This is a genomic window from Sinorhizobium arboris LMG 14919 (assembly GCF_000427465.1).
Lineage (GTDB): Bacteria > Pseudomonadota > Alphaproteobacteria > Rhizobiales > Rhizobiaceae > Sinorhizobium > Sinorhizobium arboris.
The window spans coordinates 341,097-398,589 of sequence record NZ_ATYB01000009.1; the positions used below are offsets into that span (position 1 = coordinate 341,097).

General features: G+C 62.1%; 47 protein-coding genes, 1 tRNA gene and 2 pseudogenes (1 of these 50 running past the window's edge). 18 read left to right on the forward strand and 32 right to left on the reverse strand.

Going from position 1 to position 57,493, the window contains the following annotated elements; all coding sequences use genetic code 11:
* The 5 genes from SINAR_RS0109420 to SINAR_RS0109440 form a co-directional block, all read right to left on the reverse strand.
* Positions 1-284 carry the 5' end (the start) of a hybrid sensor histidine kinase/response regulator gene (locus tag SINAR_RS0109420; RefSeq protein ID WP_027998865.1) on the reverse strand. 1,825 nt of this gene lie to the left of the window's left edge, so 284 of the gene's 2,109 nt are visible here — the first part of the coding sequence; it begins with the start codon at positions 282-284; the stop codon falls past the left edge of the window.
* A gap of 1 nt (position 285) precedes the next feature.
* On the reverse strand, positions 286-1,911 hold the full coding sequence (locus SINAR_RS0109425; RefSeq protein ID WP_027998866.1) for a methyl-accepting chemotaxis protein: 1,626 nt from the start codon (positions 1,909-1,911) through the stop codon (positions 286-288).
* Entirely contained in the window at positions 1,889-2,350 is a 462-nt protein-coding gene (locus SINAR_RS0109430) for a chemotaxis protein CheW (RefSeq protein ID WP_234710599.1), read from the reverse strand. The genes SINAR_RS0109425 and SINAR_RS0109430 overlap by 23 nt, the downstream gene beginning before the upstream one ends.
* A 203-nt stretch (positions 2,351-2,553) precedes the next feature.
* Positions 2,554-3,915 carry a CheR family methyltransferase gene (locus SINAR_RS0109435; protein WP_027998868.1) on the reverse strand — a complete coding sequence of 454 codons (1,362 nt, stop codon included), beginning with the start codon at positions 3,913-3,915 and terminating at the stop codon, positions 2,554-2,556.
* Positions 3,916-4,068: 153 nt separating this feature from the next.
* Complete coding sequence (locus tag SINAR_RS0109440) at positions 4,069-4,764, reverse strand: LuxR C-terminal-related transcriptional regulator (RefSeq protein WP_027998869.1); 696 nt, start codon at positions 4,762-4,764, stop codon at positions 4,069-4,071.
* 816 nt (positions 4,765-5,580) lie between these two features.
* Between SINAR_RS0109440 and SINAR_RS0109445 the strand changes: the two genes are divergently transcribed.
* From SINAR_RS0109445 to SINAR_RS0109460, 4 genes are all read left to right on the forward strand, one after another.
* On the forward strand, positions 5,581-7,071 hold the full coding sequence (locus SINAR_RS0109445; RefSeq protein WP_027998870.1) for a type II and III secretion system protein family protein: 1,491 nt from the start codon (positions 5,581-5,583) through the stop codon (positions 7,069-7,071).
* Positions 7,037-7,390 carry a hypothetical protein gene (locus SINAR_RS0109450; protein WP_033057220.1) on the forward strand — a complete coding sequence of 118 codons (354 nt, stop codon included), beginning with the start codon at positions 7,037-7,039 and terminating at the stop codon, positions 7,388-7,390. The genes SINAR_RS0109445 and SINAR_RS0109450 overlap by 35 nt, the downstream gene beginning before the upstream one ends.
* Before the next feature lie 62 nt (positions 7,391-7,452).
* On the forward strand, positions 7,453-7,977 hold the full coding sequence (locus tag SINAR_RS0109455) for a L,D-transpeptidase (protein WP_050577481.1): 525 nt from the start codon (positions 7,453-7,455) through the stop codon (positions 7,975-7,977).
* A 247-nt stretch (positions 7,978-8,224) separates the two neighbouring features.
* Positions 8,225-8,752, forward strand: a complete 528-nt coding sequence (locus tag SINAR_RS0109460; RefSeq protein ID WP_027998873.1) for a tetratricopeptide repeat protein — start codon at positions 8,225-8,227, stop codon at positions 8,750-8,752.
* Between the two features lie 96 nt (positions 8,753-8,848).
* Here SINAR_RS0109460 and SINAR_RS0109465 read toward each other — a convergent pair whose 3' ends face one another.
* The gene (locus SINAR_RS0109465; RefSeq protein WP_027998874.1) at positions 8,849-9,418 is read right to left on the reverse strand and encodes a hypothetical protein; all 570 of its coding nucleotides are present in this window, start codon (positions 9,416-9,418) and stop codon (positions 8,849-8,851) included.
* A gap of 435 nt (positions 9,419-9,853) precedes the next feature.
* Here SINAR_RS0109465 and SINAR_RS0109470 point away from each other — a divergent pair, with 435 nt between their 5' ends.
* The 5 genes from SINAR_RS0109470 (at position 9,854) to SINAR_RS0109490 (ending at position 14,702) form a co-directional block, all read left to right on the forward strand.
* Complete coding sequence (locus tag SINAR_RS0109470; RefSeq protein WP_027998875.1) at positions 9,854-11,509, forward strand: M10 family metallopeptidase C-terminal domain-containing protein; 1,656 nt, start codon at positions 9,854-9,856, stop codon at positions 11,507-11,509.
* A 16-nt stretch (positions 11,510-11,525) separates the two neighbouring features.
* Entirely contained in the window at positions 11,526-11,753 is a 228-nt protein-coding gene (locus tag SINAR_RS0109475; RefSeq protein ID WP_027998876.1) for a hypothetical protein, read from the forward strand.
* Between the two features lie 307 nt (positions 11,754-12,060).
* Positions 12,061-13,110 carry a selenide, water dikinase SelD gene (gene selD / locus SINAR_RS0109480; protein ID WP_027998877.1) on the forward strand — a complete coding sequence of 350 codons (1,050 nt, stop codon included), beginning with the start codon at positions 12,061-12,063 and terminating at the stop codon, positions 13,108-13,110.
* A gap of 65 nt (positions 13,111-13,175) precedes the next feature.
* The gene (locus SINAR_RS0109485; RefSeq protein WP_027998878.1) at positions 13,176-13,538 is read left to right on the forward strand and encodes a hypothetical protein; all 363 of its coding nucleotides are present in this window, start codon (positions 13,176-13,178) and stop codon (positions 13,536-13,538) included.
* 96 nt (positions 13,539-13,634) lie between these two features.
* On the forward strand, positions 13,635-14,702 hold the full coding sequence (locus SINAR_RS0109490; protein ID WP_027998879.1) for a transglutaminase-like domain-containing protein: 1,068 nt from the start codon (positions 13,635-13,637) through the stop codon (positions 14,700-14,702).
* Positions 14,703-14,752: 50 nt separating this feature from the next.
* Here the strand turns inward: SINAR_RS0109490 and SINAR_RS0109495 are convergent, their stop codons facing one another.
* From SINAR_RS0109495 to fdnG, 9 genes and pseudogenes are all read right to left on the reverse strand, one after another.
* Positions 14,753-15,136, reverse strand: coding sequence for a hypothetical protein (locus tag SINAR_RS0109495; RefSeq protein WP_027998880.1), 384 nt, complete (start codon positions 15,134-15,136; stop codon positions 14,753-14,755).
* Positions 15,137-15,150: 14 nt separating this feature from the next.
* A tRNA-Sec gene (locus SINAR_RS1000000137150) sits at positions 15,151-15,246 on the reverse strand.
* A pseudogene (selB, locus tag SINAR_RS0109500) lies at positions 15,208-17,187 on the reverse strand (selenocysteine-specific translation elongation factor); the annotation flags it as partial. The gene SINAR_RS1000000137150 and the pseudogene selB, both read right to left, overlap by 39 nt.
* A complete protein-coding gene (locus tag SINAR_RS0109505; protein WP_027998882.1) occupies positions 17,184-17,975 on the reverse strand; it encodes a tetratricopeptide repeat protein in 792 nt (263 codons plus the stop codon). The pseudogene selB and the gene SINAR_RS0109505, both read right to left, overlap by 4 nt.
* On the reverse strand, positions 17,962-19,362 hold the full coding sequence (selA, locus tag SINAR_RS0109510) for an L-seryl-tRNA(Sec) selenium transferase (protein WP_027998883.1): 1,401 nt from the start codon (positions 19,360-19,362) through the stop codon (positions 17,962-17,964). The genes SINAR_RS0109505 and selA overlap by 14 nt, the downstream gene beginning before the upstream one ends.
* A gap of 4 nt (positions 19,363-19,366) precedes the next feature.
* Positions 19,367-20,287 carry a formate dehydrogenase accessory protein FdhE gene (fdhE, locus tag SINAR_RS0109515; RefSeq protein ID WP_027998884.1) on the reverse strand — a complete coding sequence of 307 codons (921 nt, stop codon included), beginning with the start codon at positions 20,285-20,287 and terminating at the stop codon, positions 19,367-19,369.
* Between the two features lie 38 nt (positions 20,288-20,325).
* Positions 20,326-21,012 carry a formate dehydrogenase subunit gamma gene (locus SINAR_RS0109520; protein ID WP_027998885.1) on the reverse strand — a complete coding sequence of 229 codons (687 nt, stop codon included), beginning with the start codon at positions 21,010-21,012 and terminating at the stop codon, positions 20,326-20,328.
* A complete protein-coding gene (gene fdxH, locus SINAR_RS0109525) occupies positions 21,012-21,983 on the reverse strand; it encodes a formate dehydrogenase subunit beta (protein WP_027998886.1) in 972 nt (323 codons plus the stop codon). The genes SINAR_RS0109520 and fdxH overlap by 1 nt, the downstream gene beginning before the upstream one ends.
* Complete coding sequence (fdnG, locus tag SINAR_RS0109530; protein WP_167333595.1) at positions 21,980-25,069, reverse strand: formate dehydrogenase-N subunit alpha; 3,090 nt, start codon at positions 25,067-25,069, stop codon at positions 21,980-21,982. The genes fdxH and fdnG overlap by 4 nt, the downstream gene beginning before the upstream one ends.
* 2,066 nt (positions 25,070-27,135) lie before the next feature.
* Between fdnG and repA the strand changes: the two genes are divergently transcribed.
* The 4 genes from repA (at position 27,136) to SINAR_RS0109555 (ending at position 31,398) form a co-directional block, all read left to right on the forward strand.
* Entirely contained in the window at positions 27,136-28,311 is a 1,176-nt protein-coding gene (repA, locus tag SINAR_RS0109540; RefSeq protein ID WP_027998889.1) for a plasmid partitioning protein RepA, read from the forward strand.
* Positions 28,308-29,312, forward strand: coding sequence for a plasmid partitioning protein RepB (gene repB, locus SINAR_RS0109545; protein ID WP_027998890.1), 1,005 nt, complete (start codon positions 28,308-28,310; stop codon positions 29,310-29,312). Before repA ends, repB begins: the two co-directional genes overlap by 4 nt.
* A 155-nt stretch (positions 29,313-29,467) precedes the next feature.
* The gene (repC, locus tag SINAR_RS0109550) at positions 29,468-30,676 is read left to right on the forward strand and encodes a plasmid replication protein RepC (protein ID WP_027998891.1); all 1,209 of its coding nucleotides are present in this window, start codon (positions 29,468-29,470) and stop codon (positions 30,674-30,676) included.
* A gap of 305 nt (positions 30,677-30,981) precedes the next feature.
* Entirely contained in the window at positions 30,982-31,398 is a 417-nt protein-coding gene (locus SINAR_RS0109555; RefSeq protein WP_027998892.1) for an organic hydroperoxide resistance protein, read from the forward strand.
* Between the two features lie 230 nt (positions 31,399-31,628).
* On the opposite strand, the pseudogene SINAR_RS01000000133300 reads toward SINAR_RS0109555, so the two are convergent.
* A pseudogene (locus SINAR_RS01000000133300) lies at positions 31,629-32,312 on the reverse strand (TetR/AcrR family transcriptional regulator); the annotation flags it as partial.
* A 68-nt stretch (positions 32,313-32,380) separates the two neighbouring features.
* On the opposite strand from SINAR_RS01000000133300, the gene SINAR_RS0109565 reads away from it, so the two are divergent.
* Positions 32,381-33,970 (forward strand): ABC-F family ATP-binding cassette domain-containing protein, encoded by a 1,590-nt coding sequence (locus SINAR_RS0109565; RefSeq protein WP_027998893.1) that lies wholly within the window; start codon positions 32,381-32,383, stop codon positions 33,968-33,970.
* Between the two features lie 117 nt (positions 33,971-34,087).
* Here the strand turns inward: SINAR_RS0109565 and SINAR_RS0109570 are convergent, their stop codons facing one another.
* Both SINAR_RS0109570 and SINAR_RS0109575 read right to left on the reverse strand, forming a co-directional pair.
* Positions 34,088-35,056 carry a quinone oxidoreductase family protein gene (locus SINAR_RS0109570; RefSeq protein WP_027998894.1) on the reverse strand — a complete coding sequence of 323 codons (969 nt, stop codon included), beginning with the start codon at positions 35,054-35,056 and terminating at the stop codon, positions 34,088-34,090.
* 55 nt (positions 35,057-35,111) lie between these two features.
* The gene (locus tag SINAR_RS0109575; protein WP_027998895.1) at positions 35,112-35,678 is read right to left on the reverse strand and encodes a TetR/AcrR family transcriptional regulator; all 567 of its coding nucleotides are present in this window, start codon (positions 35,676-35,678) and stop codon (positions 35,112-35,114) included.
* A gap of 399 nt (positions 35,679-36,077) precedes the next feature.
* On the opposite strand from SINAR_RS0109575, the gene katG reads away from it, so the two are divergent.
* Positions 36,078-38,261, forward strand: a complete 2,184-nt coding sequence (gene katG / locus SINAR_RS0109580; protein ID WP_027998896.1) for a catalase/peroxidase HPI — start codon at positions 36,078-36,080, stop codon at positions 38,259-38,261.
* A gap of 161 nt (positions 38,262-38,422) precedes the next feature.
* Here katG and SINAR_RS0109585 read toward each other — a convergent pair whose 3' ends face one another.
* The 7 genes from SINAR_RS0109585 to SINAR_RS0109615 form a co-directional block, all read right to left on the reverse strand.
* The gene (locus SINAR_RS0109585) at positions 38,423-39,100 is read right to left on the reverse strand and encodes a cupin domain-containing protein (protein WP_027998897.1); all 678 of its coding nucleotides are present in this window, start codon (positions 39,098-39,100) and stop codon (positions 38,423-38,425) included.
* A gap of 159 nt (positions 39,101-39,259) precedes the next feature.
* Positions 39,260-40,558 (reverse strand): amidohydrolase family protein, encoded by a 1,299-nt coding sequence (locus SINAR_RS0109590; protein WP_027998898.1) that lies wholly within the window; start codon positions 40,556-40,558, stop codon positions 39,260-39,262.
* 23 nt (positions 40,559-40,581) lie between these two features.
* On the reverse strand, positions 40,582-41,526 hold the full coding sequence (locus SINAR_RS0109595; protein ID WP_027998899.1) for an ABC transporter permease: 945 nt from the start codon (positions 41,524-41,526) through the stop codon (positions 40,582-40,584).
* Positions 41,523-42,572: an ABC transporter permease gene (locus SINAR_RS0109600; protein WP_027998900.1), complete on the reverse strand. Its 1,050-nt coding sequence runs from the start codon at positions 42,570-42,572 to the stop codon at positions 41,523-41,525. Before SINAR_RS0109600 ends, SINAR_RS0109595 begins: the two co-directional genes overlap by 4 nt.
* On the reverse strand, positions 42,562-44,088 hold the full coding sequence (locus SINAR_RS0109605) for an ABC transporter ATP-binding protein (protein WP_027998901.1): 1,527 nt from the start codon (positions 44,086-44,088) through the stop codon (positions 42,562-42,564). Before SINAR_RS0109605 ends, SINAR_RS0109600 begins: the two co-directional genes overlap by 11 nt.
* Positions 44,085-45,500: an amidase gene (locus tag SINAR_RS0109610; protein ID WP_027998902.1), complete on the reverse strand. Its 1,416-nt coding sequence runs from the start codon at positions 45,498-45,500 to the stop codon at positions 44,085-44,087. Before SINAR_RS0109610 ends, SINAR_RS0109605 begins: the two co-directional genes overlap by 4 nt.
* An 11-nt stretch (positions 45,501-45,511) precedes the next feature.
* Positions 45,512-46,498 carry a BMP family protein gene (locus SINAR_RS0109615; protein WP_027998903.1) on the reverse strand — a complete coding sequence of 329 codons (987 nt, stop codon included), beginning with the start codon at positions 46,496-46,498 and terminating at the stop codon, positions 45,512-45,514.
* 377 nt (positions 46,499-46,875) lie between these two features.
* Between SINAR_RS0109615 and SINAR_RS0109620 the strand changes: the two genes are divergently transcribed.
* Positions 46,876-47,652, forward strand: coding sequence for a sulfite exporter TauE/SafE family protein (locus tag SINAR_RS0109620; protein WP_027998904.1), 777 nt, complete (start codon positions 46,876-46,878; stop codon positions 47,650-47,652).
* 872 nt (positions 47,653-48,524) lie between these two features.
* Here the strand turns inward: SINAR_RS0109620 and dinB are convergent.
* The 4 genes from dinB to paoA all read right to left on the reverse strand — a co-directional run bounded on the left by dinB (position 48,525) and on the right by paoA (position 53,571).
* Positions 48,525-49,661, reverse strand: coding sequence for a DNA polymerase IV (dinB, locus tag SINAR_RS0109635; protein ID WP_027998906.1), 1,137 nt, complete (start codon positions 49,659-49,661; stop codon positions 48,525-48,527).
* Between the two features lie 112 nt (positions 49,662-49,773).
* Positions 49,774-51,972 (reverse strand): aldehyde oxidoreductase molybdenum-binding subunit PaoC, encoded by a 2,199-nt coding sequence (gene paoC, locus SINAR_RS0109640; protein ID WP_027998907.1) that lies wholly within the window; start codon positions 51,970-51,972, stop codon positions 49,774-49,776.
* 4 nt (positions 51,973-51,976) lie between these two features.
* Positions 51,977-52,927 carry an FAD binding domain-containing protein gene (locus tag SINAR_RS0109645; RefSeq protein WP_027998908.1) on the reverse strand — a complete coding sequence of 317 codons (951 nt, stop codon included), beginning with the start codon at positions 52,925-52,927 and terminating at the stop codon, positions 51,977-51,979.
* Positions 52,924-53,571 carry an aldehyde dehydrogenase iron-sulfur subunit PaoA gene (gene paoA / locus SINAR_RS0109650; protein WP_084617253.1) on the reverse strand — a complete coding sequence of 216 codons (648 nt, stop codon included), beginning with the start codon at positions 53,569-53,571 and terminating at the stop codon, positions 52,924-52,926. The genes SINAR_RS0109645 and paoA overlap by 4 nt, the downstream gene beginning before the upstream one ends.
* Before the next feature lie 360 nt (positions 53,572-53,931).
* On the opposite strand from paoA, the gene SINAR_RS0109655 reads away from it, so the two are divergent.
* A complete protein-coding gene (locus SINAR_RS0109655; RefSeq protein ID WP_027998910.1) occupies positions 53,932-54,612 on the forward strand; it encodes a class I SAM-dependent methyltransferase in 681 nt (226 codons plus the stop codon).
* 58 nt (positions 54,613-54,670) lie between these two features.
* Here SINAR_RS0109655 and SINAR_RS0109660 read toward each other — a convergent pair whose 3' ends face one another.
* The 3 genes from SINAR_RS0109660 to SINAR_RS0109670 form a co-directional block, all read right to left on the reverse strand.
* Positions 54,671-54,982 carry an Atu4866 domain-containing protein gene (locus SINAR_RS0109660; protein ID WP_027998911.1) on the reverse strand — a complete coding sequence of 104 codons (312 nt, stop codon included), beginning with the start codon at positions 54,980-54,982 and terminating at the stop codon, positions 54,671-54,673.
* Positions 54,983-55,090: 108 nt separating this feature from the next.
* Entirely contained in the window at positions 55,091-55,621 is a 531-nt protein-coding gene (locus SINAR_RS0109665; protein ID WP_027998912.1) for a nuclear transport factor 2 family protein, read from the reverse strand.
* A gap of 79 nt (positions 55,622-55,700) precedes the next feature.
* A complete protein-coding gene (locus SINAR_RS0109670) occupies positions 55,701-56,423 on the reverse strand; it encodes an SDR family oxidoreductase (RefSeq protein WP_027998913.1) in 723 nt (240 codons plus the stop codon).
* A 98-nt stretch (positions 56,424-56,521) separates the two neighbouring features.
* Here SINAR_RS0109670 and SINAR_RS0109675 point away from each other — a divergent pair, with 98 nt between their 5' ends.
* Positions 56,522-57,409 (forward strand): LysR family transcriptional regulator, encoded by an 888-nt coding sequence (locus SINAR_RS0109675; RefSeq protein ID WP_027998914.1) that lies wholly within the window; start codon positions 56,522-56,524, stop codon positions 57,407-57,409.
* Positions 57,410-57,493 lie beyond the last annotated feature (84 nt).

Below are 57,493 nucleotides of genomic sequence, written 5' to 3' on the forward strand. Positions count from 1 at the left end.
TCCAGCTTCGGCTGTTCGAGCGCCGAGTTCTCTTTGACGGTGACGGAGAGTATCTCCTCCATCCAGTGGCAGATTGCTTCGACGCCGCGCACCTGGAGCAGGCCTGCCGCTCCCTTGAGGCTATGCACGGTCCTTAGAAGCTGCTCCTGCAGACCGAGTTTTTCATCGGCTTCGGCGGCGCCTTCGATGGCGAGCAAGGCCTGCTCCATGGCGGATGCACGTTCGCTCACTTCCTGGGTGAACATCTCCAGCAATTCGCGGTCTAATTCTTGGGGGTCCGTCATGTCAGTCGCCATGGTCCTTAAGCATTTCCTTCAACCTCGAGCCGAGCTCGTTCAGGTCCTTTGCTGCCTGCTCCGCCTGCCGAACCGCAGAGAGGTTCTGGCTGCTCGCCTGCTCGATGTAGTGCATGGCATCGTGAATCTGCTTCATGCCGGCCCTCTGTTGACCCGCCGAGGCGGCAATCTGCGCCACCGAGCGCGCCGAATCGGCAACGATCGCTTCAAGCTGCCGGATCGTTTCGCCCGCTTCGTTCACCGTCTCCAGTGCGCGACTGACGCTCTTCGTGCCATCCTCGGCGCCGATGACCGCTGCGTTCGTCGACTTTTGTATCTCCATCAGGATCCGGCGAACTCGTGTGGTTGCGGATTTCGATTGGTCGGCAAGCGTCCTGATCTCGCTCGCAACGACACTGAAGCCCCTGCCGTGCTCACCCGCGCGCGAAGCCTCGATGGCGGCGTTCAGCGCCAAAAGATTGGTCTGGTCCGCGATTTCGGCGACGACCGAGACGATCTCGCCGATTTCCAGGCTGTTTTCCGCCAGCGAAAGAATGTCGCCGGCGATCGATTCCGTGCGTGCGCTCACCGTGTTCATCACGTGCACCGTGTCATCAAGCGCCCGGCGGCCGTCATTGCTGATCTTGACCGCCTTGTCGTAGGAGGCAGCCACCTGCTGCGCTCGTTGCGCCGCCTGCTCCGACGTCTGCAGCACCTCGTCGACGCTCGTCACCGTCTGGGCGACGGCCGACGACTGCTCGCGCATGCCTTCGACCTGCTGCGTGGTTCCTGCGAGAATCTCCGCCGCCGACGAGGAAAGATGTTGCGCCGTCTCGGAAATCGTCGCGAGCAGTTCTTCCAGCCTCTCTCTGTTGCCGCGTTCGTTATCGATCATCGCGGCAAGCCTCGCGGTCATGGCATTGAACGAGGCGCCGAGAACGGCAAGCTCGTCCTTGCCCTCCACCGCAGCCTTCTGTTCCAGATCACCGGCGCTGACACTTTCCGCCACGGCGGCGAGGGCCCGTGTGCGGCGGACGAGGCGGCGTGCCACGCGCAACACGTACAGAAGCATCAGCACGGCAAGCATCGAAAAACCGAGTTGCAGCACTTCAGAACGCTGAAGTCGGGCGACCCCGGCACGCTCGACCCGGTCGGTCACTTCGTCCATCTGCCTCGCGAAGGCCCTTATCTTCGGATCGAGCTCATCAAGTTCCGCATGAGTGACCGGCGCATCGGCGATCGCTCTTTCCAGGGCGGGCCTGACCTGCTCCTGCCAGAGGCGGCGGGCCTGTTCAAGCTGTGTCAGTGCGGCGGCATCGCTCGTGGCCGCCAGCCCAAGCCGTTCCTCGCCGCGCGCAAGGCGGGCAAGCAGCCGCTCATTGCGGGCCATCAGGTTACGCAACTCGTCGGCAGCGGCGCTCCGTGAAGAGGCTTCTGACCTCTCGAGCCCGGCCGCCGTATAGATCATCTGGTAGGCAAGACGTTCCTGCCCCAGGGAGGAGGTCACGATGAGATCGCCGCGCACCCGCTCCAGTGCAATGAAGCTGGACCCTACGAGCAGGGCTGACGCAGCCACGAAAAGCAGCGTGGACAAGCCCAGTGCGCCATAAATGCTATTCGCGAACCGGGGACGCATCGGTGCCCGTCCTTTCCGCCTCGTCGGCCGTGATCTGGTTGTCCTCGAGAAAGAGTTGGCGATCCTCCAATAGTCGCCGCCCGTCGAGGATGACGGTGCCCGCTCCGGTCGTTGCGCATTGCCAGGCCTTGTCGCCAGCGCCTGGCTCCGCCGGGTGGATGTCCTCCAGGGGGAGCGTCAAAATTTCGGGAGCAGCATCGGATAGGATCAGGAATTCGGGATGTGCTTGTCCGCAGACGATCGCCCAGTCGTTGACGAGGCCGTTTCTTGGCGTCCCGTCCAGCAGCGCGCTCAAGTCGAAGGCGGGAAGCAATTGGCCCCGAAGATCGTAGACGCCGCAGACATGCGGGGGCATTCCAGGCAGAGGGCTGACACGTACCGTCGAGACGATTTCGCAGACGTAACCGATCTCCAGGGCGAACCCGCGCTCGGACAGCATGAAAGACACAAGGCCGATTGTTTCCTCTTCGCCTTGCCCGGTAAGCGGATCTGCACCTAAGCGTGATGACTTCTCCCTGCCCCGCGTTTGCAGATCTTCACTTGAAGCTTCCAGAAGCGCTTCCGTCTGTTCTATCGCTGCCGCCATGCGTCTTCGGATAGCAGTCCAGTCGACTGCCCGTGTGGGATCGGAAGATGACGTCATCACGCTTTGCTCCCCATTCGGCGTTGGATTTGGCCGATTTCCCGCCTTGCGCGTTTCGCAAGTTCTTCCGCTGTCGCCTCCGGCATCAGCGCGACGCGCTCGCCCGGCGGACGCGAGAGACACCAGGCAAGCGTATTTCCGAAAGCGCGCAGGGCCGCTTGCTGGTCGCTCTCTTTCAGGCACACGCCGAGAAAGAACTGCGCGGCCGCCAGCGTGCTGTCCAGATAGACGACGCGTCTGAACGCCGCCGCACCCGCATCGTTTTCCCCGTTGGCCACATGGCAGAGCCCCTCGACGAAATGCACTTCCGCTGACAGCGGATGGCTCTCGACACCTTGCCGGGCAAGGTGTGCAGCCTCGCGGCTCTCACCCCGGTCGAGACGCTCGTGGATTTTTCCGGCGATCAACTTGGCGGGATCGGAGGCGTGCGCGTCGGGTGTTCCGGTTACGCAGGGCCGCCCACGCGGCGCGCGCAAGGGAGCCTTTCCGGTAGGGCGTTCCAAGACGGAGAAAGGTGCCGTCACGGTCTTGCGGCTTCCGCCGGCGGCCGTTGTGCGTCGATAGACGACGCCTCCCGGCGTAATCGACGTCTCGAAGGGGGCATGCTTCCACAGGGGCGGATCGGTCGGCGCCGTCAACAGCCAGCCGCCAGCGGCAAGACAGGAGAAGAGCTGGCGCGCGATCCGGCGTATCGCGCTCGCGTCGACATAGACGAGCAGGTTGCGGCAAAGGATCAAATCGAAGTCGGCAAGCCCCCTTTCGGGCGCTGGAAGTGCGTCATGGCCGAGGTTCAGGTGTGTGAAACCGACCTGCCGACGCAATCCTTCGTTCAGTCGAAACCGTCCGTCGAAGGAGGTGAAACACCGCCTCCTCACGTCTGGATCCGTGTTCCTCAACGACCATTCGCCGTATTCGGCGGTGGTGGCGGCGGCGAGTGCCTTCCGGGAGACGTCCGCCGCACTTATCCGCACCTCCTCCAGGGCGCCTTCTTCCTCGCACAGAATAGCGAGCGAATAGGGCTCCTCTCCAGTCGCGCAGCCGAGGCTCCAGATGCGTAAGACCCGGCCGACGGGCCGCCTGCGGCGCAATTCCGGGAGAATTTCCTGGCGGATCAGCTGAAATTGCTCCGGGTCTCGGAAGAAATGCGTTTCTCCGACGGTGATCGCCGCGATCGCGTCGTCGGCCAGATCCTGGTCCAGCCCCAATCGGACGAGCAGCGTCTGGCTGTCTCCGAGGCCATGCTGCTCCATAATCCGGCGGATCGCCGCCGCGACGGTACTTTTTCGGGATGCCGGAAAGCTGAGGCCTACCTTGCAGGCGACCTCTTCGGCGAGCTTGGACGGAGACGCGTGCCGTGTCACCGAGCGCCTCCCGCATCGGCCGCCGGGCTGGCGCGAAGAGGGCGTCGGGCAAAGCTGGCTGGCGAAGCAGGCTGGCGCATTTTATTCCTACATCAGTGACTCATCCGTCGTCAGTACGTGCTTGCATGCATTGGGGCTATTCGTCCGGTTGGCTTAGACCGGACTATTGCGGCTCTCGGTCATGGGCAGCAGCCGCGCTCCTGCGGCGGCTGCCTCCTGGCGGTTTCTTACCCGGAGGCCGCGAAAAAGGGCCGCCATGTGGATCTTCACCGTACCCTCGCCGAGCTTCAACTTGCGGGCGATTTCCTTGTTGGAAAATCCCTGAACAAGCAGCAGCAGGACTTCCCGCTGCCTCGGCGTGAGGAATTCGATCGTTCGATGGCCCCGCTCCTCCTGGTTTCCTCGGGAGGCTGCGCCCTCCGCCTCCTCGGAAGGGGAGGCTCGGCCCGCCATCGAAGGGGGCACGTAGACAGCGCCGTTGAGGATCGTGCCGATCGCCTCGGCAAGCTCGCTCGCGCCGAGACCCTTCGGCACATAGCCGTTGATGCCGGCGGTCAGCGCAGCCAGAATGTCCGACCGTCGAGAGGAGGCCGAGACGACGACCACCATCAGATCGGGATGGATGTCGCGCACGGCCGCAAGGCTGGCAGCGCTCTGCATGCCCGGCATGGCGAGATCGAACAATGCCAGGGTTATGTCATCGCGTTCACTCAGACGTTCAATCGCTTCATCGAGCGACCCCGTTTCGAGTATCTCCGTGAAATGCAGCTTGTTCTTCAATATGAAGCCAAGGGCGATACGGAAAAATTCGTCATCATCAGCAACAAGTGCAACGCGTGAGGGATTCATTACGCTTTCCTCGCCGGTTCTCTGGCGCCAGCCGGCCATCAAACCGGCTCGCTGGCCGATCTGCGGCTATTGCGCCGTCACATCATGGCGCACCAATGCGCGGTAGTACCGAGATTGTGCCACACACGCGGCACGACGTGTAGGGCCAGATGCAGCAGTCTGGGCGATTGCGGTCCGCCGGCCGGCAGGAAACAATGACTGCGCCTTAAACGCATCGCAGTCTCTGTCGTGAAGCACCCAATTCGCGTTCAGAACGCTTCGCAGACGATCTCCTTTGACGATGACCGGCTCGGCAATGCCATCCATCCGATACCGGAAGCCATGGGACTCCTTTGGTGAACGTTCTGGAAGCGGAGCGTTCATGTCCAGACTCTTCGAATGAGTGGCGACAGGCGTCCCGCTGCAGTGGTGCCCCCGCCTGGTTGTGCAAGCCAGGGTTAACTATTTTCGACTGCAACTGGTTCCGGAGGATCATTCGCTACGGTTAACGATTCCGGATCCGATTGCGGGCGGGTTCAGATGGCGACGAGTTGGGCCCCGCTGGCGCTGGACTGCTGCGTCAGATGAACAACGTCGGAAAACGGGCTTGCAGCCGCATCGGCCGGTGGAAAGAACGACGGAACCGTCTGTTCTCGAAAAACAGGCACAGATTGTGAGCGAAAGGCAGAACCACCCTTGCCGGTAGAGCCGAAATGGGCGACCGTTGGTCTGGAACACGAAGCGAGGAACATCGAATCGAATTGATTCTGTAAAGGTGGGGGTGCGGCTTTGCCCGCGGGCGCTGGGGCTGAACGAGGAGCGGAGGCTGAAGCGGGAATGTTTAGGGGAATAGGTAGGTGGGAGGCGCGAGGGGGCACCCTCGCGGCGGCTACGGCGGCAGTGATCGCCTGCAGTCTATGGGGTCCCGGATTGGTCGGCCGTGCGGAAGCCCAGGAAAAATTCGTAAGCCTTTCTGGCTCCGTGCAGCAGGTGACGCTGGCGCCGAACGATACGCTGACGATCAGGACCGGTAAGGCCTTCGGCGACTTGGTGATCGGCAGCGCCGAGTTGATCGATGTGGTACCCCTTTCCGACAGGTCGCTCTTCATCCGCGGAAAGACCACGGGCTCCACCAATATTTCCGTCTATGACGACAGCAATGCTCTGATTGGCGTGATCGACGTCCGGATTGCCAGCGATTTCAGCGAAGTGGCGGCGGCGATCCGTTCCGCCGCACCCTCGGCGCGGGTGCGGGTGTTCAACTCCAACAACCGAATCCGACTGACGGGGATGGTGCGGGATGCCGTCGAGCTGCAGCGGGTGCTTGAGATCGCCCAGTCCTATTCCGAGGAGCCGGTCCTGAACCAGCTGCGCGTCAACGACTCCCAGCAGGTAATGCTGGAGGTGCGCGTGATCGAAGCATCGCGCCAGACCGGCAAGGACCTTGGCATCGGCTGGTCCGGCCAGGGCAGGAACGGCATCGGAAAGGCAACGGCGAGCCAGGGTATTTCGGTCAATGACGACGGTCAGCTTGTCCGTACTCTGGAAGACGCAGCGGGCGCCGCCACGGGCATGCAGCCCTTCGGCCAATTGATTGCCAAGGTGCTGACGATTGCAGGCGGAAGGATCGACGTCGTTATCAACGCATTGGAGCAGAAGGGCCTGGTGCGCCGGCTGGCACAGCCGAATTTGATCGCCATGAGCGGCGAAACCGCGAGCTTTCACGCCGGCGGCGAGGTACCGATCCAACGAACGGTTGCCAATGGTGCGACGGTCGCGACGGAAACCGACTATCGCCCCTTCGGCGTGCGGCTCACCTTCACGCCGGTGGTGCTCGATGACGGGCTCATCAGTCTCAAGATCGAGCCGGAAGTCTCTGAGATCGACACGTCCATCAACGTCAACGGCAATCCCGGCTTCATCTCGCGCGCGGCGCGAACCACGGTGGCGCTGCGTGACGGGCAAAGCTTCGCCATGGCCGGTCTGCTGCAATCCGTCAATGCCAAAGACATCCAGCAATTGCCGGGCCTCGGACAAATTCCTGTGATCGGCGCGCTGTTCCGCTCGACAAGTTTTCTGAAGCGGGAGTCCGATCTCGTCATCATCGTCACCCCGCATATCGTGCGGCCGTCGACGCCCGGTGAGGACCTCTACAGCCCGCTTGAACAAACGCGTTCCTCGAACGATTGGGAGCTCTTCGCCCTCGGCATCATGGAGGTGGACAAGGACATGCTTAGGCGCTTGCGCACTGGTGAAGGAGTGAACGGGCCTTACGGCCACCGCCTCGATCTCGATGTGGGAGGCCAGCTTGCTGTTTCCAAAAAGTAGTCGCGCTTCCCTGCTGCTGGCCGCCGCCGCTCTGCTCACCGGCTGCGCCGACTATATGAACCATCGCGACTCGATCACCTTCGGGCTCGGAAATGCGGTTGAGGCCAATAAAGGCATCCACATCCAGGACCCGTTCCCGCGAACAGCCTTCAACACTCGCATCCCTACCGACGGCAAGGCGATCAATCGAGTCATGCGCAGCTATCAGGGTTCGGACCAGGCGGGCGCTCCGCCACCGTCGGCCGTGATCCTGCCCATGGCGACGCCTCCTGGTGGAGCGAACGGGGCATCCGGCAACGGCGCGGGGTCCCCGCAGTGATCGCACGACATGGTGATCGGCGGAAGCCCCGGCGGATATTCAAGAAGAGCCACGCGCATACCATCGCCGCAATTTTCGTCATCGGGCTCGCGTCTTCTGCCGAGGCGGCGAGTGAACGCGTTCCGCGCGATCTTGGACCGCGCACGGGCGTCGTCGTGACGGCCGCGCACGAATACCCGCCCGGCACCGTCGTCGTCTTCAGCGACAAGCGGACGCTTGACCTCGTCCTTTCCGGTGGCCGCGCGATGCGTTACCGGATTGGCGTCGGCCGAAACGGCTTTCGCTGGAGTGGCGTCGTCAAGGTTGGCCGCAAGGCGGAGTGGCCGGATTGGCGGCCGCCCGCCGAGATGAAGGCGCGCTCGCCGGAGCTTCCCGAAATCGTGCCAGCCGGCCCCTTCAATCCGATGGGAGCGCGCGGCATCTATCTCTACCGGGGTAACGCCGACACGCTCTACCGCATTCACGGGACGAATGACCGGTCGACGGTTGGCGAATTCGCCTCCTCCGGCTGTTTCCGGATGAGCAATGCCGATGTGATCGATCTTTATGAGCGGGTGAGGATTGGGACCACGGTCGTGGTGAAGTAGAAAAGGAACGTTTGCGCACGGCCTTTATGGTCCACGATAATTGTAGGTGGAGCGCGATACGGGCGGAAAACACCGCGCAGACTTTTCCTCATCCCGCTCTGGCTCCCTGCCGCCACCCGTGAGCGTCAGGCGTCGCTTTAAAGCGACTCGTTACCTCAATTCTTCATTTATTAGCTTCCATTACGCAAAATACTTCGTGAGCAAAGGCGACGGCATGGCTAGGATGGCCCAATATTGGGGGGAATGAATGGTCGCACATCAGATTCGCTCGCAACTTGATCGCTTCTCACGATTGTTGGTGGCCGCATTTATCCTGTCTGGTTGCCAATCCGCTGCGCTCGACGACGTCGCGGCATTTGGCGACAGCGCCAAGACCCTGCAGGACGACTCGGCGGTTGCCTTCTACAAAGACGATGAATTGATCACGAAGGGCAAATTGCAGTTCGAGGAAAAGAACTACGGAAAATCCTACGCCATCTACAAACGCGCGGTCGCCGTGTTGCCGCAGGACCCCGCCGCCTGGCTCGGCTTTGCCGCTTCTGCCGACATGATCGGACGATTCGACACGTCGGACAGAGCCTATCAGCAACTCGCGAAGATGATCGGCAACAGCCCAGTCTACTACAATAATATCGGCTATTCCCATCTGTTGCGGGGCGACTTGCCGACTGCCCGCCGCCACTTCCTGAAGGCATACGAACTCGATCCCACCAACGAGACGACGGCAAGAAACCTCGAACTGATGAAGAACAGCGTCAAAGTCGTGCAACGCTGAGGCCGGCTGCGGGGGCTCGTGGGGCAAAGCATTAGCGCTGCGCAAACCAGCCCGCGCGGGCGCGCTGGAGCCCTACACATCATGCTGCACGTGCTCTTAGCGGACCTTCCTCAAAATCAGTTTGCCTTCCGGCGAAACCGACCTTTCGTAGCGGGGCAGATCGGCAACGGAGGGACCGTCAGCGCTGGTCCCCGGCTGGCCTTCCTCCGGCTCCGGGAAGTCCGTTTCAGGTCCGGTATTCGACGTCGGTTTCAGGCGCTGCGTCACGTCCTTGCCGGGTGCGCTCAGGATCACGGAGCCCCCGGCGGCGAGAAAACCGGAATGCATCCGGTCATCGAGAGCGGATATGATTTTGCCCAGTTCCTCGACCTGCTGGCGAATGGCTGCCGTTTCATCGGCCTCGGCAATCCTGGCGATGTTGCGGGCCCGTTTATCGATCTGCAGCTTTAGGCCGTCGATGGACGTCTTCACGGCAGCCAGCGCCTCGCGGCTCTCACGGACATCGGCCGCATTCTTGGCCGTGTAGAGAAGGGTACCGGCATTCAGAGGCAGGAAAACCAAGGCGAGAGCAATGAACGGGCCGTTCCTGGTCTGCCCGCGCGCTCTGGCCGGCAGACTGCTTCTCGCCGCATCCGGTTCGATCTCCACATCCGTCAAGCTGGTCATCCGCCTGTCCTCCGTCCATCGGGTGCCGAAGCCCAAGAGTGTCCGCGTTTGTGGTTCCGTTATACCGCGAATTTCTCTGAGTCGTCCCGCTCGCGGGACAAAGCATACAGCAATTCATATCGTACAGCGCCCGCGCATTAACGCGCCAGAAGATCTGCGTGCACTGTAGCATTCCAAAGATCCCGCAACATAGCCTCGGGAGGAGTGGCACCGACTCCACCGTGAAGCCCTTTTCTGCCCGCTGCGGCGTTTCCAGCGATGCTACCCCTCCCCCGGTTGGCGTGACCCAGGTCTAGGCGATCTGGTCTGGCCGATTCGACCATCTGGCTGAATAAAGATGTTAACGGAGACGCGTTATAAAGCGCACCTGCATCTCAGACCTCGCGCAATGAACTCGGGGTGCTGACCCGACTTCAACCGTGGCCTGGGAAAACAATGCCTGCAACGACGACGTATGCACCGAGCACGAGCGCCTATATCAACAGTCTCCTTGGCGACTGGAAATGGGCGATCAGGGACTTCACTTTCAGTTTCCCGACCAGCGCTTCGTTCTACGGCGCCGGTTATGGCAACGGTGAGCCGCTGAAAGGCTTTGCGGCCTTGAATGCCGCCCAGCAGGCCGCCACGCGAGCAGCCCTCGATCAGTTTTCCTCCGTCGCCAAGGTGTCGTTCACCGAGATCACCGAAAGTGCGACCAGGCACGCCGATCTCCGCCTCGCCTCCTCCGACGCTCCGAGCACCGCCTGGGCCTATTTCCCTTCGACCGCAGCGGAAGGCGGCGACGCTTGGTTCAACAAATCATCTGGCTACTACAGCCGCCCGGCCAAGGGAAACTACGCCTACCTGACATTCCTTCACGAGATCGGCCACGCGCTTGGACTGGAACACGCCCATGAGGGCAACGTCATGCCGGCAAGCCGCGACTCTATGGAATACACGGTCATGAGCTATCGCTCCTATGTCGGTGCCTCGACCACGACCGGCTATACCAACGAGACGTGGGGTTACGCGCAATCGCTGATGATGTACGATATTGCTGCCCTGCAGCATATGTACGGCGCTGATTTCACCACGCGCAGCGAGAACACGACCTATCGCTGGAGCCCGACGTCAGGCGAGATGTTCATCAATGGCATGGGTCAGGGCGCCCCTGGCGCCAACAAGATTCTGCTTACGCTGTGGGATGGCGGCGGGACCGACACCTACGATCTCTCCAATTATACGACCGCGTTGAAGATCGACCTTCGCCCGGGTGAATGGACGACCACCTCGACCGCGCAACTGGCAAAGCTGCACTATAGCGGCTCCAAGGTGGCGATCGGCAACATCGCCAACGCACTGCAGTTTCAGGGCGACGGGCGCTCCCTCATCGAGAACGCGAAGGGCGGCGCGGGCAACGACACGATCACCGGCAATGCCGCTGCAAATGCTCTTTGGGGCAACGGCGGCAATGACAGGCTGATTGGCGGCGACGGAAACGACAATCTCGTCGGCGGTACGGGCGCCGACCGGCTCGATGGCGGCAATGGCACCGATCTGGCCAACTACTCCAATGCAGCCACCGGCATCGTTGCCGATCTTTACTCGCCCGGTTCCAACACGGGAGAGGCGGCCGGCGATACATATGTGTCGATCGAGCGGCTCTATGGCTCGGCCTTCAACGACAGTTTGCGCGGGGACAATCGCGCGAACCTCTTGAACGGTCTTGCAGGCAACGACACGCTGTATGGGCGTGACGGCAACGACACGCTGATCGGCGGCAACGGCGCCGATCGGCTGATCGGCGGCGCCGGTGCGGACACTTTTGTCTTTCAGACGATCGCGCATTCGGCGCCGGCTGCCAGGGATGTGATCGATGATTTCGCGCCCGGTGTCGATCGGATCGATTTGCGTTCCATCGACGCCAACAGCAATGCCAGCGGAGACCAGGCATTTCTTTTTATCGGCGGCAATGCGTTTCACGGCAAAGCCGGTGAGCTCAACTTCAGGAGTGGGGTGATCGCCGGCGATATCAATGGCGACGGCCTTGCAGATTTCCAAATCAAGGTCATGAACCTGTCGGCTCTTTCGGGAACAGATTTCCTGCTTTGACGGGATTGGATAAGCCATGAGCGAATGGATCGATTTTGAACGCTGGCCCGACTGCAAGACCATGGAACGTCCGGGGATAGTCTTTGAAGTTTCCAATGGAGAACAGACCCTGATCACCGGTTGCATCGTCCCGCTGCCGCTGCCGTTTGACTGGGTGGCTCATCCTGTGCGCTTTCGCGCCGTGCCCCAGCCCAGGCCTCGGCACTCGTCGCCGATACCCGGGCCGGCAGCTCCGCAGCAGTAAACACAAGACTGTGCAGGCTGGCTGCCGGCGATCTTCGAACGGGAGTCCGAACAAGAGCTGCTTGCGCCCTCGAGCGAAGTCGAGCCTCATCGACGTGCTACGCCGCAGCCATCAGGCTAGTCGGACTATAGGGAAAGCAATGGATACGGCTGGCGGTCTGCTTGTCCTTCGGGTTATTCTGATCGCCAGAGCCTCGGCGAGGACACGTCGGCCTATCCAGGTCAAATTGGGACGGACGTGTTTCTCGCGTTTATCAGGTGAGTAGACGAGTATGTCGCGGCAGGTTAACGACTCCGCTGGAGGATCGATGAACACCCTTGCTCCCCGTCTCACGGACCTCGCTCACGGTGGCGGTTGCGGCTGCAAGCTCGCGCCATCGGTTCTACAGCAGCTTCTTGCCACTCAACCGGCTGCCCAGCCGTTCGCCCAGCTCCTCGTCGGCAACGATATGGCCGATGATGCGGCCGTATGGCAGGTCGACGACAGCACCTGCGTAATTGCCACCACCGATTTCTTCATGCCGATCGTCGACGACCCGCGAGACTTCGGGCGGATAGCCGCGACCAATGCCATTTCCGACGTCTATGCCATGGGCGGAAAGCCGATCCTGGCATTGGCGATCGTCGGCATGCCGATCAACAAGCTCGATTCGACGACGATCGCGAAGATTCTCGAGGGCGGCGCTTCGATCTGCGCCGAGGCGGGCATTCCCGTGGCCGGCGGACATTCCATCGATTCCGTCGAACCGATCTACGGCCTCGCCGTCATCGGCCTCTGTCATCCGAGCGAGGTTCGTCGCAACGGCGGCGCAAAACCCGGCGACGCGATCATCCTGACCAAAGGGATCGGCGTCGGCATCTATTCGGCAGCCATCAAGAAGAATGCGCTGCCGCCCGGCTGCTACGAGGAAATGATCGGCTCGACGACGCTGCTCAATCGCATCGGTGCGGACCTCGCCGCCGACCCGGATGTCCACGCGCTGACGGATGTCACCGGTTTCGGAATCCTCGGTCATGGATTGGAGATGGCCCGGGCGTCTCAGCTTTCCCTCACCCTAAGCCTTTCCGCTGTCCCCTCCTTGTCACAAGCTTACATGCTCGCGGAACAGGGCTTCATCACCGGTGCCTCGGCGCGTAACTGGGCGAGCTACGGCGCCGACGTCGTGCTTCCCGACAACCTGCCGGACTGGCAGCGCCTGCTGCTTGCCGACCCGCAGACCTCGGGCGGTCTGCTGGTCGCATGCGCGCCGGAAAAGGCTGGCGCATTCGTCGAGAGGATCCGCCTCGCGGGCTATCCGCTTGCGAATATTGTCGGAACCGCACAGGCCGGTGCGGCCCGAATCAAAGTGATCCCCTAATCTCGATTGCTTCGGGGAACAACCGCCCCCGAACGTCGTTGGTGGACGGTGAAAAGGAGATCGCCATGAGCAACCTCGCGCTGATCCGGCCGTTCATGCTTGCTTTGGCCACTTTCTGCCTGCTGATCGCCATGTCCCCGGACCCTGCATCGGCACAGGGCCCGAATGAGAAAACCGATTGTGCCGCAGCTGCCGGCAAGGCTGAGCCGGCAACGGCCCCGGACCGCGCCAGCGCTGACGGCACCGCGCCCGGTAACAGCGGATCGACCGGCTGGACTGGAGGCACGGGTGGCGCGCATATCGGGACCAATCCTCAAGGGGCGGCTGCGGGCTCGACAACCTGGCAGCCGCCGACGGCGCGCGGCATCGATCTCGCCACGGCGCCCGAACCATCGGCACCCGGAACTCCGCCACCGGCGGATTGCTGAAAGTACCGCCGCGGCGATCGTCTGTTCCCAAGCGGTAAGCATGGTAGTATTTTTGTCAGCGAGTTATCACGCCGTGATCAGACGGGAGCTGAGACCATGCTGGACCGCCGCCGATTTCTGACGAATGCTGCGACAGCCGCAATCGCAACTGCCTGGGTTTCAAGAGGTGGCACGCAGGCGCGTGCTGAGGAGGCCGTAACCGGGACCGGCTGGCGCACTTTCGAGATTGTCACCAGGATCGACCTTCAGCCCGCCGAGGGTCCGGCCCAGCTCTGGCTGCCGGTCATCCAGTCTGCACTCGACTATCAGAAAGCGGACACTCCGCGTTGGGCGTCGAACAGCACCGACATCCGCATCGACAAAGACCCCGCCTCCGGCGCCGGCATTCTCCGGGTAATCTGGCAAGGCGGACCACAACGCGTCATCGAGGTCACCCAGCGCGTGGCCACGCGCAATCGTCGCGTGACAGGCAAGCTCGCCGCCGCGGACGCGGAACTTCAGCACGAGTTGCGCGGAACCCCCAGCATGCCCGTGGACGGCATCGTCAAGACGACGGCCATGCGCATCGTACAAGGCCGGAATCGTCCCGAAGATCGCGCTCGGGCGATTTACGATTGGGTGATCGACAACACTTTCCGCGATGCGAATATCGACGGCTGCGGCGTCGGCAATGTCAAGGACATGCTGGAAAGCGGCTATTTCGGCGGCAAATGCGCAGACATATCAAGCCTCTTTGTGGCGCTCGCCCGCGCCGCCGGCCTGCCCGCTCGCGACGTTTTCGGCATCCGTGTGGCCGATTCCGCCGATTTCAAGAGCCTCGGCCGTTCGGGCGACATCACCAGGGCGCAGCATTGTCGTGCCGAAGTCTATCTCGACGCTCATGGCTGGGTTCCAGTCGATCCGGCTGACGTCCGCAAGGTCGTGCTCGAAGAAAACCTGCCCCTCGACAATCCCGCCGTCCGCGCTTTCCGCGAAAAAGCTTACGGCCAATGGGAGATGAATTGGGTAGGATACAACACGGCGCGCGATCTCGTCCTGCCCGGTGGAGAGCTGCAGCAGGGCTTTCTGATGTATCCTGCCGCCGTTACCTCGCGTGGCGAACTGGACTGCCTCAATCCGCAGACCTTCGCCTATTCGATCACTTCCAGGGAAATAACGGCCTGAAGAACCGGACCGACGTTCGAACGCACAAAGCCAAGCCGCATCGAGATCGATCAATGCGGTTTGATTTCCTCGATCGTCAACCGCAATCCGTCGGCGTTGAACAATTCCCCTTCCCGGATCAGAGAACGGTCCTCGTTGAGCTTGAAAACAAGCGAAGCAAGCCTCGACTTCGCCTGCTGATCCTCCACGAGGCCTTCGCGGCCGGCCCGGTAGAAGACGACGCCCGACCAGTCGACATCGGCACTGCGGAAAAGCCTTACCATTTCCGGCCAACGCAACTCGTCCCCGAGGACATGAAGATAGGCCGACCGCAGCAGATCGACACTGGTCTCTCCGATCCGCAGCAGCACGAAGAGCATGGTGAACGAGCCGACGTCTCCATAGGTCGAGATTACCCACTCGTCGAAATCGGTCGCATGCGGCCCGGCGCTCACGAGCGGTCTCCTGATGGCGGAAGAGAATGGGAGTCGAACCCACCCAAGACAGCCTCGCTGCCCCACCCGGATTTGAAGTCCGGACGCCCCACCGGGGACGAATCTCTTCCCTCACCTGCTTCAGGAACAGGTTCGTCGTAAAGATCGAGCCTGTGCGGGTTGATCCGACGGATGTCGCCACGTCGAATCGTCACTCCCTGACGATCGAAGAATTCGAGGATTTCGATCGCAACCTTTCTACCGTTGTTGACGCGGTCGCGAAAGAGACCTGCGGGAAATTCGCCCCGATCGGCATTGGCGGCGATTTCCCTGATGATCCCGACCATTTCCGCTGTCGTCTGACGGGCGAAGAAATGGTCGTGCCTAATCTGGTCGACCCGGCCGAGACGTGCACAAAGCTTCAGAACGCGGCGTATCTCTCGTTCGTCGACGCCCAGCATCTCGGCGAAATCGCGAACTCGAGGCGGGCGGAATCTCTCCTCGCCCTCCAGATGCGGAAGGATCCTGGCATAGAGGTCCTCTTCCTTGTCGCTCAATCGGACCTCGTGGCCCGGCAATCGGACGAACGCGCCTTCGAGCACCAGGCGCCCTCCTGCCTGTTCGGCCCTAAGTGCTACCAGAAAGGCCGGCGAGGGAAGCCGCGGCGTGACCTGCAGCCGCAGACGTTCGCGACCGATGCCCTGCAGATCGGGATTCTCCACATGAAAGGTGCCCAACACGCGCTGGACCTCGTCGGAAAACGCGGCTCGCTGGCGCTTGGACAGCGCATGGCGTGACGCCTGGCTTTGGATCACCTCGGCCGCCGCGAACTCGGTCGCGGTCAGCAGTTCCGCTTCCGACAGCGCCCTGTCGCGGGCAAAGGCGTCAAGATCGACGAGAAAAGGCGGAACATCGAGCAATGCAGCGAGCGCGTCGCCAGCACGTTTCACAGACGCGGCCTTCAGGAGATTCAGCCGCTCGGGAGAACGCCGCTTGCGCAAAGGCGCCCGCAGATCCAGAAACTGTCCACCACCGATCGTGCGCCGGGCCGAAACGTCGCGCAGGACGAAACGGTCGCCGGCAGCGGCCGCGATCGGACGGTCCAGAACGAGTTGAACCCTCCCGTTCTGGCCCGGTAACAGCGGTCCTTCCAGCGGGACGATACGAACACCGATCTCGGCGCTCGCATGGTGGAGCCGGGCTGAGAACCATTCGCCGATCGGCTTCGCCTCACTTTCAAGCACCGACAGATCCGCGTCGATCCGATCACTCGGGGCATGCAGATAAGGATCGACCACCATGTCGCCACGGTTGATCGAGTCCTTCGAAATCCCCTCGCCCGCAAGATTGAGCGCACAGCGCTGCCCGGCAAAGCCGCGCTCGGTCTGCTGGTTCTGAGCATGTATGGAACGCACGCGCGCAGATCGACCCGCCGGCGAGACTGTCACCTGGTCGCCGACGCCGACAGAACCCGAAAGCACGGTTCCGGTGACCACGGTGCCGGTGCCTGAAAGCGTGAAACTACGGTCGGCGGCGAGCCGGAAACGGCCAGCGGCACTCGACACGACGGTCGCGCGTTCGGCAGCCGCCAGCCGGTCCTTCAACAATTCGATCCCCCGCCCGGTGGTCGCAGAAACAGGAATTATCTCTGCGTCGCGAAGGTTCGTCGACGCAAGAACTGCGCCTATTTCGGCCGCGAGGCTCTCGAGGCGGGCAGAATCCGCAAGGTCTGCCTTGGTGATTGCGACCAGTCCGCGGCTGACGCCGAGCAGATCGAGAATCGCGACGTGTTCGAGGGTCTGGGGTTTGATGCCATCGTCTGCCGCAACCACCAGCATGGCATAGTCAATGCCGCCTGCTCCGGCGAGCATGGTATGAATGAAGCGCTCGTGACCGGGGACGTCGACAAATCCGGTAACGGCGTCCTTCGCAAATCGGGCATAGGCAAAGCCGAGGTCTATGGTGATGCCGCGCGTCTTTTCTTCCTTGAGGCGATCGGTGTCGACGCCGGTCAGCGCCTTGACGAGCGTCGTCTTGCCATGATCGATATGTCCGGCCGTGCCAACGATCATGGCGTCCCCCCTGAAAGCGGCTCCTCGGCAAGGCGCTCCGCTTCCTGGACCTGCGCGGGCGAAAGACTGTCACGAACCGGTCCCATGAAGGGCTCTGCCAGCGCGCTACCGCCGTTCTTCGCCCGGATCAGCCAGGCCAAAGCCGCTACGTCATCCCGTATGGTGCCGGCGCCCATGTGGCAGGCCGCCCCCAGCATCGCCTGTGCGTCTGCGTCGCCCTTCTCCGCGCCCTTCAGCCACCAGTGGACGGCCTTTTCCGGGTCCCGCTCGACACCGAGCGCGTTGTGGTGGAGCATGCCGAGCCGCGTCATCGAGGACGCTATTCCGGCCTCGGCGGCACATTCCGCCCAGCGTCGCGCTTCGATCGGATCGGCGGCCATGATCTCGCCTTCCAGCAGCAGCCAGCTCAACATGTCCTGGGCCGGCGCGTCGCCCTTTTCAGCAGCGCGCCGGTAGTATTCGGCTGCGGTGTCGTAGTCGGCGCCGGCGCCGTCGAGCCCTTGCACGTGCAAGGCGGCATAGTTGCGTTCCCCGACCGGATCGCCGGCCTCGGCCGCCAAGCGCAGCCATCCGAGGGCCAGTTCACGATTCCTCGGCACCCCTAGTCCTTCGGCGAAGCAGGCGCCGATATTGTTCTGCGCCCGCGCCACCCCGGCACGCGCCAAGGGCTCCCAGATGCGTAACGCCGTCTCGTAGTCGCCGGCTTTGGCAGCTGCCAGCGCCTCGTCCATCGGATCGGCTTCAGCCGTCCGGGGTTTCTGTCGTCGAAGGTGCTCAAGCCACCGCATGGCCGGTGCCCTCAGACAGGGTTTTTAAGAATTGCGCCTCATCGGACAGACAGCGCAGATCCAGGACCAGCGCGCCGTCCTGCAGGCGCCCCAGGATCGGACGGGACAGAGACCGGAACAAAGCTGCGAGCGCTTCGAGTGCATTCCCGCCGGGTGCAACGATTCTCAGGCCGGCGCTCGGAATCGTATCGACCGGCAGCGCCCCGGAGCCGATCTGGCTAGAACAACTGCAGACCTCGACGGCGTAGCCGCTCGGCGCCAGCAGCGCGCCGACCTGCGGTGCGAGCCGCTCCGCCTGTGCCCGCACCTCCGGTTCGCGCCGGGAGAGCATGAAAAGCGTCGGCAGGCGGGAAGCCAACCGATCCGGATCTCGATAGAGCTTTAAGGTAGCAGCTGTCGCCGCGATCCGGATCTTGTCGACACGCAACGCCCGCTTCAGCGGATTCCGGTTGATCTCAGCGATCAGGTCCTTGCGGCCGACGATAAAGCCGGCCTGCGGGCCGCCGAGTAATTTGTCCCCCGAAAAGGTGACCAGATCGGCTCCTTCGGCGACTGCCTCGCGCACCGTCTGCTCTTTACCAAGACCGTAACGCGACAGGTCGACCAGGCTGCCCGAACCGAGATCGTTGAGTAGCACCACACCTGCTTCATGGGCGATCGCCGCAAGCTCGGCACCACGCACCTCCGCGGTAAAGCCTTCGATCCGGTAGTTCGAAGTATGAACCTTGAGGATCAAAGCCGTCTCGGGCCGGATCGCTTTGACATAGTCCTTGGCATGGGTCCGGTTGGTGGTGCCAACTTCGACGAGATCGACGCCGGCGCGCTCCATGATGTCCGGCATACGGAAAGCGCCGCCGATCTCGATGAGTTCACCCCGCGAAACGATCGCCTGACGCCCGGCGGCGATCGAGTTGAGAGCGATCAGGACAGCCGCGGCATTGTTGTTGACGACAGTGGCATCTTCCGCCCCCGTCAGTTCGCAGAGCAGTTCCCGCAAATGGCTGTCGCGTTCACCGCGTCCGCCGCCATCGAGATCGAACTCAAGCGCGGCCGCCTCGCGCATTGCGTCGACGGCAGCCTCGATCGCCTCCTCCGCAAGCAGCGCCCGACCGAGATTGGTATGAAGCACCGTGCCCGTCAGATTGAACAGCGGGCGAAGGTTCGAGCGGTCGCGCTCATCAAGCCTCGTCAGCAGGGAGGCAATAAGGCCATCCCTGCCCGGCAACACACCGCCGCTCCGCACAGAAAGACGGACTTCGCCGAGCACTCTGCGCAGTTCGTCCGTCACCACGGCCCGGCCATATCGCTCGACGAGCGGCGATACGGCCGGCGCGTTCAGCATCTGGTCAACGGAGGGTAAAGCACGAAGATCGGCAGCTCCCGACATTGGATCAATAGCCCATCAGGAACGGATCAAAACCCGCCCGCCTGTATTCCGTATCCTTCATCAACAGGTCGAGCCCGAGGCTCGCAACATCGTCGGCGACGGCCTCAAGCGAAGCGTTCCTGTTCTGGTAGAGGATCTTCACCCAACTGTTGCAGGTGTCGCAGACCTCCGCCTTGACCGTCGCCTCTTCGCCTCCCGTCTCAACCGCCCGATAGCCGACGCCCTTGGTCGAGCCGCAGGCGAGACATTTGACCCGAACCTCATTCCACATCGTGGCACAGCAGGAACATGAGGCATAGCGGGCGCCTTCCGCTCCGTGAAAGCCGACCACCATGGATGCGACCGGCCTGCCCCCGCAGGCAGGACAGACCCCGACCCGGACAGGCACGAGCCTGCTTCCATCGAGACCGGCAGCGAGGCGGACCGCTTGTACCTGCATTGCGGCAGCAACGTAGAGGTGGTGAGCGAGGTTCTCGACCGGCAGCTCGTCGGACATGACATTGCCGATCATCCAGGTCAGTATTTCCTCATCCGCCGCCCGGAGCTGTGCTAGCGCCTCTGCGGCGGCAGCCGGCTTTTCGAGGCCGTCCGCCTTCTCGAGAAACTGCTGCAACACCTGACGGCAATCCGGCGACGAGGCCATCGCTGCGCGATCGATAGGCGGCATGGCATTCGCACGCGCGCGCTCGACCTGATCGGCAGGTATGGGCTCCAGCGGCGGCATTGCGGATACAAGCTCGTTCTGTATCCGCGTGATCCCCGCAAGGAAATTGAGGTAGGGCGCGAGGTGATTGTCCTCGGCAAGTGCCTCGAAGCGATTTGCGCGATCCGTGAAGAGGCGAGCCAATTTAGGCACCAAGACGAACGGTGCCTTGGGAACGCCGCCGATCACCGAGGGATCGGGCTGTACAGGGGATACGGACATTAGACCTCGCGGACCGACCGGCCACAGCTTCTTTTCGGTTATTCTGCAGGATCGATCCGGCCGCGTCCAGCCAGTTCCCTGAGCCACTTGCGGTGATGCCGCCAGGCCCACCCGCCGGTGACCGAACCCCGCGTCATCGCACGGAACGTCCCGCGGGTCCAAAACGCCGCGTAGACGTGGATGATGAAGACACAGATGATCAGCACCGCCGCCACGGCATGTGCAAGGAGCGCAAAGCGCTTCGTCTCTATCGACGTATAGCTATAGAAATATTGATCCCAGATGATGACGCCGGTTACGATCAGCGCGATGATGAGCAAGGCCATCGCCCAGAAGATTACCTTCTGCCCGGCATTGTATTTGCCCATTTCCGGCAACCGATCCTCGTGTCCGCCAACGACATCGCGAATCCCCGTGAACCAGCTCTTATCCGCTCTGGTGAAGAGGTTGGCCTTCCAAAGCTGGAAGAAGAAGACGTAGAAGCTGAAGAAAAGTACGACGCCGATCCATGGGTGCAGCATGCGCGTGCTCTGCCCGCCACCGAACAGACCGGTGAGGAAGAACAGCGACGGATGGAACATCGCAAGTCCGGAAAGCGCCAGCAATATCAGGCTGCAGGCCGTGATCCAGTGATTGATGCGCTTGCCTGGCCCATAGCGGTCGACCGTGACTGGCGGTCCGCGATGAATGGCGTCTTCCGGCTCGAAATCGCTGGCCTTTGTCATCAGGCGTCCTCCCTGCGGCCTCCGGCGCTATCGACGAGCCTTTCCGCGTTCTCTTCGTCTTCTGGCTGTACACGATTGGCCCGCCCGAAGACGCCATGGAGAATTGCTCCGGCGGCAAAAAGACCCATCGCGGCGAGGCCTGTGTATTTGGTCACACCTTTCCACGCCTGCACCACGGCGGAAATCTTCGGATCGTCCGGCAGATCGGAGTAGATGTGCGGCTTATCGTTGTGATGCAGCACATACATCACATGCGTGCCGCCAACCCCTGGCGGGTCGTAGAGGCCCGCATTCGTGTAACCGCGGGACTTGAGATCGGCAATGCGGTGTTCCGCATGCTTCTTCATGTCCTCCTTCGTGCCGAACACGATCGCCTGGGTCGGGCAGGCCTTGGCGCAGGCCGGACCCTGGCCGACTGCGACCCGATCGGAACAGAGGGTACATTTGTAGGCGCGGTGATCCACTTTCGAGATACGCGGAATGTTGAAGGGACAGCCCTTTATGCAATAGCCGCAGCCGATACAGTTCTCGTGGACGAAATCCACGATGCCGTTCGAATACTGGACGATCGCGCCCGGCGCCGGACAGGCTTTGAGGCAACCCGGATCGGCGCAATGCATGCAGCCATCCTTGCGGATGAGCCATTCGAGATTGTCGGTTTCGGGATTGATCCACTCGGTAAAGCGCATGAGCGTGAACATGTCCTCGGTGAGGTCATGGGGGTTGGTATAATACCCCACATTCTCGCCGATTCCGGGATGCGTATCGTTCCACTCGACGCAGGCGGACTGGCAAGCCTTGCAGCCGATGCACTTTGACACGTCGATCAGCTTGGCGACGGGCGTGAGCTGCCGTTCCGGCGGCGGCAGGTCGGTGGTCGCGGAGCGGCGCACGAGATCGCGCTCGGTGAGATTGCTTTCCATCGGCTGAACCGGCGGATTGCTGACAGCGGTGCGAGGACTGTCCATCATACCGTAGCCTCCTCGGGTGCCGTCGATGGTTCGATATTGACCAGGAATGCCTTGTATTCCGGCGTCTCGATATTGGCGTCACCGACGAAAGGCGCGAGTGAGTTGGGGCCAAGGCCCTTTTTCGCTGAGCCGGTGAAGCCCCAGTGAAGCGGGATGCCCACCACGTGGACCGGTTTGCCGTCACACGTCAGCGGCCGGATGCGCTTGGTCACCACCGCCTTTGCTTTCACCGAACCGCGCTTCGACCACACCCGGACCCAGCCGCCATTCTCGATATTCTTCTCCTGGGCCAGTTCCTCGGAGATCTCGACGAAGAATTCCGGCTGAAGCGCGGAATTCACGCGGTTATGCTTCGTCCAGTAGTGGAAGTGTTCCGTCAGCCGGTAGGAAGTAGCCGCGTAGGGGAACTCGTCCGAAAGCCCCATCTGCGCCACATCCGTCTGGAAGACGCGGCTGACCGGGTTGCCCCGCATCTTCGGGTTGAAGACGTTGGCGACGGGGGATTCGAACGGTTCCATATGCGCCGGGAAGGGTCCGTCCCGCATCAATCCGCGCGAGAACAGCCGTGCAGTCCCCTCCTGATTCATGATGAACGGACCGATTTCGTCCGGCTTGGCCGTAGGCGCAATGTCGGGAATATCGTAACCCGTCCACTTCGAGCCGTCCCACTCGAGCAGCTTGCGCGAGGGATCCCACGGCCGGCCCTGCAAATCGGCCGACGCACGATTGTAGAGCGTGCGGCGGTTAAGCGGCCAGGCGAATGTCCAGCCGGGATAAGCACCCGTGTCGTCCGGATCGTGGTTGTCGCGGCGGGCCATGTTATTGCCCTGCTCGTTGAAGTTGCCGGAATAGATCCAGCAGCCGCACATGGTCGAACCGTCGTCCCTGAGTTGCGAAAAGTTCAAGATCTGCTTGCCGGCCGAAACCTGTAGCTTCGTCGGGTCGGCGGGATCCATGAGGTTCGTCAGCGCCCGGCCGTTGATTTCCTTCGCCAGCTCCTCCGGCGTCGGCTCGTTCGGATCGGCATAATCCCATGACAGGTTCAGGATCGGATCGGGGAACGCACCCCCCTCCGTGCGGTACAATTCCCTTATCCTGAGGAATATCTGCGCGACGATGTAGGTGTCGTGCTTTGCTTCTCCGGGAGGCGTTCCGCCCGCCCAATGCCACTGCAGCCACCGGCCCGAATTGGTCAGCGACCCTTCATCTTCCGCAAAGCAGGTTGAAGGCAGCTGGAAGACCTCGGTCTGGATGGAGGCTGTATCGACCGGATTGAAGTCGCCATGGTTTTCCCAGAACCGTGCCGTCTCCGTTTCGAGCGGGTCCACGGTGACGAGCCACTTGAGCTTCGACAGAGCCTTGGTGTTCTTCTCCCGGTTGGGGAAGGCCAGAAGTGGATTGAAGCCCTGACAGATGTAGCCATTGACCTTGCCGGCATACATCAGCTCGAACATGCGAAGCACATCATAGGCGGGCACGTCGAGCTTGGACAGGTAGTTGAACGCCCAGTCGTTGTCGGCACGGGCGGCGTCGCCCCACATGGCCTTCTGGAAGGAGACCATGAACTTTTTGTAGTTCTGCCAATAACTTGTCTGTCCTGGGCGCAAGGGTTTGAACTGGCGCGTCGACATGTAGGTCGTGAAGTCCACGTCCTTTTCCGTCGGCATCGTCAGATAACCCGTGAGCAGGTGCGACATCAGGCCGAGATCGGTCAATCCCTGAATGTTGGAGTGGCCGCGAAGCGCGTTCATGCCGCCGCCCCTCACTCCGATATTGCCGAGGATGAGCTGCAGCATGGCCATGGCACGGATGTTTTGCGAACCGCTGGAATGCTGGGTCCAGCCGAGCGCGTACATCGACGTCATCGTCTTCGTCGGAGACGAGCATTCCGAGATCATCTCGGCCACCTTGAGGAACTTGTCCTTCGGCGTGCCGCAGATCCTCTCAACCATTTCCGGGGTATACGGGGCCAGATGCTCCTTCAGCAGGTTCCAGACACAACGCGGATGCTGGAGCGTCGGATCGGTCACGACGAAGCCGTCGTCGCCAAGGGCATAGTCCCATGTCGACTTGTCATAGTCGCGCTTTTCCGCGTCGTAGCCAGTGAATAGGCCGTCCTCGTAGCCGAAGCCGTCCTTGACGAGGTAGGAGGCGTTGGTGAACGCCTTCAGGTATTCCCACTGCACCTTGTCGTTATCGATGCAGTACTTCATCACCCCACTGAGGAAGGCGATGTCGGTGCCCTGGCGGATCGGAGCGTAGTAATCGGACACCGATGCGGTGCGGGTATAGCGCGGATCGACCACGATCAGCTTCGCTCCCCGAGTTGCCTTCGCCTCGGTTACCCATTTGAAGCCGCAGGGATGCGCTTCTGCCGCATTGCCGCCCATGACGACGACCAGATCGGTATTTTTGATGTCGGTCCAGGAGTTTGTCATCGCTCCACGGCCAAATGTTGGGCCCAAACTGGACACCGTAGGGCCGTGTCAGACGCGCGCCTGATTATCGAAACCGACTATTCCGAGACTCTTGGCGAATTTGAAGGTCGCCCAAGCCGTTTCATTGGTGGTCGCGGATGCCGCGAGCATGCCAACCGTCGTCCAGCGATTGACCGGAACGCCTGAGGCATTCGCCGCCACGAGATTGGCATCGCGGTCATCCTTCATCAACCGTGCGATACGGTCGAAGGCCTCTTCCCAGGAGATGCGCTCGAACTTGTCGGAGCCCGGCTTGCGGTGCATCGGATATTGAAGGCGGGTCGGAGACTTCACGAAGTCCTTGAGCGCCGCCCCCTTGGGACAGAGCGTACCGCGGTTGGTCGGATGATCCGCGTCGCCTTCGATATGTATGATATCGGCAGTCTCACCTTTACGGAGGTCGCCCTTCGAATAGATGATGACGCCACAGGCGACGGAACAGTAGGGACAGGTGTTGCGCGTTTCGGTGGTTGCGGTCAGCTTGGCAGGCCGGACATGCGCGGCTACCGCCGCCTCAGCCTCAGCAAACCCCATCGCACCGAGGGACGTTGCAGCAACCCCTGCTCCGGCCAGCTTCAAAAAGCTGCGCCTTGAGAGGTCTACATTCATCTGAACAGCCTCCATCTCGTCTCTCCGGCAATCGAGTCTATGCCTCGATGCCGGCAAGTCAAGGAGCGTTGATGCCGACAGGGAGAGCCGTCGCAACAGGGGCAGAAGCTCCGGGAAGAGGACGGCGCGCTTGGCGCACCCATGCCGCGCCGTTGTCGGGAATGTTCCCCGCGGGGAACATTCAAGAACACCTTGAACATCATGAGCCGGAGACTGAAACCCTGAGTCCGACGTGGCGGAAGTTATTGCGCGTATAACTTCCTCTAGGCAGATTAAGTCTTTTTCCGCCAAAGACTTAGCGCGGCAGCCAAAATGCAGAGAACGCGCCGCCGGTCGGCATTTTGGGCTGCTTCTTCAATCCGCCAGCTCCCGTAGAATGTATTTTTTCCGGCGCCAATGCAATGGCGGACCTGTGGATTCTCGGAGCTTGCGGAGCCCGGGTCGCGCGGCGCGTTTTATCAGACATCCCACGCTTTGATCTGCGGCATGTCCTTGCCCCTTCATCGGCTGCGATCGAAGGACACACGCAGCAGCGCAACCATGGTCCATTGTCGCAGCCGACGCTGCCGCCGGAAATGATGCTCCGCTCGCCTGTTCAGATCCGCCGAGCGGCGCGCAGGTTTTGTCGTTGGTCTCGCTCGCTGATCCGCTTGGAGCGAGTGGTCCTCGTTCTGGATAGATTGCAACCCCTCACGGCAGCCACTGCGGGCCTGCGTCCAGCCGCATACCTCATCACCCCAGAGCCCCTCCCCTCCCCCGCAGGACGGACTGGTCTCGACGCAGCCGTTCGCAACCACGATGACTCCAAGGGTCGGTTTGACGGCGCCCACGGGAGGTCTCCGTAAAGCAAAAGCCCGGGCGGCTCTCGTTCCCTCTGCGTTGTCGAGATCGCCCTCGCATGTTCCCCGCGGGGAACTGGACAAGAATGCCGTTCGGACGCTCCTGGTATCCGGAGAGAGTGGACACGCTGCAGTCTGATCTCCGCCTCCCGAGATGCCCGAGACCTCCCCGGCTTTCCGCCGCGAACTGTGTTCCCCGCGGGGAACACAGCCACCGCACGGGCTTTTGCGAAGACGAAAGAGCTTCGGCCCAGTTGACGCCGAACCTGCAGGGAGGGCGTCTCGGGACGGCTGATTGTCAATGGAGGCGGCAATAAGGAGGGAGCGGCCTCGCACGGGACGGTCCGGCCGATTTCTACGGCGCGAGCAAGTCCGGTTTTCTCCGATACGCGGAAATGCTCCGGACATTCGTTTTGCCTCAGTTCCGGCGAGGCCCGCGCGTCGACAGTTACCGGCGTTTCTCCCAGCCGCTGTGATCGCACCCATGGCGCCACGTTCGTCATGCCGAAAGGTTCCCCATGGGAACGCTTGGCGGACTGTCGTCAGTGTCGGCGACAAGCGCGGGACGGAAACCGTGCACGGGAAAAGGCCCTGCCGCGCTGCCAAGCTGCAGAACATTTCACACGCGCAGCGCACCGCGGCCCCGGTCTCGCGTGTCAACCCGGCATGAAACTCCCCGCGCATCTCGCTATTCGCCGCGCAAGAAAAGTTCCCCGCGGGGAACCGTCTGGTCCTGGCGCCGCTCGTCGCGATCACCGGGTCGGGGCAGGGGAGGCCGTAGATGCGAGCAGCAACCGTGCCGAGGTCTCGTCATAGACGCACCATGCCGCGTTGTCGCGTGGTCGGACGAACGACGCAGCCTGCGTCGCCTTAAGGAACCCCGCGGGGGGGCTTTTCCAAATCGCCATGGCCCGTCACCGAGACGGCCAAGGGAGATTCGGCACCAGCCGTTTCCCGGGCTCGGCTGCTGCGCCCCGAACGGTCGCGCCGGCGACATCTCACCCCGAGATCCGCGCAGGAGCCTCGCGAACTGGCCTGTTTAACGCTTCCTGCTCACATCAATGCGTCGTCCACAACGCGCATTGATGGGCACAGCCGAATCGGAGTACGTCTTAGTTGCGGAGATTTTTCGAATTTGCGTGTTTTCGAGTAGTTACGTGGCGATTAGCACACGGTTAACCACTTCACTGCTTAAGTGACGGAAAACGATCACCAGGGATTCTTTCGATGACGCGACACCTAAGCAGCCTCGCTTTCATGGAAAACTTTTCCAGTAAGCTTGAAATGGCGCTCAACAACTTGAGCATGGCACAGTTCCCTCCGGACGCGCGCCGCACGATGCGAAAGTTTACCTCCACCGAAGTTGCCGCGCTGCTGGGCGTAACCGAGGCTTATATCCGCCAGGTTGCCGCCAAGGAACAAGGCCCCGAACCCGAAATCGCCAATGGTCGGCGCCTCTACACGCTCGAACAGGTTCTCGAACTGCGCATGGCGCTTGCGGAAAACGGCCGGAAGAAATGGATGAATCCCCGCCGGACAGGCGGCGAGCAATGCCAGATCGTTGCCGTCACCAACTTCAAAGGCGGCTCCAGCAAGACCTCCACGACAATCCACCTCGGCCACTATCTGGCACTCAGGGGTTATCGCGTACTAGCGGTCGACCTCGACCCGCAAGCATCGCTTACCGCTCTTCATGGCAGCCTGCCGGAATTCGATTACCGCGGCGGCGATACACTTTTCTCAGCCATTCGCTTCGACGATCCCGTCCCGACGAAATCCATCATCCACAAGACCCACATCGTTGGTTTCGACGTCATCTGCGCCGGCCTCGAACTGACCGAGTTCGAGACGGCTGTCGCTCTTGAGATGCGGCGGTCGGCCGGAACGGGCTTCCTGCTTCGCGTTTCTCAGGCCCTGGAGCAGGTTGCCGACGATTATGACTTCATCCTCATGGACTCGGCTCCATCGCTGAACTTCCTTACGCTCTCGTCCCTGACGGCGGCGACCGGCGTCATCATCCCGGTTCCGGCACATATGCTGGATGTGGACTCGACGGCAAAATTCCTCGAATTGGCCGGGTCCTACATGCAGATCCTGAATGAGGTGGGCACGGCAGCCCAATGGGACTTCGCCAAGTTCCTGATCACAAAATTCGAGCCCAATGATCATCCGCAAGCCAACATGTCTGCGCTGATGAGACAGGTGTTCGGTGAGGATCTGCTCCTCAACTCTGTCATCAAATCGACGGCAGTGGCCGATGCGCTGACTTGGAAGCAGAGCCTCTATGAGGTTCAGAGGTCCCGCTTCTCGGCACCGAAAACCTACGACCGGGCCATCGAGTCGATCAACGCCGCCAATGCTGAACTCGAAGGCCTCTTCTGGAAGGCATGGGGGAGAGAATGAGCCGCAAGGATTCCAAGGGCCTTTTTGCCAATGTCCTCGGGCAGTTGGAGAATTCTGTCGAGAAGGGCGGGATGCAGCGCTCCACGTCGCCACATCTTCTCAAAGTCGCCGCCGGTGTCCGTCAGATGCAGGAACGCAGCGAACTTGCCGAACGCCTCCTCAAGGATGGTGGCCAGATCGTCGAAATCGATCCCGACGAGATCATGGAATCCGCCATTCGCGATCGCTTCGATTCCGGCTATAGCGACGCCAGCATCGCGGATCTGGTCGAGTCGATGCGCGAGCATGGACAGAGTACTCCCGGCTTGGTCCGCCCGGTCCGAGGGGCCGCAAAACCGTTTCAGATCGTATTCGGCCGCCGGCGTCTCGCTGCGGCCAAACTCCTCGGCATCAAGTTCAAGACGATCGCCCGGGAGCTGAGCGACGAAGATGCGATCGTTCTTCAAGGAGAAGAGAACAGCAACCGCAAAGATCTCTCCTTCATTGAACGATGCCTTTTTGCGCAATCGCAGGAGGCTGCCGGTTATCGTCGCGACGTGATCTGCAAGTCGCTGAGCACCGGCAGGTCGCATATATCCGAGATGATCCGCATTGCGGCAGCGTTGCCGCGCGAGATCCTGATGCAGATCGGTCCTGCCCCTGACATCGGACGGCGCAGATGGGTGGAATTCGAAATGCGCTGGGCGGCTCATAAGGAGCCTGAGAAGGTGGCACAGTCGGTTCTGGAGAGAGACCCGATACAAACCTCGTCCAGCGACGTTCGCTTCACCGCAGTTTTCGAAGCGATTGCGAAGGTCGACACCAAGCCCGCAGCGTCTTCCGCCACGACGGATCTGATTTCTCATGGCCTCGTGCTTGGCCAGATCCAACGCGGCAAGTCGGCTTCGAAGCTGACGTTCAACAGATCTGTGCCGTCAGGATTTGTCGACTTTATTGCAGGTCAGATCGAAAGCCTGCACGACCAGTTCATGCAAAAGCAGAATTCGAAACAAGGAGACTAACCCGCAAAAGAAAAAGGCCCCCAACGAACAAGCCGTGGAAGCCTTCCTCAGATTTGTAGCAAGATCGAGAATCGCATTTCCACGAATCGCAGTCAAGAGTCCTTGGCACCGTTTTTGGTGAGCTGCTTTCTTTTGCCTTATCGAAGGTGAAGGAAATGGAGAGTGGAAATGTGACGACGCCCTTTGGGCGGCGGTCGATGACGCTTGCCATGTTGGCAGGACAGTTCATCTCCCGCGACATCGAACCTGGAAAGACAGTCGACAAGTGGAAATTGTTCCGCTCGCTTTGTGCAGCCAAACGCCGTCTGGGCATCAGCGACCGTACGCTGGCTGTTCTGAACGCGCTGTTGAGCTTCTATCCGGAAAACACGCTTAGCGAAGAGACCGGTCTGGTCGTCTTTCCTTCGAACGTCCAGTTGTCATTGAGAGCCCACGGCATGGCGGAGGCGACGCTCAGAAGGCACCTGGCCGCACTCGTCGATGCAGGGCTTGTCGCCCGAAAGGACAGTCCGAACGGCAAGCGTTATGCTCGCAAGACTCGTGATGGAGCGATCGGCACAGCGTTCGGTTTCTCGCTGGCGCCGCTCCTGGCTCGCTCGGGCGAGATAGAGCGCTTTGCTGCAGAGGCCGAAGCCGACCGGCTCGAACTGCAAAGGCTGCGCGAACGGCTGACGCTCTGCCGCAGAGACATTACCAAGCTCATCGACGTGGTGGCCGAAGAAAAACTCCCGGACGATTGGGCGGCTATGCAGGAGCATTTCCAAAACCTCGTCCGGGCTATCCCGAGGGTCCCCGGCATCGACGATCTCGCTCCTTTGGTGGAGGCGCTCGAGAACCTGCGCGAACAGGTGACTAACCGTTTGCAAATGCGCATAAAACATCAAAATCTGAGCGGCAATCCCGATCAAACTGAGCGGCACATACAGGAATCAAAACCTGATTCTATTATTGAATTTGAAGGCAGCCCACGGAATGAGCCGTCGGAAGGACTGAGGATCGAACCGGTATGCGAGGCAAAAACGATCTTCACGCTCGCAACGGTGCTGAAGGCCTGCCCGGAAATCGTAAACTACGCTCCTGACGGTACGGTGAGAGGTTGGCGCGATCTGATGATCGCTGCAGTTACGGTACGATCCATGCTTGGCGTTTATCCCTCGGCCTACCAGGATGCCTGCCAGGCCATGGGGCCGGAAAACGCCGCGGTTGCCATAGCCTGCATTCTGGAGAGGGCAGGGCATATCAACTCTGCGGGCGGGTATCTGCGCGACCTGACCGCCAAGGCGCGGCAAGGGAAATTCTCGCTCCGCCCGATGCTGATGGCGTTGCTGCGGGCGAATGGCTTCGATAGGCGGGGGGTGTTGTGATCCCGGCCGCCTAAGGGAGCAACGCCGCGGAAAACACAACCGGCACGACCATATTGCCGACCCGCGGGTTCCGAGCGACTCCACTCAGCAAAATCGCCAGCGGCAACCCGTCAGCGTCGGAACGTGCTCCAATTCGTCGGTAGCCTTACTTGGAAAGCAGTGCCGGCATCCTTGGCTGCCTTCCAGTGAGATGCCTACATCCGGGTACAATTTCCACGGTTTCGCAAACATGCCGGATACGTCGTCCAGGCACAAAACACGTCGTCAAATGTCGCGATCATGCGGCGCAACGAACGGAGTGTCTGATGACAACGCAGGAAAAGGTTCTCTACACCGGCAAAACTCATACGACCGGCGGCCGCGAAGGGTTCGCCCGCAGCGCCGATGGTCAACTGGACGTCAGGCTTTCGCCGCCCGGTAGCGGTAAAGCCGGGACCAATCCAGAGCAGCTCTTCGGCGCCGGCTGGTCGGCCTGTTTTATCGGTGCACTCGGTCTTGCCGCGGCGAAGCATAAGTTGTCACTCCCGGCCGAAACGGCAGTCGATGCGGAAGTCGATCTCGCCAAATCGGATGGCGGCTTTTTCCTTCGAGCCCGGCTTGCCGTCAGCCTGCCCGGCATCGGCGCAGACCTTGCGCGATCGCTCATCGCCGAAGCGCATCAGACCTGCCCCTATTCAAAGGCAACGCGGGGCAACATCGAGGTCGAACTGACGCTCGCCTGACCGAGTTCGTGATCCAGGGAGGTTTAGATGAAGCGTTCTATGGTAGGAATACTGACATTCGCCGTTGTTGCAAAGCCTTGCGTCTACGACATATTTTCGGCGGAACCGTCGGCGCTGGCCGGGCTCCTCGCGGCTTCTGTGCTGCCACTTTGACCGAGGAATGCCGCCACTCGATGAGGGATCGGCTGCGAGACCAGCGGATCCCTCACGTTCAGGCTTCCTTCCTGCGATCGGTTGGGTTCGAACCTCGTGGCAGCCTGGAAAATTGCCCAGCGGCTTTCGAACAGGCGAAGACTTTCGGCGGTATCCGGATTTTCGGAAAGGCAGAGACGGACACGATTATTCGCGCCTTCCAGCAAATCGATGAGCACCTGGCAAATCTCCACGGCAGATCCCGGCACGACCAGGCCGGCGGCCTGAGCCGAAATGATCGCCTGCACGACGGGCTCCAGTGCAGCACTCGACCATGCCGCCAACCTTTCCCGCAGTGGCAGCGAAAACACGGCCTCGGCGGTAACTGATATATAGAAAGCGGAATAATCCCGGTCCGTACCGAAGCGGAAATACCTGAAAGCGATATCGCGCAACGCTGCGAGAGGTGCATCACCTTGTCCTGGTGCGCCGGCAAGTATTTCGCGGAAGCGGACGAGGTCACGTTCGACCACGGCCTCCAGAAGCGCCTGCCTGTTTGGATATCTCCGATAAAGCGTGTGTTTCGAGATTCCGAGCTCGGCGGCAATCTCTTCCATGGAAGTGTTCGCAACCCCCTTGCGGGCGAAGGTCGAGCGGGCGCTATCCAGAAGACGGCGGGTCAGAGCCTCGGTCTCTTCCCGGGTGGGACGTCCGCCGCCACGTCTGCGATCTATGTTCATGGATGACCGACAACGTCCAATGGGCGGGACCGACAACGCCATTGTCCGCACCGCCGATTACTGATAACGGCACGGTACTGTGCTGTTATTAACAATGCAACAGGTTCGCCATGCCCTCCATCACTCTCTCCGCACTTTCCTGGACGAAGCCCGACGGGGAGCATGTCTTGACCGATCTCGACCTGGCGTTTGGCCCGGAGCGGACGGGGCTGGTTGGAAGAAATGGCATAGGAAAAACGAGCGTGCTCAACATTCTTGCCGGTACATTGAGGCCTTCCTCCGGCACGGTTGCCATTCAGGGACGTGTCGCACTGGCGCGGCAGATACTTCGGCCCGGCGCCGATGAAACCATCGCCGATGTCTTCGGTGCGACGCAGGCGCTTGCGGTGTTGCGGCGCGCCGAAAAAGGCGAGGCGAGTCTTGAAGAACTCGAGGATGCGGACTGGACGGTGGAAGAGCGCATAATGTCCGCTCTTGTCCGGCTTGGACTGCAGGCGAGGGCGGATACGCTCCTGATGCAGCTTTCCGGCGGCCAGCGCACGCGGGCGGTGCTCGCGGCGGCAATTTTCTCCGAGCCGGACTTTCTCCTTCTCGACGAGCCGACCAACAATCTGGATCGTGACGGCAGACGGGCGGTTATCGATCTTCTTTCCGGCTGGCGCAGCGGGGCAATAGTCGTTAGCCACGATCGTGAACTGCTCGAAGAAATGGACGCGATTATCGAACTGACCTCGCTCGGGACAAAGCGGTACGGAGGGGGCTGGAGTGCCTATCGGACGGCGAGGTTGGTTGAGCTGGAAGCTGCGCAACAAAGTCTTGCTCATGCACAGAAGACTGCCGACGAAATCGACCGCAAGGCACGTGCACTGGCAAAGCGGCAGGACAAGCGTGACGCCTCTGGTGCCCGAAAAGCGGCGAAGGGCGACATGCCGCGGATTCTAATGGGCCGGCGCAAGAGCAATGCGGAAGAAAGCCGGGGCAAGGGTGCGGAACTCGCGGAGCGACAGCGCGCAGGCGCGCTTGATGCCGTCACAGCGGCCAAGGCGCGGATCGAGGTGCTGCAGCCCTTTTCCATCCGTCTTCCGCGAACCGAGCTTTCCTTGGGCCGGCAAGTCCTCGCATTTGACGGAGTCACGGCGGGCTACGATCCCGCCCATCCGGTCATTCGGGATCTATCCTTCTCGCTCGTCGGCCCGCGGCGCCTTTCGATCACCGGCCCCAACGGGTCGGGCAAGACGAGCCTTCTGAAGGTGGTCACCGGAGAATTGCCGCCCTTCGAAGGAACCGTTACCGTAAATGTTCCCTTCTTCCTGCTGGACCAGAGCGTCAGTATTCTGGAGCGCGGCGAGACGATCCTCGATAACTTCAAGCGGCTCAATCCCGGTGCTGGCGACAACGCCTGCCGGGCGGCGTTGGCCAGCTTTCGCTTCCGCGCGGATGCGGCCTTGCAAACGGTGGAAACATTAAGCTGCGGGCAGGTGCTGCGCGCCGGCCTTGCCTGCGCACTCGGCGGTTCCGATCCCCCCTCGCTGCTCATTCTCGACGAGCCGACCAACCATCTGGACATCGACTCCATCGAGGCGGTTGAAGCTGGGCTGCTCGCCTATGACGGCGCACTCGTCGTCGTCAGCCACGACGAGTCATTCCTTGCCAACATCGCGATAGGCACGCGTCTGGAGCTTTCGACCTGCAGCGGCTGACGCCGATCCCTCGGCGTTACCGATTCTCTTCAGAGGTATTCCGCCCGGTTGGGCGATCATGGCTGCGGTGGTGCCTGCGTCGGTTGCCGCGTCGAGATGCAGTTCATGATTTGCTCCTCACGGGATCAAAAGCAGTTTGCCGGTGGTTACACGGCTTGCCATCGCGGCATGGGCGCCGGCGGCGTCGGCAAGAGGATAGGTATCGCCGATCGTCACCGTGATCGATCCGTCCCCGATCCAGTCGAAAAGCTGCTTGGTGCGATCGAGAAGAAGTTCGCGCGTGTGGATGTGGTCCATGAACGTCGCGTAGCCGATCTTGATGCTCTTCGGCAGGCTCATGATATCGAGCGGTCCGGGCCCGCCAAGCACTGGTCCATACCAGCAGAAGGTGCCGGACCGGCGTAGCGCTTCGACCGACCCGTTGAAGGTCTTGGGACCGGAACCATCGTAAACGACATTCACGCCCTCACCGCCAGTCAGGCGCAGGACTTCGCCGGCAAACTGTCCCTCGGTATCGACGATGACGTGCTCGGCGCCGGCCTTTCTGGAGATCGCGACCTTGTCTTCGGAAGAGACGCGTCCGATTACTCGGCCGCCCCTTAGCCTGATAATCTGTGTCAACAGCAGGCCTACCCCGCCGGCCGCCGCATGAACAAGGGCGATGTCGCCCGGCTGCACGGGATAGAAGTCCGTCGCGAAGTGACTGGCGGTGAGCCCCTGCATCATCGCGGATGCGGCCGTTCGGTCGTCCACGGTATCGGGAATTTTCACGAGGGAGGCTGCCGGTATCAACTGGCGCTGAGCATAACTTCCGGGAACATAGACCCAGGCGACGCGATCGCCGACTTCAAACTCGCCCGCTCCGTCGCCGACGCCGAGCACGCGACCAGCGCCCTCGACACCCAGAATTTTCGGGTTGGGGATGTCGGTCCAGGCCATACCTTGGCGCACGCCGATGTCCATGAAGTTCACGCCGGCCGCGGCGACCTCGACCACGACATGTCCCGGCCCTGCGACGGGCTCAGGGCGATCGACGAACTCCATCACGTCGGTACCGCCGACATCTTTCATCACAACGGCTTTCATGCATATATCCTTTTATTGACTGATCATTCCAAAAAAGAGCAAGGTTTTCTGCCTGCTAGATGACCGCGCGAAGCGCCAACCGGCTGAGAGACTGCAGATGTTTCCGGTCGGCTCCCGCACGGGCGGCTATCCTGATACCGGCGATATTGGCAACGAGGAAATCGGCCACCGTCTCAGCGGGCAATGAAACGGCTAAATCACCTGCGGCCTGAGCTTCTCTGATGCGTTCGACCGCGACGTTCTTGAGCCTAAGATCGGCGGCGTGATGTATTGCCGTCAGGTCCGGCCGGCTTTGACCGAACTCGCAGATCGAGCTCACGCCGAGACAAGCTTGGTTCGCATTGTCCACGACGCGCTCCATCATCAACCGGATACCGTCCAGTGCACGCGGTTCGCCGCGCAACAAGGCGACATGAGCACTCGTCTCGCGCGCCGAATAGCGTTCCACCGCGAGGCAGTAGAGCTTCCACTTGTCACCGAAGGTGTCGTAGAGGCTCTGGCGGCCGATTTTCATCGCCCGTATCAGCATCTCCGTCGAGGTGCCCTCAAATCCATGCTCGCGAAACACAGCGATCGCCGCGTCCAACGCCTCGTCCCTGTCGAATTCCTTGATCCGTGCCATGGAACCTTATTTAGGAATTCTGGAACGATCTATCAAGAAACGGTTGCTCCGGTGGTTAATCGCTCGATATGGCCATTGGATCACGCCGACGCGCCGTGCTTCAAGCGGCGTTCCGTATCCATCCGCATGGCGAACGAACCTGATCCCATCGCGCGTCCTAGTGCTGAAGAGTGGTGCCCGCCGATCCCGGGCCCTCGATTTTTTCCGATACCGTCACGTGGCCACCAAATTGCGCGTCTTCGTCGACATGATCAGGGAACAAGCTGTTTGACCAATGGGGTAAAATTGCGCCAAATCATAGCAGCATGCATGCCGGTCCAAATTGTGCAGTTGAACCGGAACGGTTTACGGTGAGCTGACTTTTTGGCCGATCGCCCAATCGAGGAAGAGGAGATTACAATGGATCAGAAGAGCGATAGTGCGGGCAAGTGTCCCGTTGCACACACGTCGCCGAGAGGCAGGTCGAACCGCGACTGGTGGCCGGATCAGTTGGACGTCCAGGTTCTGCACCGGCATTCCGGCCTTTCCGATCCGCTGGGCAAGGCGTTCAATTACGCCGAAGAGTTCAGGAAGCTTGACCTCGATGCGCTGAAGAGAGACCTGCATGCGCTCATGACGGATTCGCAGGATTGGTGGCCGGCCGACTTCGGCCACTATGGCGGGCTGTTCATCCGCATGGCCTGGCACAGCGCCGGCACCTACCGCATCACCGACGGCCGTGGCGGCGCCGGCCAGGGCCAGCAGCGTTTCGCGCCGCTCAACAGCTGGCCGGACAACGCCAATCTCGACAAGGCCCGACGTTTGCTGTGGCCGATCAAGCAGAAATACGGCAACCGCATTTCCTGGGCGGACCTGTTGATCCTGACCGGCAATGTCGCGCTCGAATCCATGGGCTTCAAGACATTCGGTTTTGCCGGAGGCCGGGTCGATGTATGGGAACCCGAGGAACTGTTCTGGGGACCGGAAGGCACCTGGCTGGGCGACGAGCGCTACAGCGGCGAACGGCAACTGAGCGAGCCGCTTGCCGCCGTGCAGATGGGCCTCATCTACGTCAACCCGGAAGGCCCGAACGGCAATCCCGACCCTGTTGCTGCTGCCCACGATATCCGCGAGACCTTCGCGCGCATGGCTATGAACGACGAAGAGACTGTGGCGCTGATTGCCGGCGGCCACACCTTCGGCAAGACGCATGGCGCCGGCGATCCGTCGTTCATCGGTCCGGACCCGGAAGGCGGTGCGATCGAGGATCAGGGCCTTGGCTGGAAGAGCACCTTCGGCACGGGCGTCGGCAAGGACGCGATCACAGGCGGGCCGGAAGTAACCTGGTCGCAGACTCCGACCCGTTGGAGCAACTACTTCTTCGAAAACCTGTTCAACCACGAGTGGGAACTGACCAAGAGCCCCGCCGGCGCGCATCAATGGAAAGCGAAGAACGCGGAGGCTTCGATCCCGGATGCGTACGACGCCTCCAGGAAGCACGCTCCGACCATGCTGACCACCGACCTGTCGCTGCGCTTCGATCCGGTTTACGAGAAAATCTCGCGGCGGTTCCTTGAAAATCCGGACCAGTTCGCCGACGCCTTCGCCCGCGCCTGGTTCAAGCTGACCCACCGCGATATGGGGCCGAAGGTTCGCTATCTCGGCCCTGAAGTCCCGGCCGAAGACCTGATCTGGCAGGACGTGATCCCGGCTGTCGACCACAGGCTGGTCGACGAGACGGACATAGCCGGCCTCAAGGCCAAGATCCTCGCTTCCGGCCTGTCGCTGCAGGAACTCGTCTCGACGGCCTGGGCCTCCGCCTCAACCTTCCGCGGCTCCGACAAGCGCGGCGGCGCCAATGGTGCACGCATCCGCCTGGCGCCGCAAAAGGACTGGGAGGCCAACCAGCCGGCTCAACTCGCCAAGGTCCTTTCCGTCCTCGAAGACATACAGAGGGACTTCAACGCGGCCCAGACCGATGGCAAGAAGATCTCGCTTGCCGACCTGATCGTGCTTGCAGGTTGCGCCGGCGTGGAGAAGGCGGCAAAGGCCGGCGGCCACGACATTGCCGTGCCGTTCGTGCCGGGTCGCATGGATGCCTCGGAGGCACAGACCGACGCCGCATCCTTCGCCGCGCTGGAACCTCGTGCCGACGGTTTCCGCAATTATGTGAGCACCACCCGCCGGCAATTCATGAAGCCGGAAGAGGCTCTGCTGGACCGCGCCCAGCTGCTGACTCTGACCGCACCGGAAATGACCGTTCTCGTCGGCGGCTTGCGCGTGCTGAAGGCGGGCGAGCCCGAGCATGGCGTGTTCACGTCCCGTCCCGAGGCGCTGACGAACGATTTCTTCGTCAACCTGCTCGACATGGGTACGCAGTGGTTCCCCATTGAAGGCAAAGAAGGCGTATACGAAGGTCGCGACCGAAAGTCGGGCGCTGCCAGGTGGACCGGCACCCGGGTCGACCTGATCTTCGGCTCGCATTCGCAACTGCGCGCCATTGCCGAGGTCTATGCTCAGTCCGACGCCAGGGAGAAGTTCGTGAAGGACTTCGTTGCAGCCTGGACCAAGGTCATGAACGCCGATCGCTTCGATCTGGCGTGACTGGCAAGACCGGGACGTGGACTTGAGCCATGTCCCGGCCATTACCCGGGTGGTGTTGATAGTGGCAGCGTAGCCCTGTGAATAAGGCACGGCACGAAAACGGCAGCAGGGCCCGAGCCGAACGCGCCTTGCGCGAAACGCAAGATGGACTGCGTAGCGTTTCAGGGGAGCTGCAGCACGTCTGGATGCTGCAGCGGTGCATCCTTGATCCAGATCTCAGCGCCTTCTGGTCCGGTGATGGCTTTGAGCGCCTCTCCTGCAGGCAATCGGCCCCAACTCTGCGGCTCCAGTTGCTCGTCCCCGGCTACGAGGCCGCCGGAGAGGACGAGGAACTCGAGACCGCGGTGATTCTCGACGCTGACGGCTGAGCCCGGCAGCCAGCTTTCTATCGATACGCGTTCTGTCCCATCGTCGAACAGGACGCGCGCTGCCTCGACTCCCTCGCGCAACGGCGCTGATTCACCTTCTCCGGGGTGGCGAACAATTTGGGTGCCGTCGTCCTGGCGATATTGCCAGAGTCGCACAAAGATCGTGCAGCCATTCTTCGAGGCAGGTATATGCGAGGTGCCGGGCGGGTTGCGGAAATAGCTGCCCGCAGGATAGTCGCCGTGCTCGTCCTCGAACGTCCCCTCGAGCACGAGGATCTCCTCGCCGCCGCTATGGACGTGGCGTGGGAAGGCGCTGCCCGGCGCATAGCGCACGATCGAGGTCGCGCGCGCCACTTCGCCGCCGACACGGTAGAGCATGCGGCGATCCACCCCTGCGGCAGGGCTTGGAATCCAGTCGAGCTGAGCCGAGTGGACGATTACCGGTTTCGACAGATCTTCATTGATGCGCATCGGACTGGTCTCCCGTCATCACGACGATACGGACTTCGCGCCATCGGACCTCATTTTCAACTGCGATTCACTCCATTGGCATAGGTTTGATCATCGGTAGGCCGCGCCTCCATCATCTAGAGCTGCAGCATGCCAGGTCTCGCAACCTGCACGGCTCGATCAGCCCTGCAGCGCCGGGGGGATGTAGTCGCGGCCCATGTCGATCGAGGCAGGACGCCCGGCAAGGAAGAGCTCGCCGACGCGCGGCGCGGTTCTGGCGATGACCTTGCCTGCCTTGATGACGAACAACCGGTTCGGTTTCAGCCTCAACGCCTCGGTGACGTCCGCCGCCTGTAGCACCACGAGATCCGCCTTGCAGCCAATGTCGAGGCCGTAGCCTTCGAGCCCCATGGTCTTTGCCGAATTGACGGTGATCGCGTCGAAGATCTTGCACTTGTCCTCGACGCCGGCCATTTGCGCGACATGGATCGCCATATGGCCGACCTCCAGCATGTCGCCCGAGCCCATTGAGTACCAGGGGTCCATGACGCAGTCATGCCCGAAAGAGATATTGAGGCCGGCCGCCATCAGCTCCCGCACCCGCGTCATACCACGCCGCTTCGGATAGGTGTCGTGGCGGCCCTGCAGCATGATGTTGATCAGCGGATTGGGGATCACGTTGATCTCCGCCTCGGCCATCAGCGGGATGAGCTTCGAGACGTAGTAGTTGTCCATGGAATGCATCGAGGTGAGATGCGAACCAGCCACGCGCCCTTTGAGGCCGAAGCGCACCGTCTGGGCTGCCAGCGTCTCGATGTGGCGCGACATAGGGTCGTCGGTTTCGTCACAATGCATGTCGACCGGCAGGCCGCGGTCAGCGGCGATCCGGCACAGGGCTTCGACCGAGCGGGCGCCGTCTTCCATCGTCCGTTCGAAATGCGGAATCCCGCCAACGATGCCAACGCCCATGTCGAGCGCGCGCTCGAGGGAGGCGATGCCATCGGGCGCGCGGTAATAGCCGTCCTGCGGGAAGGCGACGAGCTGCAGCTCGATATAGGGAGCGACTTTCTCCTTGACCTCAAGCAGCGCTTCGGCCGTCACGAGTCGCGGATCGGAGGTGTCCACGTGGCTGCGAATGTAGAGAAGGCCTTGAGTCACGGCGAGGTCGCAATAGCGCAGGGCCCGATCGATGAGGGCCTCTTTCGTCAATAGGGGGCGCAACTCGCCCCAGAGCGCAATGCCTTCAAGCAGCGTGCCTGAGACGTTCATGCGTGGCAGACCGAGCGACAGCGTTGCATCCATATGGAAATGCGGATCGCAGAAGGGCGGGCTGACCAGCCGGCCGGTCGCGTCGATCTCTTCGCCGGGGGTCGCGGCAATGGATTTCTCGATGGCTGCGATCTTGCCGCTGACAAGGCCGATATCGAAGCCTTGGCGGCCGTCCGGCAGGTTCGCATTGCGGATGATGAGATCGAACATGGGTCAGTCCTTCGGGTGTTCGCTCAGCGCTCGCCGCGCCGGTAAGGTTGCATCAGGGCCTGCGGGACGCGAGCGCGCCGGGCCATAAGTGCCAGCGCTGCGATCGACAGCAGATAGGGGATCATCAGGAAGATCTGGTAGGGAACGACGCCGCTCAGCCGTGTCTGAAGGCGGAGCTGGAAGCCGTCGAAAAGTGCAAAAAGCAGCGCCCCGACGAGCGCGCGGCCCGGCCGCCAGGAGGCGAACACGACGAGCGCGATGCAGATCCAGCCTCGGCCCTGCACCATGGTCGGGAAGAAGCTGTTGAAGGCCGAGAGCGTCAGGAAGGCGCCGCCGATGCCCATCAGCGCGCTCCCGACGACCACGGAACCAAAGCGGATCGCCATCGGGTTGATGCCCTGTGCCTCGGCGGCGTGCGGATTTTCGCCGGTCATGCGGATCGCCAGGCCGAGCGGCGTTCGGAAAAGCACGTAGCCGATTGCCAGCGCCAGCAGGATCGCCACATAGGTCGGCGGCGTCTGCGTGAAGAGCGCGGAACCTAGAAAGGGGAGGGACGACAGCGCCGGCACGTCGATCGGCTGGAACGGCTCGATCGTCGGCGGTGTGCCCGCGACCGGTACCAGCAGACGGAAGACGTAGTAGCTGAAGCTCGAGGCAAAAAGCGTCACCCCGAGACCGGACACATGCTGGGACAAACCGAGCGTGACCGTCAGGCCCGCATGCAAGAGGCCGAAGATCCCGCCGCAGAGGCCTGCGACGAGAATGCCCGTCCACAGGTCGGCGCCGTTATAGACCGTAAGCCAGCCGATCATCGCGCCGAAGGTCATGATGCCCTCGATGCCGAGATTCAGGACGCCCGAGCGCTCGCACAGGAGCGCGCCGAGCGTGCCGAGGATCAGCGGCGTGGCGATGCGCAGGACGGCCGCCCAGAGGCCCGCTGAAGCGAAAATGTCGATGACGGCGTTCATCGGCGAATCCTGTACTGGGTGAAGAAGACACCGGTCAGCATGCTGATCAGCGACAGGGCGACAGTGACATCGGCTATGTAAGAGGGGATACCCATGCTGCGGCTCATCCCGTCAGCCCCGACGAACATGACGGCCGTGAACAGGGCGGCAAGCACGACGCCCAGTGGGTGGAGATTGGCGAGCATGGCGACGACGATGCCGGAATAGCCGTAACCCGGCGACAGGTCCGTCGTCACATAGCCCTGCACGCCCATCACTTCGATAGCCCCCGCAAGACCGGCGAGCCCGCCTGAAATGCAGGCCACCGTCACCAGGGTACGGCCCAGCGGCACACCTGCGAACACCGCCCCGGCCGGATTGAGGCCGGCGGCGCGCGACTGCATGCCGAACACCGTGCGCGACTGAACGAGATGGACGACGACGGCGAGTACGAGCGCGATCATCAGCCCGACATGGAGGCGGGATCGGGCCAAGATCTTCGGCAGGACCGCTGCGTCGGCGACCGGTTGGGACTGCGGCCACCCGAAGCCCATCGGGTCCTTGAGCGGGCCGTCGATCAGCATGGAGACGAAGAGCACGGCGACGAAATTGAGGAGAAGCGTGGTAACGACCTCGTCGACCGAAAAGCGCAGCCTCAGCCAAAGCGGCACGAGCAGCAGGACGATGCCGGCTGCCGCGCCGATGACGAGAAGCAGCGGGATTTGGAGGGGCGAGGGGAGTCCGCCGAGAAGGTGCGAACTCGCGGCGGCGACGGCAATCGCTCCAAGATAGAACTGGCCCTCGGCGCCGATATTCCAGAGCCTCGCGCGGAATGCGACCGCCGCGGCAAGGCCCGTTAGAATGAGCGGGCTTGCGCGGGTCAAGGTTTCGGTCGCCGACAGTCGTGAGCCGAAGGCACCGACGAGAATGCGCCAATAGGCCTCCATGACCGGGGCACCGGCAATCGCGATGAGCATGCCAGCCAGCGCCAGCGCGCAGAGGATCGCAAGCATGGGCGTCGCGATCACCAGGGCGAGCGAACGATGTTCGCGTCGTTCAAAGCGCATCGTAAACCTCGTGCTTGTCAGTCCATTCGCCGGCCATCATCAGGCCGAGCTTCGTGGCACTGGCGCTGTCGGCGGCGATTGGAGGCGAAAGCCGGCCGTTGACGATTGCCTGAATGCGGTCGGCGAGCGCCATTACCTCCTCCAGGTCTTCCGAGATCAGAAGCACCGCGGTCCCGGCGCGCCGCGCTTCGAGCAGGCGCTCGTGCACGGCGGCGACAGCGCCCTCGTCGAGCCCCCGTGCCGGCTGCGCCGCGAGCAGGATGCGCGGGCGTTCGATCAGATTGCGCCCCAGGATGAGTTTCTGCATGTTGCCGCCAGAGAGCAGGCGCGTCCGCGTCGTCGGCCTGCCGCCGCGCACGTCGAAGGTCTCGATGATCTTACCGGCGAATGCCTGGCCGGATGACCGCTCGACGAGACCGTAGCGTGAAAATCGCGGGAGCCGCTCGAGAATGGCGTTCTCCCATATCGCCATTTCACCGATCGCGCCTTCCTTGTTGCGATCTTCCGGGATGCGGCCGATCCCCGCCCGGACGGCTTCATCCACCGTGAGGTCGCCGATCGATTCGCCGAACAGCAAGAGTTCGCCCTCTTTGCGCCTGACCGTACCCGACAGGAGATGCGCGAGCGTCGTCTGGCCGTTGCCGGAAACGCCGATAATGCCGAGAATTTCGCCCGCGCGGAGGCTGAAATCGATGGATTTCAGCCGTTCCACCCCGTCGATGCTAACGCTCACATTCGCGCCCTTCAGCACCACCTCGCCGGGTGTCGAAGGCTCGCGCACCGGCCTGGCAACCTTGCGGCCGACCATCAGCTCGGCAAGCTCGGCCTTGTTCGTCTCTTTCGCAAGACGCTCGGCCACCTTGCGGCCGCCGCGCAGCACGACGATCCTGTCGGCGGCGGCCATGACCTCGTCCAGCTTGTGCGAAATGAAGATCAGCGAAAGCCCCTCGCGCGCCATGTCCTTCAGTGTCGAGAACAGCCGCTCGGCCTCCAGATTCGTCAGCACCGCCGTCGGCTCATCGAGCACCAGGATATGCGCATCATTGTAGAGAGCCTTCAGGATCTCGACGCGCTGCTGCTGGCCGACGGAGAGGTCGCCGACGCGCGCGTCGGGCTCCACCGTCAGACCGAATCGCTGGCAAATGCCGCGCAGCTTCCGCCGCGCCGCGCTGGTGCCGGATCGGAGATGCCAGAGGCGTTCCGTGCCGGCCATGACGTTTTCCAGCACCGTCAGGTTGGGGGCGAGCGAGAAATGCTGATGCACCATCCCGATGCCGGCGCGGATCGCCGCCCGTGGCTTGCCCGGAGGCAGTTCCCGTCCCTCGACCAGCACCTGGCCGCTGTCAGGCACATAATGGCCGAAGAGGATGCTCATCAGCGTCGTCTTGCCGGCGCCGTTTTCGCCGAGGAGGGCGACGATCTCGCCCTTTCCGAGGCTCAGCGAGATGTCGTCATTGGCGAGATTGTCACCGAAGCGCTTGCCGACGCTGCAAATGTCGAGAACGGTTTCGGTCATCCTTGCATTCCCGCAACAGCGAAACGGTGCTGCCAGCGGCCCTCCATTTCGAGGCGTGCGGCCAGCTCCAGGAGGAGGTGGTCGCCCCCCATAGGGGCCATAATCTGCACCGGCAGCGGCAATCCGGCTGCATCCGCGCCGAAGGGGAGCGTAAGAGCCGGAAAACCGGTCACATTGGCGAGCGCGGCGAGCGGCGCAAACGCTGTCATGCGGCGAATCTGAAGGTTGATGTCGTCGTGGTCAAAGGGGAAGGCTCCGAGAGGAAGGGGTGCCGATGCAAGCATGGGCGTCAGGATACAGTCTACCCGGTCGAAAAGCGACCAGACCCGGTGGCTTGCATGGACGGCGGCGTCGAGCGTCGCCCAGAGCGCGGTCGCCTCGAGTCGCGATCCATGGCGGATAAACGCCTGCGTCAGCCGTTCGGCGCGTTCGGCATCGAGACCGGCGGAAACGACGAAATTCGCAAGGTTGACGGCAATGATGTCGCGCAGAGCGCGGCCACTTGTGGCAACGCCTGCGGCGAAGGCGTCCCAATGCATCGGAACGATGCGGTGGCCTTCTGCCGCCAGTACGCGCGCGGCCTCCTCGACTGCCTCGGCGCGCACCGTTTCGGTCGGGTATTCGCCGCCGGTCTCAAGAAGAAGGCCGATGCGCAGTGGGCCGGATGGAGCGGGGGCGAGCCACGGATCGGCAAACGGCCCCCTGGCGCGTCCCGCCGCCGCATTGAAGATCGCCGCAAGGTCGCGGACGGAACGGCACAGCGCCAGTTCACTGGCAATGCCGCCGAGATGGTTGCCGAATGATGGTCCCGCCGCTATGGCACCCCGGCTCGCCTTGAGACCGAAGAGACCGCAGCATGCGGCGGGGACCCGGGTCGATCCGCCGGCGTCCGTCGCGTGGGCGATCGCTACGATGCCCGCGGCAACGGCAGCCGCCGCCCCGCCGGAGGAGCCGCCGGGCGTCCGCTCGGTAGCGAGGGGATTGCGGCAGACGGGGCCGGCCGCCGGCTCGCTTGCGAGCGACAGGCCCATTTCCGGCACCGTCGTCAGCCCGAAGAAGCAAAGGCCTGCCCCGCGAAGCCGCGCTGCCAGATCGCTTTCCTCGGCGACGGAGCCACTGCGCTCGAGCATCTTCGATCCGGCAGCGACCGGTAGGCAGCCAAAAGGCCCCCCCAGATCTTTGGCGAGGCTCGGCACGCCGAGAAATGGTGCGGTCTGCCCGCGGCCGGGCAGGTGGCGCAGACGGGCGTCCGCCTCTTGCGCAGCGGCCCGTCCGAGCGCCGGGTCGAGGTGGACGATTGCGCCCAGTTCTGCCCATCGGCCGTTCGCCGCCAAGGCTGCTTCCATTGCTTCGGAAGCGCTGAGGCGGCCCAATCGGATGGCCTCAGCCAAGGACGTTGCATCGCCTGCCATCGACAGGCCGGTTACTTTGGCTCGTCCGTGATGCGCGGAACCTCGAAAGCCCCGGACTTGATCTCGGCACGCTTGGCTTCCATGGCCGCTTCGGCATCCGCCGGCGCGACACCCTTCACGTAGGCAACGTCGCTGCCGCCTTCCTTCAGCAGGCCGAAGGCGGTGTAGTCTTTGCCGACCGGCGTGCCGGAGGACACGTCGGCGATTGCGGCGTTAAGGATTGGGCGGAAGCCCCAAAGCGCGTTGGCGAAGACGGTGTCGGGATAGCGCGGCGTGTAGTCGATCAGTGAGCCCACGGACTTGAGCCCGCGTTCCTTCGCGGCGTCGGCGGTGCCGATGCGCTCTCCGAAGAGAATGTCGGCGCCTGCGTCGATCTGGGCGAGACCCGCCTCGCGCGCCTTCGGCGGGTCGAAGAAGGTGCCGATGAAGGTAACGAGGTGCTTGGCATCCGGATTGACCTCCTTCACGCCCGCAGCGAAGGCGTTGATCAGCATGTTGACCTCTGGGATCGGCATGGCGCCGACGGAGCCGACGACATTCGACTTCGTCATCTTGCCGGCGAGCATGCCGGCGAGATAGGCGCCGTCGTGGTTCCAGGTGCCGAAAACGCCGAAGTTGTCGCCCGATTCCTTGCCGCTGGACCCGAGGACGAAGGCCGTCTCCGGATAGTCGGCGGCGACCTCGCGGGCCTGCTTTTCAACGGCATAGGCTTCGCCGATGATAAGCTTTGCACCCTGCTCGGCATATTCGCGCATAGCGCGGGGATAGTCCGTGCCTGAAACGCCTTCGGAGAAGATATATTCGATCACCCCTTCCGCTGCCGCATCCTGCAGCGCCTTGTGCAGGACCGAGTTCCAGGCGTTTTCGACAGGGGAGGCGTGGATGCCGGCAACCTTGATCGGCGCACTGGCGCGAGCGGCGGGCGCGAAAGCGCTCACGCCAAGCGCCAGGCCCGACGCAAGCACGTTGCGCCGGCTCATCATCAGATCTCTTGTCATGGACGGTGTTCCCCTTTTTTACCGATTGGTAGAATTTTTATTGTGTGCAAAGTTTTGTCAAGCAGCGCGGATGAGCAGGAAAGCGGCAACAGGGGAGATGTCTGGAGTATTCGCTGACATCGCGATGCCGATGCCCGTGCCTGCAGAACAAGCGCGACAAGTGTCGCTTGGCCGACTCTCTGGCCAGGCGGCGACTGATGGATCCATTGATGCCTCGGAGCCGCTGGTCACCAACCTTCGCGGAACAAGCCCGACACGTGTTCGTTTCCAGCTTACCGGGAGCATTGCGACTGTGGTGACCCAGGAAGCCTCCGTGTGCTGCTGCACATGCGAGGCTTCCTTATGCGGGGCCGTCGAGCCGCCAACCGGAGCTGTGCATGGAAGATTTCATACTGTTCGCATTGGTCGGATTTATCGCCCAGGCAATCGATGGCGCTCTCGGGATGGCCTATGGCGTCATCTGCTCGACGGTGCTTCTCGCCTTCGGCGTGCCGCCCGCCCAGGCGTCTGCGTCGGCTCACACGGCGGAGTTGTTCACCACTGCCGCTTCCGGATCGGCTCATCTCTATCACCGCAACATCGATTGGAAGCTGTTCTGGCGGCTCATTCCTTTTGGCGCCGCCGGCGGCGTGTTGGGTGCCTTCGTAGTGACGTCGTTCGACGGAGATCAGGTCAAGCCGTTCGTCACGGCCTATCTCGCAATGATTGGGGTCTGGCTGCTTTATCGCTCCTTTCATCGCATTCCCACAAATCCGGTCAAAATGAGGATCGTGGCGCCGCTCGGTGCAACCGCCGGGTTTCTCGATGCCGCAGGCGGCGGCGGATGGGGCCCCGTCGCCACCACCGGTCTGCTCGGCGCAGGCGGACAGCCGCGTTTTGTTATCGGTACCGTCAGCGCGAGCGAGTTTCTGATTGCACTCACAGTGTCTCTGAGCTTCCTGACAACGATTCTGACTGGTCACTGGGAGCAGGCTGGCGACTTCCGCCACCATTTCACGTCCATAGGCGGGCTGATTACGGGCGGCGTGTTGGCGGCGCCGCTTGCAGGATGGGTGGTCAAGGCACTGCGAGAGAAAACGCTTCTGCGGCTCGTTGGGTCTCTGATCACGCTTTTGGCCGGTTATCAGACGCTCGAACTTACCGGGTTTCTCTGAATACCGGTTTTCGTCGGCGCTTTTGATGCCCAGCCGTTGGAGACACGGAAGCCTTTGTTGCCGATGTCGTCGGCCGCCGGCAGGAACAGTCGGAGGGGCGTCCGCGGCAGATCGTTCCGCTGGAAGGCGAGCCCGAGAAGAAATGGGTCTTTAAGGATGCCTGAGGCGGCATTCAACGATTCTCAGACGGCGTAAGCTCGATCGGCTTCTCAGCGCCCTTCAGGAGCACTCCCGCCCCAGCGGCCAAGGTCTCGGCCGGCCTTTCCTCAACGATCCTGTGTCTGCGCGACGGGTAGATAGACTTTTGAGCCGACGCGCCCTCCGCCACTCAATGACCCCCCGACCAATAGATAGGCTGATATTCCGAGGACCGCCAGCAGCAGAACGCCTATGGGCAGTCCCGTCGAGGCATGATGTTCCGGTTCCTGATAATTCCGTCCAGTCATTCGAACGTACTCCACTCCAGACAAAGCGAGAACGAGCCACCGATGCAGCAGTTCCTGCAACGAGGGTTGAACCTGGCAACATTGTTTGATGCGTTGTAACGAGCACGCATTATAGCATGCCGCCGCTGCCATTTAGCGGTAATTGGCGAGGTATCGCTCCGCCATGTTTATGTTCCGTTCCTAGCTATTTCAGGCGTGGCTCAACTAGTTGAAACGGGAAGTCGACGGAGTGTATTGCGGGAGATGAAGTCATCGTGATCGCCGGTTTCGCTGCGCCAGTCATGATCTGAATTTTACTTGGCGGCACCCTGCGCCCGCCGGAGTCCTGGTGGGTTGAGAGTACCGAAGGCGCTCGGCCAGAAGCTTCGCTCCGTGCATGCGCGTATTGCAGAGTCAGTCCATCGATGCGATATCGCAGCAGCTGCTTTACAGCGCCAGGGCGAGTTGCGGCTCGCTCCTGTGCTCCTGCTTATCAAGGGATGAGAGCGTCACGCCGAGCAATCGGATGCCCTTTTCGGCGGGGAAGATCGGTGACAGCAGCAGCTCCACGATCTCTGCCATTTCCGAGGCGCTTGCCACCGGCGAGACGGCGGTCTTGCTCCTTGTGATCTGAGCGAAGTCTGCCCACTTCACCTTCAGCGTCACGGTCTTGCCGCGAGTGCCGATGGCTTCGCAATAATGCCAGACTTTATCGATCAGAGGCTTGAGGCCCGCGCGGGCCGTCTCAAGGTCATGAATATCCTCCCGAAACGTGTCCTCGGCGCCGATCGACTTTCGGATACGGTCGGGCCTGACCTCGCGCTCATCGATACCGCGGGCGATCCAGTAGAAATACGGCCCCGCCTTGCCGAAATGCTGCTGCAGGAAGGTGAGGTCCTGCGCCTTGAGGTCGGCGCCGGTCTCGATGCCGAGCCGCTTCATCTTCTCCGCCGTCGCGGGTCCGACGCCGTGGAATTTTTTCACCGGGAGGGCTTCCACGAAGGCGGGGCCGTGTTTCGGGGTGATGACGAACAGGCCATCTGGCTTGCGCTGGTCCGAGGCCATCTTTGCCAGGAACTTGTTGTAGGAAACGCCGGCGGATGCGGTCAGCTCTGTCTCGGCCTTGATGCGGACACGGATCTGCTCGGCAATCACGGTTGCGAGCTCCAATCCCTTCAGGTTCTCGGTGACGTCCAGATAAGCCTCGTCGAGCGAAAGCGGTTCGATCAGCGGCGTGTATTCGGCGAAGATCGCATGAATCTGCCGTGAGACGGCCCGGTAGACGTCGAATCGGTGCGGGACGAAGATCAGCCCCGGACACTTGCGTTTCGCCGTCACCGACGCCATCGCCGAGTGAACGCCGAACTTGCGCGCCTCGTAGCTCGCGGCAGCGACCACGCCGCGCGCCTCCGGATAGCCGACTGCGACCGGCTTGCCCCGAAGCTTCGGATTGTCGCGCTGTTCGACCGAAGCATAAAATGCGTCCATGTCGATATGGATGATTTTGCGCACGCGGTCGCCGGTGGAGGGGGCAAGTGCCCCACCGCGTCTGTCGTCATCCTCCGGCTTTCCTCCTGCAGGCATTCATTCCCTCTCGCTAAAACGCTGTCTATTCTACCCGAATCTCCATTGCTTGCTTAGCCGTAAAGCCCTTTGACGCCACACACTTTCGGGCGGAAAGCCGCTACACGCTTTTCTAGCTGATTTCCGGGAGTTCGTGGATCAGCTTGTCGAGGGTGATTGGATATTCCCGTACCCTTATGGCGGTCGCATTATAAATGGCGTTTGCGACAGCCGCCGCGACGCCGCAGATGCCGAGCTCGGCGATACCCTTCGCCTTCATGGGCGACGACATCGGATCGGCCTCGTCGAGGAAGATCACCTCCTGATGCGGGATGTCGGCGTGCACCGGCACCTCGTAAGCGGCGAGGTCGTGATTGACGAAGAAACCGCGCTCCTTGTCCACGACGAGCTCCTCCGACAAGGCGGCGCCGACGCCCATTGTCATCGCACCGATCACCTGGCTGCGCGCCGTGATCGGATTGAGGATGCGGCCTGCGGCGCAGACCGCCAGCATTCGCCGGATCCGTATCTCTCCCGTCGCAACATCGACCGCGACCTCGACGAAATGAGCGCCGAAGGTGGATTGCTGATGGGTCTTGGTGAGATCACCGAATTCGATCTGGTCCTCCGCGACGAGCCCCTCATCGCCAGCGGCTTGCGCGAGCGGCATGCGGCGGTCTCCCGACCGGACTTCACCGTCTGCGAAAATCAGGTCGTCGGCACTGTTGAAGCCGAGCTTCTGCGCCACGGCTTCCCGCAGCTTGACACAGGCCGCATAAACGCCGGCCGTGGAGCAGTTTCCCCCGAACTGTCCGCCCGAACCCGAGGAAACCGGGAAGCGCGAGTCCCCCAGGCTGACGGCAACCTTCTCGATCGGGACGCCTAGCATTTCGGCCGCGGTTTGGGCGATGATGGTGTAGCTGCCCGTGCCGATATCCGTCATGTCGGTTTCCACCGTGACGGTACCGTCATGCTCGAGTCGGACGCGGGCTCCGGAGTTCAGCACAAGATTGTTCCGGAAAGCCGCGGCCACCCCCACGCCGATCAGCCAGTTTCCCTCTCGCCGAGCACCGGGTTGCTTGCTTCGGTCTTGCCATCCGAAGCGCTCCGCGCCCGTGCGCAGGCAGCCGACGAGATTGCGGTGCGAGAATGGTCTCTCGGGATTCTCGGGATCGACCTGGGTGTCGTTGATGATCCGGAATTCGACGGGATCGAGGCCGAGCCTCTCGGCCATCTCGTCGATCGCGATCTCCAGCGCCATCATGCCCGGGGCCTCGCCGGGAGCGCGCATCGCGTTTCCTTCGGGAAGATCGAGTGTCGCAAGCCGCATGGCGGTCATCCGGTTCTCGCCGGCATAAAGCAGGCGGGTCTGTTGGACGGCCACTTCGGGACCACCGCCCGGAAGGTCCCCGGACCAGCTTTCATGCGCAATCGCCGTGATCTTGCCGTCGTGTCCTGCGCCGATCCGGATCCTCTGGATCGTCGCCGGGCGATGCGTCGTGTTGTTCATCAGGAAGGGGCGGGGAAGGGCGACCTTTACCGGACGCTTGGCTTCGCGAGCACCAAGCGCCGCCAGCACCGCATCGGCGCGCAGGAACAGCTTGACCCCGAAGCCCCCGCCAATGAACGGCGACATGAGATGGACCTTGTCCTTGTCGATCCCGAGCGTCGTCGCGAGATCGGTCCGCCACCAGTCGATCATCTGACTTGATGTCCAGACCGTCAGTTCCTCGCCATTCCACGCAGCGATGGAAGCGTGCGGCTCCATCATGGCATGCGACTGGTCCGGGGTGGTATAGACCTGATCGAGCTTGACGGGAGCTGCCTCGAAGGCGGCATCAAAGTCGCCCGCTGCGGAATCTCCCCCGCCTTCCGGCTCGACGGCGCTGTCTCTTGTCGCCGCCAGGTCGAAGGCGCCCTTTTCCTCGACATAGTCGACCTTGACGAGCGCCGCGGCAGAGCGGGCCTCTTCGAACGTTTCGGCGACCACGACGGCGATCGCCTGGTGGTAGTGCTGGATTTCGGTGCCGCCGAAGAGCTTGGCAGTGTTATATTTGCCCTTCTTCAGTTCCCCCACCCCATCGGAGGTGACAACCGCTATTACGCCGGGAGCATTTCTCGCGGCGGCGACATCCATCGACCTGATCCGGCCCTTGGCGATTGCCGAGCCGACGATATAGCCATAGGCATAGCGGGTGTTCGGATCATGCCACTCATAGGCATAGATTGCTTTTCCGGTGGTCTTAAGCGGACCGTCGATGCGGGGGACGGGCTTGCCGATTACTTTGCCCCGGTCAATCGGATTCGTCGTTGCTGGTGTGTCGAATCTCATTGTCTCATCCCTTCGCTTCGACCAGAACCGCGCTCAGCGCGCGTTCGACAAGCGTGAGTTTGAAGGCGTTCTGTTCTGTCGGGCGGGCACCGGCAAAAAGCCTGGCGGCCACCGCCTTTGCCCCGTTTTCCAGCTCCTTTTCGGCCGCCTCGTCGCGCCATGGTTTCGGCGCGATGCCGCCGACCGCGACGCGGCCAGTCCCATCCGGGTGCACGACGGCGGCGACGGAGACCAGCGCGAAAGCGTAGGAGGCGCGGTCGCGAACCTTGCGATAGATCTGCTTGCCGCCAGGCGGCTTCGGCAGAACGACCGCAGTAATCAGCTCGCCCCGCTCAAGGACATGTTCGATATGCGGCGTGTCACCGGGCAGACGATGGAGATCTGCAATCGGGATGCTGCGCGTCGTGCCGTCGGCTCGCACGGTTTCCACAGCGGCGTCGAGGGCGCGCGTGGCGACCGCCATGTCGCTGGGGTGGCTGGCAATGCAGGCGTCGCTGACGCCGACCACCGCAAGCTGACGGCTGAAGCCGGCGAGCGCCGAACAGCCGCTGCCCGGCTGCCTTTTATTGCAGGGCTGGTTGGTGTCGTAGAAATACGGACAGCGGGTGCGTTGAAGCAGGTTGCCGGCGGTCGTCGCCCTGTTGCGCAACTGCCCCGATGCCCCCGCGAGCAGGGCACGCGACAAAAGAGCGTAATGGCGGCGGACCCGTTCGTCGGCGGCAAGGTCTGTATTGCGGACGAGTGCGCCGATGCGCAGGCCCCCTTCCGGTGTCGCTTCGATCGTGTCCAGGCCCAGTCCGTTGACGTCGATCAAATGCGTCGGCGTCTCGATCTCGAGTTTCATCAGATCAAGGAGATTGGTGCCGCCGGCGATGAATTTCGCGCCGTCCGTGGCGGCTGCGGTCTGCGCTGCCGTTTCGACCGACGAGACGCGCTCGTAGCTGAAAGCTCTCATCCCTTCCTCCCCGCGACTTCGGCAATGGCTTCAACGATGTTGGAATAGGCGCCGCAACGACAGATGTTGCCGCTCATGCGTTCGCGGATCTCGGCCGGCGTGATCTCGGCGGGTGCCATGAGGTCTTGCGTCACATGGCTCGGAATATTGGCACGGATCTCATCAAGCATGGCAATGGAGGAACATATCTGGCCCGGCGTGCAGTAGCCGCACTGGAAGCCGTCGTGCTTGACGAACGCAGCCTGCATCGGGTGGAGGTTTTCCGGCTGCCCCAGTCCTTCGAGCGTGGTGATTGCGGCGCCCTCGTGCATGACGGCGAGCGTCAGGCAAGCATTGACGCGCCGGCTGTCAATGAGGACGGTGCACGCACCGCATTGACCGTGGTCGCATCCCTTCTTGGTACCCGTCAAATGCAGATGCTCGCGCAGCGCATCGAGCAGGGTCGTGCGGTTATCGAGCTGAAGCTCCCGACGTTCGCCGTTCACCGTGAACGTAACCTTCGTGCTCTGGTGTGCGGTGGAGGCATTGGTCTGCGCGTGACCGAGCGAGGCTGCGCTCACCACTGTCACAGTAGCGGCCGAGGCGGCAAGCAGGTCGCGCCGCGAGATTTCGAGTGCGCCAGGACTTTGCATATCCAGCTCCATGTTTTGGTGATGAAAGGTCCAAAGCGCGTCGCATCCATCGAAGTCATGTGCCGCGCTTTAGGTCTTGTTGTGCATGTCTTGGTCCCAAACCGCTGCACATGTGTGAATGACATGCATGGGGACCTGCGGCCGGTAAGCTGCGAACGTGCAACAACCGAACCCGGGAAATGATCCGGCGGGCGTGTTCACAAGTGAGTTAGGGCGGATAGCGTGTGTGGCTACCGTCTCGATGGCGACAAGCCCTGTGAACCGGGTTCATGAATGGCGGTGCTGCATCAGGCGCCTTCGCAGCCGGACGCAGCTTGACGAAAGGCGTATCATGTAACAGATACTGTTACATGATACGCGAAGGGCCGCACAATGGAATCTCCAAGCGTCGACAGGCCGGCTTTCACGGCGGCTCATGCCCGTTCCTACGCGGAAGGGACCTGGAGAAAAGTACCGGGGCTGGGCGCCCTCCATCGCATGACATCCATGCTGCTCGCGGAACGTGCGCCGGTGCAAGCGCGGGTCTTGGTGCTCGGCGCTGGCGGCGGTCTGGAGCTCAAGGCTCTCGCCGACGACAATTCAGGTTGGAGTTTTTGCGGCATTGACCCGTCGGCGGATATGCTTCGCGTCGCAGAACAGACGGTGGGACCCCATTTGCCGCGTGTCCGCCTCCAGCAGGGCTACATAGAAGCCGCACCGGAGGGGCCGTTCGACGCGGCCGTCTGCCTGCTCACGCTCCATTTTGTCGATCGTACGCAACGCCTCGGCACACTGGAACAGATTCGCCGCCGCTTACTGCCGAGCGCTCCGTTCGTCGTCGCGCATATCAGTTTCCCGCAATCCGAGCCCGAGCGCTCGACCTGGATCGCCCGGCACGTCGCGTTCGGTGGAATAGCCTCCGGCGACGCTGAAAGTGCAAGGCAGGCGATCGCGACGAAGTTATCTGTTCTCTCGCCGGAGGAGGACGAGGCGGTGCTCCGCGAGGCGGGTTTCTCGGAGGTTCGCTTGTTCTATACAGCTCTGACCTTCAGGGGCTGGGTGGGATACGCCTGAAATCCGGGCAGCTGGGAAGCCTGCAATGCTGATGGCTTCCCGCGACCCGCACGCTTCTCTACCGGCGATAGAGGACCATACCGGCATGATGCAGAACGCCGTCGATAAATTCCCCATCCGCGGTAAAGCCGGTATCGTCCCAATAGTCGATATGCGTACCTGTCACTTCGTAGCGTCCCTCATAGGCGCGTTCACGCGTACCGCGGGCCTCGACATAGCGCCCGTTCGGCAGGAGTTCATGGCGGATGTAACTGTCTTCTGTGATCCAGAGGCCGACATACGGGTGGTTGGCCTGCACATCGGATTCTCCGGCTTTTACGGATTGGCTTAGGAGTGCGGCGGTCATCAGGGTTGCAAAGGCACGCTGCATGTCGATCTCCTCGCGATCAGCGGTTGGGGGATTATGTGGCGGCTGCGGAGAGTGGATACATGTTCGATCGCAGTGGCGGCTTCGCAAAGACGCCCCACAGCCGCCGGGTCATTGGCTACGCGGCTCGTTGTTCTCGACAACCGCCTGGTACGCGGCGAGATCGAGAAAGGCCTCGGCCTCCACCACAGCTCCGTCCTTCATCCGGAATATCCAAACGAACTTGTTGCTGTAAGGCGCTCCCGTTGTCGTGATGGCCGATCCGTCGAAGCGGATGATGACCGTATCTCCATCGGCCCAGATATGATGCACCTTCGGCACCAGAGGGGTTGCGAGCCGGCTGATCAGGGGAGCCGAGGCCCGCTCGACGAAATTCTCCACGCCACGGTAGGTGCCGGCCACGGGCCCGGAGCCGTGGATTGTCCAGACGACATCGGACGCGAGAAGCCCTGCAAAGATGTTGCCGCCGGCTCGCCATTTCTCGAACGCGACCTGCACCGCGGTTCTGTTCTGCGCCTCGATATCGGCGGGTGGCGCGGTGGTATCGGCATGCGCCGGTCCCATGCCGGCCGCAACCGCCGAAGCGATCAGCAGGCTGCGGCCGGAGCCGGCGAGGAGATCTGTCAACGAGAAAAAGCTCATGGGATATCCTTTCGTCAGCTTGCTCAAGTTGCGTTGCGGTCGGGGCGCGGGGAAGCGCCTTGGGTCAGTGCGCGCCGGATCAATTGCTCGACGCGGTCGGCCTGATCGTGATCTCAGTGGTGTCCACGCTATGCGGAGCCTCGATCACCTGCCGGATCGCACGTGCGATGTCGGCTGGTTGAAGCGCGATGGCGCGATAGGCGTCCATCACCGCCATGGTCTCCTCGTGGGTGATGGTTGCGGCGAGCTCGCTCTCGACCACGCCGGGATTGACGCAGGTGACGCGGATATGGGTACTCTCCTGGCGGAGTCCGTCCGAGATCGCGCGAACCGCGAACTTCGTTGCGCAATAGACCGCGGCTGTGGGTACGACCGACAGCGCTCCGATGGAGCCGATATTGATGATCTGCCCGCTACGCTGTGCCTCCATCACCGGCAATACGGCCCCGATGCCCCAGAGCACGCCCTTGATGTTCACGTCGACCATGCGCTCCCACTCGTCCAGCTTGACGGCGGCAAGCGGTGAGAGCGGCATCACGCCGGCATTGTTCACCAGGACGTCGATGCGCCCCCATGTGTCGACTGCGGCCTTGGCAAAGGCTGCCATGGATTGACGGTCGGTCACGTCCAAAACCTGCGCCCTGGCGGTTCCTCCTGCTTTGCGGATATCCTCGGCGATGGCCTCGGTACGGTCGAGCCGGCGTGCACCCATCAAAACTTTCGCACCGGCGGTGCCGAGCTCTCGGGCGATGCCCTCGCCGATGCCGCTGGAGGCGCCGGTGATCAGAATGACCTTGTCCATGTCGTACTCCGTTCATTGCTTGCACGGACAAGATGGACTTCATTGACTGTAGCCGGTATCCATCACTTACTGAACTCGGCGGTTAGCGGTGCTTTCCAATGAAGATCGATATGAACCTTCTGCCGCTTTTTCTGGCTGTCGCGGAAGAGGACAACTTCCGTGCGGCCGCCGATCGGCTCGGCGTGACCCGCTCGGCCGTCAGCCAAGGGATGCGGCGGCTCGAAGATGCGTTCGGCACGATGCTCGTCACCCGCACGACGCGTTCAGTGCGCCTGACCGAGGCTGGGGAGCGTCTGCGCGAGGCCCTGTCGCAGCCCCTGTCGGACATCGCAACGGCGCTCGATCGTGTGGCAGGTGAGGATGAGCCCCGCGGTCATTTGCGGATCGCCGTCACTTCGATCGCCGAGCAGTTCCTCTCCGGTCCGCTCATCGCTTCCTTTGCTCAGGCACATCCAGGGGTGACGATAGACGTTACAGTCACGGACGAGGAGTTCGACATCGTCGCCGCCGGTTTCGACGCGGGCGTCAGGCTTGGCGAGGTGATCGAGCAGGACATGATCGCGGTGCCGCTGTCGGGCGATCAGCGCGAGCTGGCGGTTGCTGCCCCCGCCTATCTCGCAGTCCGCGGCACGCCGGCGCACCCGCGCGAACTGGTCCATCATCGCTGCATAGGCTGGCGGCGAGCGCCGAATGTCGCGCCCTACAGGTGGGAATTCGAGGAGAATGGTGTGCCCTTCGACGTGGCGGTCGAGCCCCAGATTACCACCAATGACCTGCGCTTCATGCTCCGCTCAGCACTCTGCGGGGCCGGGATCACCTTCGCAACGGAAGAAACCTTCCGCCCGTTCGTGGAAACCGGTGAACTTGTTCCGCTGCTGCAGGATTTCCTGCCGCCGTTCCCCGGTTTCTTTCTTTATTTCCCTCAGCGCCGCAACATGGCGCCGAAGATGCGAGCTTTGATCGAGCATATACGGCGGTGGCGATAACCGGCGGATCATCGGCAGATGCGGTTGCGGCGGTGAGATGCCGATGCCAAGAAGTTCCGACCTCGATCACGACTGTCGCAGCCG

Bases quoted from the DNA above. Each gene is read 5' to 3' on its own strand.
- SINAR_RS0109425 (WP_027998866.1), bottom strand. From the start codon at position 1,911: ATGCGTCCCCGGTTCGCGAATAGCATTTATGGCGCACTGGGCTTGTCC.
- SINAR_RS0109430 (WP_234710599.1), bottom strand. From the start codon at position 2,350: ATGCTGTCCGAGCGCGGGTTCGCCCTGGAGATCGGTTACGTCTGCGAA.
- SINAR_RS0109440 (WP_027998869.1), bottom strand. From the start codon at position 4,764: ATGAATCCCTCACGCGTTGCACTTGTTGCTGATGATGACGAATTTTTC.
- SINAR_RS0109445 (WP_027998870.1), top strand. From the start codon at position 5,581: ATGTTTAGGGGAATAGGTAGGTGGGAGGCGCGAGGGGGCACCCTCGCG.
- SINAR_RS0109450 (WP_033057220.1), top strand. From the start codon at position 7,037: ATGTGGGAGGCCAGCTTGCTGTTTCCAAAAAGTAGTCGCGCTTCCCTG.
- SINAR_RS0109460 (WP_027998873.1), top strand. From the start codon at position 8,225: ATGGTCGCACATCAGATTCGCTCGCAACTTGATCGCTTCTCACGATTG.
- SINAR_RS0109465 (WP_027998874.1), bottom strand. From the start codon at position 9,418: ATGACCAGCTTGACGGATGTGGAGATCGAACCGGATGCGGCGAGAAGC.
- SINAR_RS0109470 (WP_027998875.1), top strand. From the start codon at position 9,854: ATGCCTGCAACGACGACGTATGCACCGAGCACGAGCGCCTATATCAAC.
- SINAR_RS0109475 (WP_027998876.1), top strand. From the start codon at position 11,526: ATGAGCGAATGGATCGATTTTGAACGCTGGCCCGACTGCAAGACCATG.
- selD (WP_027998877.1), top strand. From the start codon at position 12,061: ATGAACACCCTTGCTCCCCGTCTCACGGACCTCGCTCACGGTGGCGGT.
- SINAR_RS0109485 (WP_027998878.1), top strand. From the start codon at position 13,176: ATGAGCAACCTCGCGCTGATCCGGCCGTTCATGCTTGCTTTGGCCACT.
- SINAR_RS0109490 (WP_027998879.1), top strand. From the start codon at position 13,635: ATGCTGGACCGCCGCCGATTTCTGACGAATGCTGCGACAGCCGCAATC.
- SINAR_RS0109505 (WP_027998882.1), bottom strand. From the start codon at position 17,975: ATGCGGTGGCTTGAGCACCTTCGACGACAGAAACCCCGGACGGCTGAA.
- selA (WP_027998883.1), bottom strand. From the start codon at position 19,362: ATGTCGGGAGCTGCCGATCTTCGTGCTTTACCCTCCGTTGACCAGATG.
- fdhE (WP_027998884.1), bottom strand. From the start codon at position 20,287: ATGTCCGTATCCCCTGTACAGCCCGATCCCTCGGTGATCGGCGGCGTT.
- SINAR_RS0109520 (WP_027998885.1), bottom strand. From the start codon at position 21,012: ATGACAAAGGCCAGCGATTTCGAGCCGGAAGACGCCATTCATCGCGGA.
- fdxH (WP_027998886.1), bottom strand. From the start codon at position 21,983: ATGATGGACAGTCCTCGCACCGCTGTCAGCAATCCGCCGGTTCAGCCG.
- repA (WP_027998889.1), top strand. From the start codon at position 27,136: ATGACGCGACACCTAAGCAGCCTCGCTTTCATGGAAAACTTTTCCAGT.
- repB (WP_027998890.1), top strand. From the start codon at position 28,308: ATGAGCCGCAAGGATTCCAAGGGCCTTTTTGCCAATGTCCTCGGGCAG.
- repC (WP_027998891.1), top strand. From the start codon at position 29,468: ATGGAGAGTGGAAATGTGACGACGCCCTTTGGGCGGCGGTCGATGACG.
- SINAR_RS0109555 (WP_027998892.1), top strand. From the start codon at position 30,982: ATGACAACGCAGGAAAAGGTTCTCTACACCGGCAAAACTCATACGACC.
- SINAR_RS0109565 (WP_027998893.1), top strand. From the start codon at position 32,381: ATGCCCTCCATCACTCTCTCCGCACTTTCCTGGACGAAGCCCGACGGG.
- SINAR_RS0109570 (WP_027998894.1), bottom strand. From the start codon at position 35,056: ATGAAAGCCGTTGTGATGAAAGATGTCGGCGGTACCGACGTGATGGAG.
- SINAR_RS0109575 (WP_027998895.1), bottom strand. From the start codon at position 35,678: ATGGCACGGATCAAGGAATTCGACAGGGACGAGGCGTTGGACGCGGCG.
- katG (WP_027998896.1), top strand. From the start codon at position 36,078: ATGGATCAGAAGAGCGATAGTGCGGGCAAGTGTCCCGTTGCACACACG.
- SINAR_RS0109585 (WP_027998897.1), bottom strand. From the start codon at position 39,100: ATGCGCATCAATGAAGATCTGTCGAAACCGGTAATCGTCCACTCGGCT.
- SINAR_RS0109590 (WP_027998898.1), bottom strand. From the start codon at position 40,558: ATGTTCGATCTCATCATCCGCAATGCGAACCTGCCGGACGGCCGCCAA.
- SINAR_RS0109595 (WP_027998899.1), bottom strand. From the start codon at position 41,526: ATGAACGCCGTCATCGACATTTTCGCTTCAGCGGGCCTCTGGGCGGCC.
- SINAR_RS0109600 (WP_027998900.1), bottom strand. From the start codon at position 42,572: ATGCGCTTTGAACGACGCGAACATCGTTCGCTCGCCCTGGTGATCGCG.
- SINAR_RS0109605 (WP_027998901.1), bottom strand. From the start codon at position 44,088: ATGACCGAAACCGTTCTCGACATTTGCAGCGTCGGCAAGCGCTTCGGT.
- SINAR_RS0109610 (WP_027998902.1), bottom strand. From the start codon at position 45,500: ATGGCAGGCGATGCAACGTCCTTGGCTGAGGCCATCCGATTGGGCCGC.
- SINAR_RS0109615 (WP_027998903.1), bottom strand. From the start codon at position 46,498: ATGACAAGAGATCTGATGATGAGCCGGCGCAACGTGCTTGCGTCGGGC.
- SINAR_RS0109620 (WP_027998904.1), top strand. From the start codon at position 46,876: ATGGAAGATTTCATACTGTTCGCATTGGTCGGATTTATCGCCCAGGCA.
- dinB (WP_027998906.1), bottom strand. From the start codon at position 49,661: ATGCCTGCAGGAGGAAAGCCGGAGGATGACGACAGACGCGGTGGGGCA.
- paoC (WP_027998907.1), bottom strand. From the start codon at position 51,972: ATGAGATTCGACACACCAGCAACGACGAATCCGATTGACCGGGGCAAA.
- SINAR_RS0109645 (WP_027998908.1), bottom strand. From the start codon at position 52,927: ATGAGAGCTTTCAGCTACGAGCGCGTCTCGTCGGTCGAAACGGCAGCG.
- paoA (WP_084617253.1), bottom strand. From the start codon at position 53,571: ATGGAGCTGGATATGCAAAGTCCTGGCGCACTCGAAATCTCGCGGCGC.
- SINAR_RS0109655 (WP_027998910.1), top strand. From the start codon at position 53,932: ATGGAATCTCCAAGCGTCGACAGGCCGGCTTTCACGGCGGCTCATGCC.
- SINAR_RS0109660 (WP_027998911.1), bottom strand. From the start codon at position 54,982: ATGCAGCGTGCCTTTGCAACCCTGATGACCGCCGCACTCCTAAGCCAA.
- SINAR_RS0109665 (WP_027998912.1), bottom strand. From the start codon at position 55,621: ATGAGCTTTTTCTCGTTGACAGATCTCCTCGCCGGCTCCGGCCGCAGC.
- SINAR_RS0109670 (WP_027998913.1), bottom strand. From the start codon at position 56,423: ATGGACAAGGTCATTCTGATCACCGGCGCCTCCAGCGGCATCGGCGAG.
- SINAR_RS0109675 (WP_027998914.1), top strand. From the start codon at position 56,522: ATGAAGATCGATATGAACCTTCTGCCGCTTTTTCTGGCTGTCGCGGAA.